The sequence below is a fragment of the Geodermatophilus sp. SYSU D00742 genome (genome assembly GCF_054049935.1).
Genome location: NZ_JBJGYJ010000039.1, coordinates 1 through 40,681 on the forward strand (window position 1 = coordinate 1; position 40,681 = coordinate 40,681).

The window sequence follows — 40,681 nt, forward strand, 5'->3', positions numbered from 1 at the left end:
AAGCCATCACCGCCGTCGGACACACCCAACGCAAGGCCGACGAAGCCATCACCGCCGTCGGACACACCCAACGCAAGGCCGACGAAGCCATCACCGCCGTCGGACACACCCAACGCAAGGCCGACGAGGCCATCACCGCCGTCGGACACACCCAACGCAAGGCCGACGGGGCCATCACCGCCGTCGGACACACCCAACGCAAGGCCGACGAAGCCATCGCCGCCGTGGGCGGCACGACCGCCCGTGCCGAGGGGGTGGTCGGCGCGGCGGAGGACCTGCTGGGCCGGGTGGACCCGCTGGTCGACGTCTTCGAGGAGCCGTTGCTGGCTCTGGCCCCCGCGGTCCGCCGGCTGGCCGCGAGCGTGGAACCGGACGAGGTGGACGCGGTCATCACCTTCATCGACCGGTTGCCTCAGCTGATGACGCACCTGGACGAGGACGTGTTGCCCGTCGTCGCGTCGATGGGCAACGTCGCCACGGACGTGCACGACCTGCTCGACACGATGCAGGACCTGCGCCACGTGGTGAAGGGGTTCCCCGGCTCGCGGCTGTTCCGCCGGCGGGGTGCGGAGGAGATCGCCGAGGACGAGGAGCGCACGGCTGCGGACGGCGGCCAGGAGCCGGAGCGCGCCGGCTCCTGACCGCGACCGCTCAGGTCTCGGTGGGGTAGCCGAGCGCCCGGACGACGTCGCCGATGCGCTCGTAGGTCTCGCCGTCGGGCAGCCGGCGCAGTTCGTCGACGACCGCGTCGGGAGCGCGGTGGTCCAGCGCGGCCTCGACGAGGTCGGGGCCGGTGCTGGGGAAGTCGGCGCGGTCCAGCCAGCGCGCCAGTTCGGCCCGGGCGATGACCGCATCGGCGTCCATGCCGACCGGCGTGCCGCCCACGAGCGTGCCGGCCGGGTCAGCCGTCAGGTCCGGGTCGCCCTCGGCGGTCGGCTCGACCTCGCGCCACTCATGGGAACGGGTGGCGTGCTCGCCCTTGAGCATGCCCTGGATCTCGTGCTCCATCTCCTCGTCGAGCCGGGGGTTGTGCTTGGTGCTGCGTGCCGACACGCCGGCGAACTGGTCTCCGGTCTCGCTCACGGTCGTCCTCCTGATCTCGTCACTTCTCGTGCAGGGCGCCGGGCTTGTGCACCGCCGTCTTGCCGCTCTTGTCGCTCTCCACCTCGTACTGCGGCTCGTCCGGGCTGGCCTTGACCTTCCGGCCGGAGGCCTCCGTCTCCTCGGTGATCTTGCGTGTGACGGTGCCCTCGGCCTTGCTGCCGTGGCTGTTCCACGTGACGTGATCGCCCTTGCTGAACTCGTCTGCCATCTGTGGCCTCCTGGCCCTCGGACGCTGTCCCCCTGCCCCTGCCCCCGGGGCGGCCGGGACACACATCACCCGTTCGGAACGCCGCATCACCCGTCGGGGCTCTACCCAACGGTCTCAGGTCACGTAGCGTTGCTGTCGACGGGAAGCGCTACGACAACGCCCCTGCTGGGCGCTGTGTCGCAGTGACCCACGGTGACGTGGTCTCGTCCTCGATCGCCGGCCCGGTCGACTCCATTCCCCCGGGGTCGGCCGGGTCGGCCCGTTTAGGCTGGCTGTCCGTGACCGCTCCCGACGCCACCCGCCCGGTCGACGTCCTCACCGTGGTCTCGGTCAGGGACGTGACGCCGTCGATGCGCCGGGTGCTGCTGTCGGGCACCCCGGCGGCGGTGGCGGCCGCCGGGCCGACGATCTCCCTGCTGGTCCCCCGGGTCGGGGACCCGGCGCCGCGCTGGCCGGCGGTGGCCCGTGACGGCCGCATCGTCTGGCCGGAGGGCTCGCACGGGGTGCACCTGCGCAGCTACACCGCCCGCCGGCAGGAGCCCGACCGTGGCGAGGTGGAGGTCGACTTCGTGCTGCACGGCGACGGCCCCGCCGCCGCGTGGGCGGCGGCAGCCGCGCCGGGCGCGCCGATCGCCGTCGCCGGCGGCGGTCCGCTGGGCGTGCGCAGCGCCGGCTGGCTGCTGCTGGCCGGGGACGAGACGGCCCTGCCCGCGATCAGCCGGATCCTCGCCGCCGCCGCGCCGGACATGCGCGGCGTGGCGTTGGTCGAGGTCGCCGGGGCCGCGGAGGAGCAGCCACTGCCCGCGCCGGACGGCGTCGAGGTGCGCTGGCTGCACCGGGAGGGCACCCCACCGGGGCAGAGCACCCTGCTGGCCGACGCGGTCGCCGGGATCGACCGGCCCGAGGGGGACGACGTCTTCGCGTGGGTGGCCGCCGAGTCCGCGGCCGTCCGCACCATCCGGGCGGACCTGCGCGGCCGCTGGGGTCTCGGGCGGGCCCAGCACCACGCGATCGGCTACTGGCGACGCGGCCGCGCGATGTCCCCCTCGGCCTGACCCGTCGTCCAGACTCCTCACAGGTGGTGTCCAGGGGTGGTCCAGCCCCCGGTCGCATGCTCGGGACCATGACGACGGCTGCACGTTCGACGGGAGGTGCTGTGAGCGGCACCGGCAGGAGCTCGGTACCGGAGGCCCGCCTCCTCGTGGTGGACGACGAGCCCAACATCCGCGAACTGCTCTCGGCCAGCCTCCGCTACGCCGGCTTCGAGGTGGCCACCGCCGCCGACGGCCAGCAGGCCCTGGCGATGGCCGCGACGTTCCGCCCCGACCTGCTGGTGCTCGACGTGATGATGCCCGGGCTGGACGGCTTCGGCGTCGTCCGCCGGCTGCGCGAGAGCGGCCGGCACACGCCGGTCCTCTTCCTCACCGCCCGCGACGCCGCCGAGGACAAGGTCTCGGGGCTCACCCTCGGCGGGGACGACTACGTGACCAAGCCGTTCAGCCTCGACGAGGTGCTGGCCCGCATCCGGGCGGTGCTGCGCCGCAGCACCGGACCGCAGCGCCCTGCCGAGTCCCCGCGGCTGTCCTTCGCCGACATCGAGCTCGACGAGGAGTCGCACGAGGTCGTCAAGGCCGGCCAGGTGGTGAGCCTGTCGCCGACGGAGTTCAAGCTGCTGCGCTACCTGATGGCCAATGCCGGGCGGGTGCTGTCGAAGGCCCAGATCCTCGACCACGTGTGGAACTACGACTTCAACGGCGAGGCCAACGTCGTGGAGTCCTACATCTCCTACCTGCGCCGCAAGGTCGACACCACCGAGCCGCGCCTGCTGCACACCATCCGCGGCGTCGGCTACACGCTGCGCCTCCCGCGCGGGACGTGAGCGGCCAGCGCCGGCCGGTCAGGGACCGAGCGCGTCGCGGCGGCCGACCGGTGACGACGTGAGCGGACCTCCCCGGGCGCGCACGGGTCCGCGCGTCCCGCTGCGGATCACGCTGGTGGCCCTGCTCGTCGCCCTGGTGACGGTGGCGCTGGCCGCCACCGGGCTCGCCGCCACGTCACTGCTGCGCGGCTACCTGGAGGGGCAGCAGGACGAGCAGCTCGAGGCCGCCGTGCGCGGCTTCGACCGCACCAGCGGGTTCCGGGAGGCCTGCGCGGCCGGACTCGACCGCCCCTACCCCGGCAACTACTACGTGGCCTGCCTGGCTCCGGGCGCGGACGACGTGACGGTGGTCTTCTTCCCGGCGCACCCCGCCGGGAGCCTGCCGCGCATCGACGTGGGACGGGCCGGGGAACTGCTCGAGGGCGACGGCCGCGCGATGACCCTGCGCGCCCGCGACGGCAGCACCTGGCGGATGACCAGCGACGTCATCTCCGGGGGCTACACCGTCGTCGTCGGGACCGACCTCGAGCGCGACGAGCGGGTGATCGGCCAGCTCGTGCGGATCGAGCTCATCGTCGGGCTGATCGTGCTCGTGTTCCTCGGGGTCACCGGGTACGTCGTCGTCCGCAACAGCCTGCGGCCGCTGGCCGAGGTGGAGCGCACCGCGCGGGCGATCGCCGCCGGCGACCTCTCCCAGCGGGTGCCGGAGGGCGACGAGCGCACCGAGGTCGGCAGGCTGACCACCGCGCTCAACGGGATGCTCGGCCGCATCGAGAGCGCCTTCCGCGCCCAGCAGTCCTCCGAGGAGCAGGCCCGCGCCTCCGAGAGCCGGATGCGCCGCTTCGTCGCCGACGCCAGCCACGAGCTGCGCACGCCGCTGACCTCCATCCGCGGCTTCGCCGAGCTCTACCGGCAGGGCGCCGTCCGCGACCCGGAGGAGACCGCGCGGCTCATGCAGCGGATCGAGTCCGAGGGGGCCCGCATGGGTGTCCTCGTCGAGGACCTCCTGCAGCTCGCGCGCCTGGACCAGCAGCGCCCCCTGACGATCACCCCGGTCGACCTGGGCGAGCTGGCCGGCGATGCGGTCCACGACGCCCGCGCCGTCCAGCCGGACCGGCCGATCACCCTGCACCTGGACGACTCGCTCAGCGAGCTGCCGGTGGTGCTGGGTGACGAGGCACGGCTGCGCCAGGTCGTGGGAAACCTGGTGACCAACGCCCTGGTGCACACCCCGCCCACGGCCGCGGTCACGGTCGGCATCTCCGACGAGCCGGCCGCCGGGGACGTGACCGGGGACGGCGAGGACGGCGGGGTCGTCGTCCTCCGGGTCGCCGACGAGGGGCCGGGGATGGCCCCGGAGGACGCCGACCGCGTCTTCGAGCGCTTCTACCGCGCGGACGCCTCCCGGACCCGCACCCAGGGCGGCACCGGGCTCGGCCTGGCGATCGTCTCCGCGCTGGTCTCCGCGCACGGCGGGTCGGTGCACCTGGACACCGCTCCCGGCAGGGGGGCGGTGTTCACCGTCCGGCTGCCCCGCTCGGGTCCCGCCGTCGGGAACGGAGCGGGCGCCCCGCACGACGTCGCCGACGGCCCGGCCGCCGGCGACGGGGCGGGGGCCTGACCGCCGGAGCGCGACGGTTACGGTCCGTCCGTGGACTCCGACGACGGCGGGCGACCCTACGACCCGGACCTGATGGCCGCGGTGAGCGAGCTGGGCAGCGCCCTGCGGGAGCTCGTCGACGCCTCGGTGCGCACCACCGTGCCCGCCGGTGAACTGCGCGCCACCGCGGCCGAGGCACGGGCGGCCACCGCCCGGCTGGCCGCCGGTCGGCGCCCGCCGACGCAGCTGCCCGCCCTGGACGACCCGCTGGTGTTCCGCCGGGTCTACAACCCGGTGAGCGGCGTGGGCAGCGCCCTCGCGCCGCCGCTGTCCATCCGCAGGACCCGGGACGGCGTCGTCGCCGACGCCACCCTGGGGATGGCCTACGAGGGGCCGCCCGGGTACGTGCACGGCGGGGTGAGCAGCCTGCTCATGGACCAACTGCTCGGCTCGGCGGCCATCGCCGCGGGCCTGTGGGGGATGACGGTCCGCCTGGAGCTGGACTACCGGGGTCCCGTACCGCTGTCCACCCCGCTGCGCCTGCAGGCCGCCGTCACCGACGCGGCCGGCCGCAAGTGCGTGGTCGACGGCACCATCGCGACGGCCGAGGCGCCCGACCGCGTGCTCATGGCCGCGCACGGGGTCTTCGTCATGCCGCGCGAGGAGCTGCACGCCGCCTACTTCGGGGCCATCACCGACGCCTCGGGCCGGCACGCCCCGCCCGGCCGGCCCACCGACGCCACCGCGCTGGCGGACCGGTCGTGACCGACGTCGAGGTCGCCGCGGAGGCCGCGGGCGCGGCCGCCGCCGCGCTGCTGCAGCTGCGTGCCGACGGACAGCGCACCGGCCGGGCCCTCGGCGACGCCGGGGACGCCGCGGCGCAGGCGGCGATCAGCGGTCTGCTGGCCGCCCGCCGTCCGGGGGACGCCGTGTTCAGCGAGGAGGCGGTCGACGACCCCGCCCGCCTCACCGCGGACCGGGTGTGGATCGTCGACCCGCTCGACGGCACCCGCGAGTACGGCGAGGACCGGCCGGACTGGGCCGTGCACGTGGCGCTGTGGGACGGCGGCGACCTGACGGCGGCCGCCGTGGCCCTGCCCGCGCTCGGGGAGGTCCTGGTGACCGACCCGGCCCCGGTCGTGCCGGCGTCCGGCGGCGGGCGGCTGCGCATCGCGGTGAGCCGCACCCGCCCGCCCGCGGCCGCGGCCACCGCCGCGGCCGCCCTGGACGCCGAGCTGGTGCCGATGGGCTCGGCCGGGTACAAGGTGACCGCCGTCGTCCGCGGGGAGGTCGACGCCTACGTGCACGCGGGCGGGATGTACCAGTGGGACTCCGCCGCCCCGGTCGCCGTCGCGCTCGCCGCCGGGCTGACCGCCGTCCGGCTCGACGGCTCGCCGCTGCGCTACAACGGCGCCGACCCCTCCCTGCCCGACCTCGTGGTGTGCCGTCCGGACGTGGCCGGCCCGCTGCTGGCGGCCGTCGCCGGCGACGGGTGAGTCCGGGGTCACAGCCGGAGCCGCAGGGCCATGGCGGACACTGGACGGGGAATCTCCCCCGGACCGGTGCGGTTGGTGCTGGTTCGAGCCCTGTCCCCGAACGACCGGAGCACTGGCACGTGAGCACACCCGACTACCGGCTCTCCCAGCTGGAGACGCTGGAGGCCGAGTCCATCCACGTGATCCGTGAGGTGGCCGCCGAGCTGGAGCGGCCGGTGCTGCTCTTCTCCGGCGGCAAGGACTCGATCGTGATGCTGGAGCTGGCCCGCAAGGCGTTCGCGCCGGCCCGCATCCCGTTCCCGGTCATGCACGTCGACACCGGCCTGAACTTCCCCGACGTGCTGGAGTTCCGCGACAAGCGGGTCGCCGAGCTCGGCGTCGAGCTCATCGTCGCCTCGGTGCCCGACGCGATCGCCAAGGGCCTGGTCAAGGAGGAGCCCAACGGCTCGCGGAACCGGATCCAGACGCCGGTCCTGCTCGACGCCGTCGAGGAGCACGGCTTCACCGCGCTGTTCGGCGGCGCCCGCCGCGACGAGGACAAGGCGCGCGCCAAGGAGCGGGTGTTCTCCTTCCGCGACGAGTTCGGCCAGTGGGACCCGAAGAACCAGCGCCCCGAGCTCTGGGACCTCTACAACGGCCGGATCCACCTGGGTGAGTCGATCCGGGTGTTCCCCCTGTCGAACTGGACCGAGCTGGACATCTGGCAGTACATCCTCCGCGAGCAGGTGGCGATCCCGCCGCTGTACCTGGCCCAGGAGCGCGAGGTCGTCGAGCGGCAGGGGATGCTCTACGCCGTCAACGAGTTCATCCGCCCCAAGGACGGCGAGCAGCCGTTCCGGGCCATGGTCCGCTACCGCACCGTGGGCGACGCCAACCTGACCGCCGCCGTCCGCTCGGAGGCGACCACCGTCGAGGAGGTCATCGCCGAGATCGCGGTGACCCGGATGACCGAGCGTGGCGCGACCCGCGGCGACGACAAGGTCAGCGACGCCGCCATGGAGGACCGGAAGAAGGAGGGCTACTTCTGATGGCCTCGACCGCAGACACCCACGACATCCCGCTCGGCGCCGACGGCGCGACCACCGCCGCCCAGCCCGGCGTCCACCCCGTCGACGTGCACTCGCCCGTCGCCGAGCACGCCGTCGAGCTGGCCACCGCGCGCAAGGACATCCTGCGGATCGCGACCGCCGGCTCGGTGGACGACGGCAAGAGCACGCTGATCGGCCGGCTGCTCTACGACAGCAAGGCGATCTTCGAGGACCAGTACGAGGCCGTCGCCCGCGCCAGCAAGGGCGACTTCGTCGACCTGGCGCTGCTCACCGACGGCCTGCGCGCCGAGCGCGAGCAGGGCATCACCATCGACGTCGCCTACCGGTACTTCGCCACCCCGCGCCGCACGTTCATCCTGGCCGACACCCCCGGGCACGTGCAGTACACGCGGAACATGGTCACCGGCGCCTCCACCGCCGACCTCGCGATCGTGCTCGTCGACGCCCGCAAGGGCATGGTCGAGCAGAGCCGCCGGCACGCGTTCCTCGCCTCGCTGCTCCGGGTGCCGCACCTGGTGGTGGCGGTCAACAAGATGGACCTCGTCGACTGGTCGGAGGAGGTCTTCGAGGGGATCCGCGACGAGTTCAGCGCGTTCGCCGCGAAGCTCGCCGTCCCCGACCTCACGGTCATCCCGATCTCGGCGCTGCACGGCGACAACGTCGTCACGCACTCGCCGAACACACCGTGGTACGAGGGCGCGACGCTGCTCCACCACCTCGAGCACGTGCACGTCGCCAGCGACCGCAACCTCACCGACGCCCGGTTCCCGGTGCAGTACGTGATCCGCCCGCAGTCCGACGCCTTCCACGACTACCGCGGCTACGCGGGCACCGTGGCCAGCGGCGTCCTGCGCCCGGGGGACGAGGTGCAGGTGCTGCCCAGCGGCCTGACGACGACGATCGCCGGCATCGACGGCCCGCGCGGCCCGGTGGACGAGGCGTTCCCCCCGATGTCGGTGACCGTCCGGCTGGACGACGACCTCGACGTCTCCCGCGGGGACCTCATCTGCCGGCCGGAGAACTCGCCGACCGCGACCCAGGACCTCGACGCGCTGGTGTGCTGGATGGCCGACGAGCCGCTGCGTCCCCGCCAGCGGATCGCGGTCAAGCACACCACCCGCACGGTGCGCGCCATGGTCAAGGACCTCGCCTACCGGCTGGACGTGAACACGCTGCACCGCGACACCGAGGCGACCGAGCTGGGGCTCAACGACATCGGCCGGGTGCGCCTGCGGGCCACCCAGCCGCTGTTCGTCGACGACTACACCCGCAACCGGGCGACCGGCCGGTTCATCCTGGTCGACGAGGCCACCAACGCCACCGTCGGCGCCGGGATGCTCACCCCCGCCGGCTGAACCACCCCTGGCACGACCGGGGCCCGGCCCCTCCGCGGGACCGGGCCTCGGTGCGTGCTGTCCGGACGGAGGGCGGAGACGGCCGTCCCTGCCCTCCGTCCGGCCGGCGTCAGGCGGCGGCTGCCGCTCCCCCGGACGCCTTCTCCAGCGCCCGGCGGGTGAGCAGCCGGGCCAGGTGCCGGCGGTACTCCTGGTCGGCGTGCATGTCGGCCCCGGGGCTGGTGCCCTCGTCGGCCAGCGCCGCGGCCTCCTCGATGGACGCACCGCGGGCCAGGGCCTCCTCGGTGGCGGTGGCCCGCACGACCGAGCCGGCCATGTTGGCCAGCGCGACCCGGCCGTCCACCGCGGCGGCGGCGACGATCGGCCAGTCGTTGGCGCGGCGGGTGAACTTCTCGTAGGCCCAGCCGGCCGAACCGGTGCGCGGCACGCGGATCTCGACGATGATCTCGTCCTCGGCCAGGGCGGTCTCGAAGAAGCCCAGCCAGAACTCGGTCAGCGGGATGCTGCGGCGTCCGTTCGGCCCCTGCACGACCGCCTCGCCCCCCAGGGCCAGCAACGCCGTGGGCAGGTCGGAGGCCGGGTCGCTGTGCGCGACCGTGCCGCCGATGGTGCCGCGGTGACGGACCTGCGGGTCACCGACCTGGCTGGCGGTGTACGGCAGGATCGGCACCTCGGCGCGGGCGACCTCGCTCTTCTCCAGCTCGTGGTGTCGCGTGCCGGCGCCGATCGCGACCCGGTCACCCTCGACCCGGACGTAGGACAGCTCCGGGATGCGGCTGATGTCGATCAGCACGGCCGGCATGGCCAGCCGCAACTTCATCAGCGGCAGCAGCGAGTGCCCGCCCGCGATGATCTTCGCGTCGTCCCCGTGCTCGACGAGCGCGGCGATCGCCTCGTCGACCGAGCCGGGCCGGACGAACTCGAACGGCCCGGGGATCATCGGGCCACCTCCTGCGACTGCGGCACCTGACCGGCGGCGGGGCCGGCCTCGGCGGCGGCCTGCACCGCCCGGACGATGTTGTGGTAGCCCGTGCAGCGGCAGAGGTTGCCCTCCAGCCCCTCCCGGACCTCCCGGTCGCTGGGGTCGGGGTTGTCGGCCAGGATGCCGATCGCGGCCATCACCATGCCGGGGGTGCAGAACCCGCACTGCAGGCCGTGCTCCTCGCGGAACGCCTTCTGCATCGGGTGCAGCTCGCCGTCCGGACCGGCCAGCCCCTCCAGCGTGGTCACCTGCGCCCCCTCGGCCTGGGCCGCCAGGACGGTGCACGACTTCACGGTCAGGCCGTCGACGACGACGGTGCACGCACCGCACGAGGTCGTGTCGCAGCCGATGTTCGTGGCCTTGAGCCCACACGTCTCGCGCAGGTAGTGCGCCAGCAGCAGACGCGGCTCCACCTCGTCGGTGCGCTGCTGACCGTTGACGGTCATCGAGACCTTCATCAGTTCGTGCCCTCCTGCTGAGCCTGCTGGATGGCCCGCCACACCTTCATCGGCGTGGTGGGCATGTCGATGTGCCGGACGCCGAGGTGCGCGACGGCGTCGATGACGGCGTTGTGGACGGCTGGGGTCGAGCCGATGGTGCCCGCCTCGCCGATGCCCTTCGCGCCGAGGGGGTTGATCGGCGTGGGCGTGGCCATGTCGACCAGCTCGAAGCTCGGCAGCTCGGTGGCCGAGACGAACGGGTAGTCGGCCAGCGTCGACGTCTGCGGGTTGCCGTCGGCGTCGTACAGGACCTCCTCCAGCAGCGCCTGCGCGACGCCCTGGGCGAAGCCACCGTGCCGCTGTCCCTCGGCGAGCAGCGGGTTGACGATGATGCCGGCGTCGTCGACGGCCACCAGCCGCTGCAGCTCCGCCTTGCCCGACTCGGTGTCGACCTCCACGACGGCGACGTGCGCGCCGAACGGGAAGGTCGGCGCCGCGGCCTCGAAGCGGGTCTGGACGACCAGCGGCTCCCTCTCGGCGAGCTGGGCGAAGGTGATCCCGGAGCCGGGGGTGCCACGGACGCTCAGCCCGGCCGAGCCGAGGTCCACCTCGAGGTCGGCCGGGTCGGCCTCCAGCTGCTCGGCGGCCCGCTGCTTGGCCAGCTCGACGAGCTCCGTGGCGGCCTGGTGGACCGCCGCGCCACCCTGCTGGAGGCTGCGCGAGCCCATGGTGCCGCCGCCGCGGGGGATCCGGTCGGTGTCACCGTGCAGGACGGTGATCTTCTCGACCGGGATGCCCAGCTGGTCGCTGGCGAGCATCGCCCAGGCGGTGGCGTGGCCCTGACCGTGCGGCGAGGTGCCGGTGAGCACCGTCGCCGTCCCGTCGGCGTGCACCTCGAGCTCGGCGGACTCGGCCGCACCCAGACCGGTGTCGGCGCCGGTGATCTCGACGTAGGTCGACAGGCCGATGCCCAGCTGCCGCACGTCCCCGCTCTCCCGGCGGCGGGCCTGCTCGGCGCGCAGCTCGGTGTAGCCCGCGGCCTCCAGGGCCTTCTCCAGCGCCGCGACGTACTCGCCGGAGTCGTAGGTCGCGCCCGACGGCGTGGTGTGCGGCTCGTGGAAGGGCGGGACGAGGTTCTTGCGGCGCACGTCGGCCGGGTCCATCCCGATCTCGGCGGCGAACATGTCCATGGCCCGCTCGACGGCGGCGGTCGCCTCCGGGCGGCCGGCGCCGCGGTAGGCGCCGATGGAGGTGGCGTTGTTGACCAGCACCCGCGCCGACGCGTGCACCTTCGGGAAGGCGTACGTCGCCGAGGCCATCAGCATGGTCAGCGTCGGGAGGACGACGCCGATCCGCGGGTAGCCGCCGGCCTCCTGGTCGACGTGGATGGCGTAGGCCTCGACGGTGCCGTCACGGCGGCCGCCGATGGTGACCACCTGGTCCTGCCCGCGGCCCTGCAGCATGCCGACCAGGTTCTCCGAGCGGTTCTCGGTCCAGCGGACCGGCCGGCCCGCCTTCCGGGCCAGCCAGGCCATGAACGCGTACTCGGGGTCGGCGCCGATCTTCGCGCCGAACCCGCCGCCGACGTCCGGGGTGATGAGGTGGACCTGCGCCGGGTCCAGGCCGAGCCAGCCGGCGATCTCGCCCTTGGCCTGCTGGGCGCCCTGGTTCGTGCACCAGATCGTCACCCGGCCGTCCTCGCCCCAGGCCGCGGCGGCGGCGCGGGTCTCCAGCGGCACGGGGGCCACGCGCTGGTTCTTGACGGCCTGCCGGACGACGACCTCGCAACCGGCGAAGAAGTCCTCCGGCGGCGGACCGCCGAACTCGGCCACGACGTTGGTCCCGGCCTCTTCGAACAGCAGCACCTCGTCCTTCGCCGCGTCGGCGGTGGAGACGACGGCCGGGAGGGGGTCGATGTCGACCGAGACCAGCTCCGCGGCGTCCTCGCCCTGGTAGCGGTCCTCGGTCAGGACGACGGCGACGATGTCGCCGACGAACCGGACCTTGTCGGTGGCCAGCCACGGCCGCTGCATGGCAGGCGGCACCATCGGCAGGCCGGCGGGCATCGGGGCGAGGTCCGCGCAGTCCTCGGCCGTGTACACGGCGACGACCCCGGGCGCCTCGCGGGCGGCCGAGGCGTCGACCGAAAGCACCCGGCCGTGGGCGACCTGCGAACGGACGAAGGTGGCGTGCAGCGCACCGGTGAGCCGGTCGTCGACCAGGTCGTCGGTGTAGGTCGCACCACGCGTGAGGAACAGCGGGTCCTCCGTGCGGACCACGCGGGTACCGAGGATGCTCATGCGCTCACTTTCCGTCGGGCGAGAGATCGCGGTCACTATCTCCGGCCGGGCCCCGTCCCGCCAACCCCCTCCCGTCCTGCGGAACCACCGACGCCGGGTACAGGCGGCATCCCGCGCGTGGTCGGCCGCCCGCACACCGCCCGGGGTCAGCGCAGGGTCACCGGGAGGTGCTCGAAGCCGCGCAGCGTCTGCAGGTCCCGGCGGACCGGCCGGCCGGCCACCCGGAGGCCGGGGAAGCGCTCGGTGAGCGCCTGCAGCGCCACCGCGCCCTCCAGCCGCGCCAGCCCGGCTCCCACGCAGTAGTGGATGCCGGCGGAGAACGCGAGGTGCTCCCGGACGTCGGGCCGGGTCACGTCGAAGCGGCCGGGATCGGCGAACACCTCGGGGTCCCGGTTGGCCGCGCCCAGCAGGACGACGACCCGGGTGCCGGCCCGCAGCTCCGTGCCCGCCACGGTGGTGTCGGCGCGGACCATCCGGCCGGTGATCTGCACGGGGCTGTCGTGGCGCAGCACCTCCTCCACCGCGTTCGGCCAGCCCGTGGGGTCGGCCAGCAGCGCCTCCCGCTGGTCGCGGTGGGCGTCGAGGAGGACGACGGCGTTGCCGAGGAGGTTCACCGTCGTCTCGAAGCCCGCTCCGAGCAGCAGCATCACGGTGGCGTGCAGCTCCCGGTCGGTGAGGGCACCGCCGTCGGCGGCCGCCACGAGCTGGCTGACGAGGTCCTCGCCGGGCTCCCGGCGCAGCCGGGCGAAGTGCCCGGCCAGGAAGGCGTGCAGCGCACGCAGGGCGCGGTCGGCGGCGACGAAGCGGCGGAACGGCAGGCCGGGGTCGAGCGTGGCCGCCGCGGCCGCGCCCCAGTACAGGAAGTCCTCCTGCCGGTCGGTGGGCACACCCAGCAGGTCGGCGATGACCAGCACCGGCAGCGGGGCGGCGTAGGCGGCGACGAGGTCGACGGTCTCGCCGCGGGCGGCCGGGGCCTCCATCCGGTCGAGGAGCTCGTCGGCGATCCGCCGGACGAGGGGCTCGGCCGCCGCCGTCGCGCGCGGGGTGAACGCGCGGCTGACCAGCCGGCGGTAGCGGGTGTGGTCGGGTGGGTCCACGACCAGCATCGAGGGCGGCTCGGCGACGCCGGTGGCCGCCGGGTCGTCGCCCACGGCCAGGGCCCAGCGCACCGGGCGGGGCGCGAGCGACCAGTCGAACCCGACACCGAAGCGGTCCGAGCGCAGCAGCGCCGAGGCGGCGGCGTGCGAGGTGGTGACCGGCCCGAGGGCGCTGGGCACCCACGGGCCGCGGACGCGCAGCTGCTCGTGGAGCGCGTACGGCTCGGCGCGCAGCGCCGGGTCACGCAGCAGCCGCGCCACGAGGTCGCCACGGCGGACGGCGCGGGTCAGGTAGGCGGCGGGCATGCCGTGCCGCACCGCCCAGCGGGCGACCGTGCGGGCCGGCCCGGGCACGGCGGACGGACGTGTCCGCCGCACCCGCGTACCGACGGGGGAGCTCACCCCCGCCCCGGCTCAGCTGTTGGGGTCCGGCGCCGAGGACGGGTCGCCGTCCCAGTCCTTGCCCGCCACGTCGGCGTGCTCGGAGGCGCTGTCGGTCTGCTCGGCGACGGTGCGGACCATCTCCTCGTCGGACAGGCCCTCGCCGGCGCTCTCGGTGCGGCCGGTCGGCTCGCTCATCGCATCTCCTCCTGGCTCGTGCGGTCACCTGCAGGCTCCCCGCAGGCCGACGCCGACAAACCCCGTCGGGCGGTCAGGACCGCGCCGGGGCCAACTCGAACCACACCCGTTTGCCCCCGCGCTCCGGCTCGACACCCCAGCGGTCGGCGATGCCGGCCACCATGCGCATCCCCCGCCCGCGGGCGCCGGCCACGTCGAGCTCGCGCACGAGGGGTTGCACCGCCGAGCCGTCGACCACCGCGATCCGCAGCCACTGGTCGGACAGGGTGACCTCCAGGGTGAACGACGCGTCCCCGCCGACGTGGTCGACGACGTTGGTCACGACCTCGGTGGTCAGCAGCGCGGCGTCCTGCGGGTCGTGGCGGGCCCCCCACGCGTCCAGCAGGACCTGCACCAGGCTGCGGGCGACCCGCACGCTGCGCGGCGCGGGCGTCAGGTCGATGACGGCGCTGAACGTGGACATCCGGCCTCCTCGGGGGCGCGCGACCGGACCATGTCCGTCGAGCACGATCAGGTTGCGCGCAACACAAGCATGAGGAGTGACGCTGCGCAACGACCCTTGCACGCCATCGGCGTTGCGCGTCACCGCCCTTGCGTGCAACCTGCGTTCAATCGAGTAGCGTGCAACATGATTGGGCCACGCAGAGCGGCTGCGGTGGCGGGAGGGGGACGTCGTGGACGTCGAGCAGCAGACCACCGGAGCGCCGGACGTCGCCGCCCAGGCGCTGGCCGACCTGCTCGACGTGCTCGACACGTGCCTCGTGGAGCTCACCCGCGCGCGGGCGCGGGCCGAGCAGCTGCTCGCCGAGCGGCGCGCCGGGCGGGCCTGGCTGGACATCGTCACCGAGGAACGACGCCCCCTGGTGGTCGAGCAGATCAGCAGCGTGATGGCCTCCCTGGCCACCGCCGGCGGGGCCTGGCGGCGCGAGCAGGCGCACGCCCTCCAGTCGGAGCAGGTCAGCATCAACCGGATCGCCACCCTCTTCGGGGTGACCCGCCAACGCATCTCCGCCCTGCTGCGGGACCGCGCGGAGGCCGTGCGCGCCCGGGCCTGACGCCCCGCGGGCTCGTCCGCGGATGCGCCCGGCCTCAGGCGGTCAGCTGGTCGATCGCCTTGTAGACCCGCTGTTCGGAGATCGCCCGCGGCGTCCCGATGCTCTCCGCGAACAGGCCGACCCGCAGCTCCTCGATCATCCAGCGCACCCTCGTCACGGGGTCGTCCGGCGCCCCGGTGGCCGGCACCTGGCGGCGCAGCTGCTCGTACTCGGCGGTGACCGCGGCGACCTGCGCCGTCCACAGCTCGTCGCGGACGGCGTTGGCCGGCAGCTTCTCCAGCCGGTGCGCCATCGCCCGGAGGTAGCGGACGACGTCGGGCAGCCGGCGGCGGCCGGTCGCGGCGACGAACCCGCGGTGCAGCAGCCCACCCATCTGCCGGCGCAGGTCGGCGACCGCCGCCTCGGGCACCCGCCGCCCCGGCGCCGCGCCGATCGCCACCGCGACCTCGCGGGCCTGGGTGAGCACCGCCTCGACCCGGCCGACCGTGTCGCGGGTGAGGGGCAGCAGCTGCCCCCGCGCGGTCTCCGCGAGGGCGGTGAAGGCGGCCTCGTCCCGCGGCGGCCCACCCGCCGCGGCGATCAGCTCGTCGGCGGCGGCGTCGACGCAGTCGTCGACGAGCGCGGGGATCTCGCCGTCGGGGTTGAACTGCAGCGCCAGGCGCGTGCGCGGGGACAGCCCCTTGACCACCTGCCGTGCCGGTGAGCCGGCCACCAGGACCAGCAGCCGCCGGGCGCCGCGCCAGGTCAGCCGGGTGGCCTCCACCTCGGTGGCCACCACCCGGATGCCCACGGTGGCGCCCTCGTCGACCAGCGCCGGGAAGGCGGTGACCACGTGCCCGCCGCGGCGGACGTCGACGGTGCGCGGCAGGGTGCCGAACGACCAGGAGGTCAGCCCGGTGCGCTCGACGTCCGACGCCGCGGCGGCCAGGCTGGCCCGGCTCTGCGGCGCGACCTCGCGGCGCAGCGCCTGCAGGTCCTTGCCCGTGGCCACGGGCCGGTGCCGGTCGTCGACGACGCGGAAGGTGGCCCGCAGGTGGTCGGGTACCTGCTCCGGCGCCCAGGCGTCCGGCGGGACCGTGACAGCCGCCGACCGGCGCAGCTCGCGCTCCAGCGCCGGCAGCAGCGGCTCGGTGGGCGCGATGTGCGGCAGCACCTCGCGGACGCGGTCGGGGATCGGGACCAGCGCGCGCCGGAACTGCTTGGGCAGGGTGCGCAGCAGCGCGGTGACCAGCTCCTCGCGCAGCCCGGGCACCGTGAAGGCCAGCGACTCCCCCGCCGTCCGCTCGGCGACGGTGTCCAGGACGGCCAGGGGGACGTCGACGGTGACGCCGTCCTGCGGGGTGCCCGGCGCGAACGCGTAGGACAGCGGCAGGGTGAGCCCCTGGGTGAGCGGCACCTCGTCCGGGAAGTCCTCGACCCGCACCTGCCCGGCGGCCGCGGCGTTGGTGAGCATCTCCGGGGTGAAGCCGAGCAGGTCCGGGTGCTCACGGCGGGCGGTCTTCCACCACCGGTCGAAGTGCCGGGTGGAGACGACCTCGGCGGGGATGCGGGCGTCGTAGAGCTCGAACAGCGTCTCGTCGTCCACCCGGATGTCGCGGCGGCGGGCCCGCTCCTCCAGCTCGGCGACCCGCTGCATCGCCTTCTGGTTGTCGTGCCAGAAGCGGTGGTGGGTGGTCCACTCGCCCTGCACCAGGGCGTGCCGGATGAACAGCTCGCGGGAGACCACGGGGTCGATGGAGCCGTACTGCACGCGGCGGCCGACGACCAACGGGATGCCGTAGAGGGTGACCCGCTCGGTGGCCACGACCGATCCGCGCTTGGCGTCCCAGCGGGGCTCGGAGTACTGGCGCTTGACCAGGTGGTCGGCCAGCCGCTCGACGACCTCGGGGTCGATGCGGGCGACGGTGCGGGCGAACAGCCGGCTGGTCTCCACCAGCTCGGCGGCGACCACCCAGCGCGGCGGCTTCCTGGCCAGCGGGGTGCCGGGCGCGAGGACGAACCGGGCGTTGCGGGCGCCGAGGTACTCGCGGCCGCCGCGCCGCCGGTCGCCGTCCTTGCGTCTCGTGTCCTCGACCTGGACGCCGACGTGGGACAGCAGCCCGGCCAGCAGCGCGGTGTGGATGCCGCGCTCGTCGGGCTCGGCGGCCGGCTCGCCGGTCTGCATGCCCAGGCGGCGGGCGGTGCTGCGCAGCTGGCCGTAGAGGTCCTGCCACTCGCGGATGCGCAGGTAGTGCAGGAACTCGCGCTTGATCGTCCGGCGGAACTGACTGCCGGAGAGCGCCTCCTGCTGCTCGCCGAGGTACCGCCACAGGTTCAGCAGCGCGAGGAAGTCGGAGTTCTCGTCGGCGAACCGGGCGTGCATCTGGTCGGCGGCCTGCTGGTGCTCGCTGGGCCGCTCGCGGGGGTCCTGGATGGTCAGCCCGGCGGCGATGACGAGGACCTCCTCCAGCACGCCCCGCCGGTCGGCCTCGACGACCATGCGGGCCATCCGCGGGTCCAGCGGCAGCGCGGCCAGGGCGCGCCCGGTCGGGGTCAGCCTCCCGCCCCCGTCCAGGGCGCCGAGCTCCTCGAGCAGGGCCAGCCCGTCGGCGACGGCGCGCCGGTCGGGCGGGTCGATGAACGGGAAGTCGGCGACGTCGCCCAGGTCGAGCGCGGCCATCTGCAGCAGCACCGAGGCCAGGCTGGTGCGCAGGATCTCCGGGTCGGTGTACTCGGGCCGGCTCTCGAAGTCCTCCTCCGTGTACAGCCGGATCGCGATGCCCTCGGAGGTGCGCCCGCAGCGGCCCGAGCGCTGCCGCGCCGACGCCTGGCTGATCGGCTCGATCGGCAGCCGCTGCACCTTCAGCCGCGAGCTGTACCGGGAGATGCGGGCGACGCCGGTGTCCACGACGTAGCGGATGCCGGGCACCGTCAGCGACGTCTCCGCGACGTTGGTGGCCAGCACGACCCGCCGTCCGGTGTGCGGGGCGAAGACCCGGTGCTGGTCGGCGGCGGACAGCCGGGAGTAGAGCGGCACGACCTCGACCGACGGGAAGCGCTCGGCCAGGACGTCGGCGGTGTCGCGGATCTCCCGCTCGCCGGCGAGGAACACCAGCACGTCGCCGGGGCCCTCGGCGACCAGCTCGTCCACGGCGTCGGCGACCGCGGTGACCTGGTCGCGGTCGGGGTCGGCGGCCGGGTCGCCCTCAGGGGCGTCCGGGTCGACCACCGGCCGGTAGCGGACCTCCACCGGGTAGGTGCGCCCGCTGACCTCCACGACCGGCACCTCGGCGCCGTCCACGCCGAAGTGCTCGGCGATCCGCTCGACGTCGATCGTCGCCGAGGTGATGACCAGCTTGAGGTCCGGCCGTTGCGGCAGCAGCCGGGCCAGGTAGCCGAGCAGGAAGTCGATGTTGAGGCTGCGCTCGTGCGCCTCGTCGATGATCAGCGTGTCGTACTGGCGCAGCAGCCGGTCCCGGCCGATCTCGGCGAGCAGGACGCCGTCGGTCATGACCTTGACCAGCGTCGTGTCGCCGACCTGGTCGGTGAAGCGCACCTTCCAGCCGACGACGTCGCCCAGCGGTCGGTCCAGCTCCTCGGCGATCCGCTCGGCGACGGTGCGGGCGGCGATCCGGCGCGGCTGGGTGTGCCCGATCCGCCCGCGCACCCCCCGGCCCAGCTCGAGGGCGATCTTGGGCAGCTGGGTCGTCTTGCCCGAGCCGGTCTCCCCCGCGACGACGACCACCTGGGAGTCGCGCAGGGCCGCGGCGATGTCGTCGCGGCGGGCGCTGACCGGCAGCTCCGCCGGGTAGGTGACCGGCGGGACGGCGGCCCGGCGGCGGGCGATGCGCTCCTCGGCGGCGGTGACGTCGGCGGCGATGGCAGCCCGCTGGCGGGCCCGGGCCTCGGCGTCCCGGGTACGGCGGGTGCCGTCGAGACGGCGGCCCAGCCGGTGCTCGTCCTCCAGGGTGAGCCCGGCCAGCCGCGTCCGCAGGTCGTCGGGCGGGGTGGCCACGGGTCCTCCTCGGATGGACGGCAGACGGTTCCCGGACGACGGCCGGGGGGGCACGGTGGACGACGGCGCGGGTGGCGCGCCCACCGGCGGGTACCCCGTCCAGGATCCCACCGGGCCGGGCGCCGCGGACGTGGCCCGCCTCACTTGCATGCGCCGCACAACTCGTTGCTTGCAACGAGCAACCTCTTGTACCGTGCACCTGTTCCGTCGTCCGGCCCCCGGAGACCCCCGTGCCCCCCACCTCCACCGAGCCGACCGCGGCCGCCGACCGCGCGGCCGAGGTCCGGACCCTGGGTGAGCAGCTCCCCCGGTTCATGCGCCTGGTCCACGCGCTGAAGAGCGCCCACACCACCGAGGCCCGTGACCGCGCCGCGCTCGTGCTCCTGTTCCCGCTCGTCCGCCTCGGCCCGCTCCGCCAGGGCGCGCTGGCCGACCTGGTGCACGCCGACCCCTCCACGGTCAGCCGGCACGTCGCCACCCTCATCGAGCAGGGGCTGGTCCAGCGGGTCCCCGACGAGACCGACGGCCGGGCCAGCCGGCTGGTCGTCTCCGAGGCCGGACGGGCCGCCCTGGAGCAGGTGCGCAGCGAGCGCGAGGCCGTCCTCGCCCGGGTCACCGCCGACTGGTCCGCGGCCGACCTCGCGACGCTGACCACGCTCCTCGGCCGCCTGCTGGACGACCTGGCCTCGTCCCTCCCCGCCGAGTCCCCCACCGCGCCGTCCCCGAGAGAGAACCCATGACGCACAGCACCCGAGCCGGCGCGGCCGAGCGGCGCAGCGCCCGCGCGGCGACCGCCGCCCCGGACTCCGACGGCGCCTTCAGCCACCGGCAGATCGTGACGATCCTGGTCGGCCTGATGGTCGCCATGTTCCTGGCCGCCCTCGACCAGACGGTGGTCTCCACCGCCATCCGCACGATCGCCGACGACCTCCAGGGCTACGACCTGCAGGCGTGGGCCACCACGGCCTTCCTCATCACCTCGACCATCGCCACCCCGCTGTACGGGAAGCTCTCCGACATCTACGGGCGCCGGCCGTTCTACCTGTTCGCCATCGGCGTCTTCGTCGTCGGCTCGGTCCTGTGCGGCCTCGCCGACACGATGTACCAGCTCGCCGCCTTCCGGGCGGTCCAGGGCATCGGCGCGGGCGGCCTGATGTCGCTGGCCCTGGCGATCATCGGCGACATCGTGCCGCCGCGCGAGCGGTCCCGGTACCAGGGCTACTTCATGGCCGTCTTCGGTACCTCCAGCGTGCTCGGCCCGGTCATCGGCGGTTTCTTCGCCGGGCAGTCCTCGCTGCTGGCGATCACCGGCTGGCGCTGGATCTTCTTCATCAACGTGCCGCTGGGCCTGCTCGCCTTCGTCGCGGTCTACCGCGTCCTGCACCTGCCGCACGAGCGCCGCGACCACCGCATCGACTGGCCCGGCGCGCTGGCACTGGTCACCTTCCTGGTCCCACTGCTGATCGTGGCCGAGCAGGGCCGCCTCTGGGGCTGGGGCTCGGGCCGGTCACTGACCTGCTACGCCGTCGGTGCGGTCGGCTTCGTCCTGTTCGTGCTCGCCGAGCGGGCCTACAAGGACGAGGCACTCCTGCCCCTGCGCATGTTCGGCAACCGCAGCTTCACCGTCAGCGCCGTCGGCAGCGTGGTCATGGGTGCCGGCATGTTCGGCGGCCTGCTGCTGCTCCCCCAGTACCTGCAGATCGTGCACGGCTCCAGCGCGACGGTCGCCGGGCTGCAGATGATCCCCCTGGTCGCCGGGATCATGGCCGGGGCGATGAGCTCCGGCATCGCGATCTCGAGGACCGGGAGGTACAAGGCCTTCCCCCTCATCGGCATCGCGCTGATGACGGCGGGCCTGGTCGGCATGTCCCTCGTCGTCGAGGCGGACACCTCGGTCTGGACGCTGGTGCCGTTCATGGTCGTGCTCGGCGTGGGCCTGGGGTTCAACTTCCAGCCGGTCATCCTCGCCGTCCAGAACGCGGTCTCCCCGCGGGAGATGGGCGTGGCCACCTCGTCGGTGACCTTCTTCCGGCAGATGGGCGGCACCATCGGCACCGCGGCGTTCCTGTCGGTCATGTTCACCCGGCTGCCCACCGACATCGGCAACGCGGTCGCCGAGGCGGCCGCACGCAACCCCGAGGTCGGTGCCGCCGCCGCACGGTTCGACTTCGGCACCGCCCTGGACGACACGAGCGCGATCGGGGCCGAGCCGCTGCTGGTGGAGCCGTTCGAGGTCGGCTTCTCGAACACGATCGACCTGGTGTTCCTCATCGCCGCCTGCGTGGTCGTCCTGGGGTTCTTCGTCTTCCTGTTCCTGCCGCAGCTGGCGCTGTCGGACAAGTCCGGCATCCAGGCCCGGCAGGCCGCCGAGCAGACCGCCGGTGACCCGACCGCCGACGACGACGCCGGGCAGGCGGTGCAGGCGGTCGGTGCCGCGGCCCCGACCTCGACCCCGCCGCCGGTCGGACGGCCGGGGGGCGCCGGCACCACCGGCGGTCGACACCGCGGCTGACGACCCGCACCCCGCCACGTCCAGGCCCCTCTCCGCCGCCGCGGGGAGGGGCCTCGACGCGCCCGGCGGCCGGGTGCGGCGTCAGGCCGCCGGGTCAGCCGGGTCCGCCGGGTCCGCCGGCGGCAGCAGCTGCCGTCCGGTCCGTCGCAGCCCGTCGGCGAGCGCGGCGCCCAGCCGCTCCGCCGCCAGCGGCCGGGACAGCGCGAACCCCTGGGCGTAGCCGCAGCCCACGGCGCGGGCACGGGCCACCTGCTCGGCGGTCTCCACCCCCTCGGCCACCACCTGCAGGCCCAGGGCCGAGCCCAGTGCGGACACCGCGCCGAGGATCGCCGCGGGAGCGGTGCCGCGCTGCGCCGGCGGTCCCGACACCAGGGTGCGGTCGACCTTGAGCACGTCGAGCGGCAGCGAGGCCAGGGTCGACAACGAGCTGTAGCCGGTCCCGAAGTCGTCGATCGCGATGCGCACCCCGTGCTCGCGCAGGGCGGCGAACTGGGCGCTCGCCTGCTCCGGGTCCCGGGCCAGGCTCGTCTCGGTCAGCTCCACGACCAGCCGACCCGGGTCGAGTCCGCTGTCGGCGAGCGCGCGCAGCACGTCCTCGACCAGCGTGCCCGAGGTCAGGTGGACGGCGCTGATGTTGACCGCGATGGTCAGCTCCAGCCCCTCCCGCGCCCAGACGCCGGCCTGGGCGCCGACGACCTGCAGCAGCCACCGGGTGACCGGCACGATCAGCCCGTTCTCCTCCGCGACCGGGATGAACTCCGCCGGGGGGACCGGCCCGCGCCGGGGGTGGTCCCACCGCAGCAGCGCCTCGCAGCCGGTGACCGTCCCGCTGGACAGCTGCACCACGGGCTGCCAGTGCACCTCGAACTCGCCGTTCGCCACCGCGTCCCGCAGCCGGCTGGCGATCTGCCAGCGGTCCTCGAGCTCGCTGCGCAGGGCCGGGGTGAAGACCACGTACCTGTTGGGGCCGCCGGCCTTGGCGGCGTACATCGCGGCGTCGGCGTCACGGAGGAGGTCGTCCGGCCCGGCATCGGCCGCGTCCGCCGCGGCGATGCCGATGCTGACGGTCAGCGGCAGCCGGGTGCCGGCCAGCTCGAAGGGCTCGTCGAAGACGCCGTGGAAGCGCCGGGCCAGCGCCTCCCCGCCCGCGGCGTCGCAGTCACGGGCGACCACGACGAACTCGTCGCCACCGAGCCGGCCCACGACGTCGGTCGGGCGGGTGCGGTGCGCGAGCCGCGAGGCCAGCTCGCGCAGCAGCAGGTCCCCCGCGGAGTGACCGAGGGAGTCGTTGACGTGCTTGAACCCGTCGACGTCCATGTAGAGGACGGTGACCCGGCCGGTGTCGTCCGCGGCCAGTGCGTCGGTGATGGCCTCGTGCAGCGCCGCCCGGTTGGGCAGGGCGGTGAGGTGGTCGTGGCGGGCCTGCCAGGCCGCGCGCTGCTCCGCGGTCACCCGGTCGGTGATGTCGGTGTGCGTGACGACGACCCGTGGCCCGTCGTCCACCGGGAAGGCCTGCATGTGCCACCAGCGGGGGCCACCGTCCCGCCCGTCGGTCACCGGCCAGGCGTAGTCCAGGGAGAACGACGGCGCCCGTCCACCGAACACCGCCTCGAGCCCCTCGACCGCGGTCCGGGCGTCGCGGTCCCCCGCCGCCGCCGCGGCACGGCACGCCTCGAGGTAGTCGGCGCCCGCGCCGCTGACCAGCGGGCGGCCGTCCAGCGCGGTGCCCGCCGCCCACGCCGTGTTGGTCGTCAGGATCGTGCCGTCGGCATCGAGGATCGCCGTGCGGGCGGGCAGCGCGTTGAGCACCGCCCGGATGAGCGAGGACTCCGCCGCCTGCGCCTCGTCGAGGGTGCGCCGCTCGTGCACGTCGCGGAAGAAGACGACCAGGTCACCGCCGGTCGGGTACGCCCGGACCTGGAACCACCGGTCCAGCGGGCCGTAGAAGAACTCCACCTGCTGGGGCTGCCGCTGTCCGCGGGCGCTGCGGTAGGCCTGCCCCAGCGGGGACCGGACCGCCTCGGGGAACGCCTCCCAGACGGTCCGGCCGACCAGCTCGTCGGCCGGCGTCTCCAGCAGCCGCTCGGCCGCCGGGTTCAACCAGGTGAACCGGTCCCCGGGGTCGAGGAAGTAGACCGCCTCACCGATCGATGCCAGCGCCTCGGCCGTCCGCTCCCGCCAGGAGCTCCCGGCCGACCGGGACGGGTCCTGCGAGTTCGCCATCGCGCCTCCTCGCACGTCGGGCGGGCGATGACCCCGGCGTCCGGGACGATAGCCACCCCGGTACCCGGCCGCACGACCGGCGACGCAGCGCCACCCGCGGGCCGGCGCCTACTGTGGCGGCCGGCTCCCGCACCCGCTCCTGGAGGCACCCGTGCGCTCGTCGCTGATCCTGTCCCGCCGCGACCTGGAGTTCCTCCTCCACGAGTGGCTGGGCGTCGAGGACCTCGTGAAGCGGCACCGCCACAGCGAGCACTCGCGCGAGACCTTCGACGCGGTGCTCGAGCTCGCCGAGCAGATCGCCACCGAGCACTTCGCCCCGCACAACCGCACCGCCGACGAGCACGAGCCGCGGATGGTGGACGGCCGGGTCGAGATGGTGCCGGAGGTGGGGCGGGCGCTGCGGGTCTTCGCCGAGGCGGGGCTGATCGCCGGCACGTTCGACGAGGAGCTCGGCGGCATGCAGCTGCCGCACACCGTGGCCCAGGCCGTCATGGCCTGGTTCCAGGCCGCCAACATCGGCACCTCGGCCTACCCGTTCCTCACGATGGCCAACGCCCGGCTGCTCGTCGCGCACGGCAGTCCCGAGCAGGTGGACACCTACGTGCGACCGATGCTGGAGGGCCGCTGGTTCGGCACGATGGCGCTGTCGGAGCCCCAGGCCGGCTCGTCGCTGGCCGACATCACCACCCGCGGCGAGCGGCAGGACGACGGCACGTACCGGCTCACCGGCAACAAGATGTGGATCTCCGCGGGCGACCACGAGCTGAGCGAGAACATCGTCCACCTGGTGCTGGCCAAGGTGCCCGGCGGCCCGCCCGGCGTGAAGGGGATCTCGCTGTTCGTCGTCCCCAAGTACCTGGTGGGGCCCGACGGCGCGCCCGGCGAGCGCAACGACGTCGTCCTCGCCGGGCTCAACCACAAGATGGGCTACCGGGGGACGACGAACACCCTGCTGAACTTCGGCGAGGGCGTGCACACGCCGGGCGGGCGGGCCGGCGCGGTCGGGTACCTCGTGGGCGAGGAGCACCGTGGCCTGGCCTACATGTTCCACATGATGAACGAGGCGCGGGTCGGCGTCGGCGCGGGCGCGGCCGCGCTCGGCTACACCGGCTACCTGCACGCCCTGGAGTACGCCCGCACCCGCACCCAGGGCCGCCCGCCGACGAACCGCGACCCGGCGACCCCGCCGGTGCCGATCGTCGAGCACACCGACGTGCGCCGGATGCTGCTGGCGGCGAAGTCCTACGCGGAGGGCGGTCTGGCGCTGGCCCTGTACTGCGCGCGCCTGGTCGACGAGGAGCAGACCGGCGCGACCGAGGCCGAGCGCGCCCGGGCGCACCTGCTGCTGGAGGTGCTGACGCCGATCGCGAAGTCCTGGCCCTCGCAGTGGGGGCCGGTCGCCGACGACCTGGCCATCCAGGTGCACGGCGGCTACGGCTACACCCGCGACTACCCGGTGGAGCAGTTCTACCGGGACAACCGGCTCAACCCGATCCACGAGGGCACGGCCGGCATCCAGGGGCTGGACCTGCTGGGCCGCAAGGTCGTGATGCAGGGCGGGGCCGGGCTCGCCCTGCTCGGGGAGACGGTCGCGGCGACGACGGCCCGGGCGGCGGGCACGGAGTGGGCCGCGTTCGCCGCCGACCTCGACGCCGTCGTCGCCCGCCTCGGCGCGGTCACCGCGGCGCTGTGGGGCGCCGGCGACCCGGCGGTCACGCTGGCCAACGCCACCGCGTACCTGGAGGCCACCGGGCACGTCGTCGTCGCCTGGCTGTGGCTGGAGCAGGCGCTGGCCACCGGCGACCGGGACAGCGACTTCCACCGGGGCAAACGGGCCGCGGCGCGGTACTTCCACCGCCACGAACTGCCGAGGGTGCAGCCGCAGCTGGACCTGCTCGCGTCGCTGGACCGCACCGTCCTCGACACCCCCGCGGCCTGGCTCTGACCGAGACCCTGCAGGGACCGGGCCCGGACGCACCCGCGCCCCACGACTCCGGAGCGGAGCGCGGGGCGCGGCGGCGGTGTGCTGGGACGGTCACCGTCCAGCGGCCCACGTCGAGCGTGGGGAGGGTGGCTCTCGCTCAGGCGGCCCGGGCGACGCCCACCGGCTCGGCCGCCCCGGAGCGGCCGCCGACGCGGGTAGGGGAGCCGGCGGCGGCCGCGCTCTTCTCCCGCTCGTACCGCGCCGTGGACGAGGTGCCCATGACGATCACCAGTGCGGTCAGGACCAGGAACCCGATCAGGGTCACGGCCGGCCACAACACCATCAGTACATCCCCCTGCTGTTCTCTCGGCTACGCCTCCGGGCGGGGCCCGCGGCACGTCGTCGGAGCAGTCCTTCCCCCGCCGACCGCCGTCTCAATCGTCGGGACGTGAGGTCTTCCTGACACTCCGCGGCGGACCTCATCCCATCGGGTGAGGCCGGGCGGTCGCGCGGACGGCCACCCGGCCGTGGTCTCATCCCCGCGTGCCCGCCGACGCCGCCGCCGCGCGCGGGCGTGGTCGCACGCCCGGGGTGGGGCCCCTGGTCGGCACGCTGGCCCTCGGCACCACCGCGCTGTCGCTGTTGCAGAGCCTCGTCGTGCCCGTCCTGGACGCCATCGGCGACCAGCTGGGTGTCTCCCCGGCCGCCGCCGGCTGGGTGCTCACCGCCAACCTGCTCGCGGCCGCCGTGTCCACGCCCGTCCTCGGCCGGCTCGGCGACACCTGGGGCGAGCGCCCGGTGATGATCGGCATCCTGGTCGCGATGACGGCCGGCACGCTGCTGGCCCTCCTGGCGTCCTCGCTGCCGGTCCTGATCGCCGCCCGCGTCCTGCAGGGCGTCTCCTACGGGCTGTTCCCGCTGTCGATCAGCGTGCTGCGCCGCGAGCTGCCGGCGTCCCGGCTGAGCGTGGGCATGTCCGTCGTCAGCAGCACCCTCGCCGTCGGCGGCGTCGTCGGCCTGGTCGCCGCGGCGCTGCTCACCGAGGACGGCGGGGACTACCGCCGGCCGTTCTGGATCGGCCTGGTGGCCTCTGCCGCCTCGCTGGCGCTCGTCGTCCTCGTCCTGCCCCGGCGCCCGCCGACCGGCTCCGGCCGGGTCGACTGGTGGGGTGCGGTCGTGCTGGCCGGGGGCCTGGTCCTCCTGCTGCTGCCGGTGTCCCAGGGCAACGCCTGGGGCTGGGACTCACCCGCGACCCTGGGGTGCGCGGCCGGCGCCGCCGTCGTCCTCACCGGGTGGGTGCTGCTCCAGCGGCACCGGGAGGACCCGCTCGTCCGCCCGGCGATGCTGGCCGACCCGCGCACGCTGGTGCCCAACCTCGCGGGGCTGATGACCGGCATCGGCCTGTTCGCCTCCTTCCTGGCCGTCCTCCAGTTCGTGCAGACGCCGCCGGAGGCCGCCGGTCACGGGTTCGGCGCCTCCGTCGTCGAGGCAGCCGTGGTCTACCTGCTGCCCGGGGGCCTCGCGGGCGTGCTGCTCGCGCCGGTCGCGGGGCGGGTCGTCGCCCGCGCCGGCGCGCTGCCCACCCTGCTGACCGGGGCGGCCTGCGGCCTGGCGGGCTTCCTGCTGCTGGCACTGCTCCGGGACGCCGCCTGGCAGGTGGTCGTGGCCGGTCTGCTCACCCAGCTCTGGGCGACCGTGGCCTACGCGGCGTTGCCCGCGCTGGTGGTGTCGGCGGTCCGCCCCGAGGAGACCGGGGTGGCCAACGCGGTCAACTCGATCGCGCGCTCGGTCGGTCAAGCCGTGGGCAGCACGGTGACCGTCACCGTGCTGGCCGCGGGCCTGGACCCCGCCACCGGCTCCCCGTCGGCCGGGTCGTTCACCGCGGTGGCCCTCGTGGGCGCGGGTGCAGCCGCCGCGGTGGTGCTGCTGACCGTCGCCGGCCTGAGAGGGCGGCGCAGCCGCGGCGGCCCCGACCCGCTGGCCGACGTCGAGCGGACGACGGCCGCGGCCGGCGAGTGGACGCCCGTCAGCGGCCTGCGCTGAGGTCACGGAGCGGTCGCGACACACCGCGGACGAGCATGGAACGGGACCGTCCGGGGCACCGAGGGTGCCGACTGGCTCCCATCCGACCGGAGGACGAACGAATGGCCCGCTCCACCGGACCACGCAGCGGTACCGCGGCGAAGGACACCCGGTTCTCCGGCAACACCGCGGGCGACCCCGCGCCCGACGACCCCAAGGTCAACGACACCCGCTTCGACAACGCCCCGCGGGGGGCCGATCCGGCGCCCACCACCGGCGGCACGCTCAAGCGCACGCTCAAGGAGTTCAGCGAGGACAACCTCACCGACTGGGCCGCCGCGCTGACCTACTACGGCGTGCTGGCGCTGTTCCCCGCGCTGATCGCGCTGCTGTCGATCGTCGGCCTGCTGACCAACCCCCAGCAGCTCACCACCGCCCTGACCGCGGTCGTGCCGCAGCAGGCGGCCAGCACGCTGAACCCGGTGATCGAGCAGATCGCGGGGAACACCGGCACCGCCGGCTTCGCGCTGGTCATCGGTATCGCCGGCGCCGTCTGGTCGGCGTCGGGCTACGTGGGCGCGTTCACCCGCGCGGCCAACGTCGTCTACGAGACGCCCGAGGGCCGCAAGATCTGGAAGCTCAAGCCGCTGCAGCTGCTGGTCACCCTGATCGGCATCCTGTTCGCCGCTCTCATCGTGGCGATGCTCGTGCTCAGCGGCCCGGTCGTCGAGGCGATCGGCTCGGCCATCGGGCTGGGCGACACGGCGCTGACCGTCTGGAACGTCGTGAAGTGGCCGGTGATGCTCGTCGTGCTGGCCCTGATGATCGCCGTCCTCTACTACTCGACGCCGAACGCCAAGCTGCGCGGCTTCAAGTGGGTCAGCCCGGGCGCCGGCGTGGCCATCGTCGTGGCGATCGTCGCCTCGGCGGCCTTCGCGTTCTACGTGGCGAACTTCGGCAGCTACAACAAGACCTACGGGACGCTGGCCGGTGTCGTGGTCTTCCTCATCTGGTTCTGGCTGATCAACGTCGCGCTGCTGTTCGGCATCGAGCTCGACGCCGAGCTCGAGCGGACCAAGGAGCTCAAGGAGGGCGTGCCGGAGGCCCACAAGGAGATCCAGCTCGACGCCCGCGCCGAGCCGAAGCCCCGCCAGACGAACTGAACTAGGGACGAGCCCGTCCACACGGCGACCGAGGTCGCTTCGCCGCGCGAACGGAGCCCCCGGGTCACCACCCGGGGGCTCCGTTCGCGCGCTGGGGCCCGCGGGCCCCTGTCGATCCTGGCGTCACCGACCCTCGGACTGCGTGCCTTCCAGGAGTTCAGCGGAGACGTCGGGGGCGGTGCCGCCGACGGTGGTGGTGAGCTGACCGTTGACGGGGTTGAGGACCGCCGCCAGCTCGGCGTTGTTCAGCGCGTGCTGCCCGTTGCCACCGTCACCGGGACTGGTGCGGTGGGGCAGCGTGGTGTCGGCAGACACGTTGCCGACGCCCTCCCGGCCGGTCGAACCGTCGGTGTTGTCGCTCAGCGTGATGCCGAAGGCGTTGTCACTGCTGGCGAACCCGCCGTTGATGTCGGCGGCCCGCGTCGCACGCGAGTGCTGCCCCATCGCGCCTCCCTTACCACCCTCGGCAGTGGTGTCCAACTGCGCCAGGTTGCTCGCGACCCCGCCCCACTCGCGGTTGAGCTGGCCACCCACCTCGGAGGTGTTGGGCGCCCTGTCCACCGGGTGCGGGTTGTCGGCCATCGCAACCGGAGCACCCATCACCATGAAACCGGCGGTGCCCGCCAGGACCACTGCTGCTGCACGCTTTCGCATGGAGTACCTCTCCCCGTGGTTCGGATGTCGGGATCAGCACGTTCGCAGGGGGCGCGCAGAGGCCGACAGGCCGAAGGTCCTGCTCATGGGAGGCCGATGACCGCTCGACACCATGCAGCGTCAACGGGAGATCGCAGTCAGCGACGACACGCGCCCGCGTGACGAGTGTCGGGCATCCCCCCACGGTCATCCCGTGTCGCCGTTCGTGAGGAGCCCGTCCTCCCCACCGCCTGTCGAGCCCGGGCCGGGCCCACGGACGACGAGGGCCCCCTCCACGGAGGGGGCCCTCGTCACGTCCGGACGCTCAGCGGGACGTCGGTGGGCGGTCGCCGCGGCGGGCCGGCGGCACCCGCTCCACGAGGCCGGCGAGCCCGGCCAGCCCGCGGCTGACCGCCTCCCCGGCCGGCGCGTACCGCTCGGGTACCCGCCGGACGACGGCGTCGACGGCGTCCCGGGTGCGGTCGAGCACCGACAACGGCAGCGCCGACAGGGCGTTGCCCGGGGGCCGGCGGGAGACCGTGGGATGCGCCCGGGTCGGGGAGATCCGGCGGACGAGTTCCCACTGCCGGCCCAGCCGCCGCAGCTGGGCCGGGTCGAGCCTCTCCTGGAGGCGGGGCAGCAGGACGTCCTCCTCGTCGCGCACGTCCTCGCGCAGCACCTCCACGAGCCGGGCGAGCCTCCCGGCGCGGCGGGGGTCGTCGTGGCCCATGGTCTCCAGCTCGGTCACCAGGTCGTTGACCTCCTGGTGCTCCTGCTCGATGCGCAGGGTGAGCGCCTCGCCGTCGGTCAGGACGCGGCGCACCACCGGCCACAGCACGCTCTCCTCGGCGAAGGCGTGGCTGAACACCAGGCGGTCGATGCGGATCAGCACCTCCTCCTGCGCCCGGCCGGTGGTGCCGTCCAGCTCCTGCAGCAGGCGGTCGAGCTCGATGTGGTCTCGGCGCTGGCGGGCCAGGACGCTGCCCGGCCCCCCGAGCTCCTCCACCGTCTGGTCGGCGATCGATCTGCCCACGGCAGGCTCCTCCGGGTCGTGCGGGTCGGTGACACCCTTCCTGCCCTCCCCGGCACGCAGGCATGCGCGGGCCGGTGCGCTCAGCGCCCGGCCCACCACAGCGCGGCGGCCTCGGCCGGGGTCTTCCCGTCGAGCACCAGCCGGTTGAGCCGCACCAGGTCGGCCCGGTCCAGCCGCGCGCTGACCGCGTCCAGCGCCTCCGCCAGGCCCTCCCCCACGCGGTCGAGCACCGCGGTCCGCACGATCGGCACCACGTTCTCGTGCGGCTGCAGCCCCCGGTCGTCCTCCAGCAGCACCAGGGGGGCGCCGGCCAGCCGGGCATCGGTCGTCTCCAGCATCCCGACGTCGATCGTCCCCGCCAGGAGCGCCTCCGCCGTGGCCGAGCGGGTCGGCATCGGCTGCACCTCCCGGAACTGCAGGCCGTAGACCTCCCTGAGCCCCGGGAGGCAGTACCGCCGCTCGGGGCACTCGGGTGGTCCCCCGAACACCAGCCCGGGGGCGAGCGGGGCCAGGTCGGACAGCCGGGTGACGCCGTTCTCCTCGGCGAAGGCGGCGCGGACGACGAAGCCGTTCTGGTCCTCGGCGTCGGCGGCGGCCAGCACGGTGGCCCCGCGCTGTCCCATGGCGCGGGCCAGCGCCGCCCGCAGGTGCTCCGGCTCCCGGCGCACCGCCGGGCCGCCGGGGTCGACGAACTCCAGGGCGGTGCCCAGGTAGTCCACGACGACGTCCACCACGCCCTGCTCCAGCGCCGGCAGCACCACCTCGCGGGTGCCGATGCCGTGCTGCACGGACACCGGCAGCCCGGCACGGCGCACCGCCTCGGCGTACACCTCGGCGAGGATCTGGTTCTCGGTGAAGTCGTAGGAGGCCAGGCGCACCGTTCCCTCCGCCGCCGGCGCCGGCGTGCCGGGCCCCGACCCGCACGCGGTCAGCAGCGCGGACAGCACGACGACGACCACGGCGGGGACCGCTCGGCGACACCGCATCGGGGCTCCTCCCGGCTGGCGCGGGGCCACGCTAGCGGTGGACGGCGACGATCCCAATGGACCGACGGCCCGCGGGGGTGCAGCATCGGGCGGCATGGCGTCGCCGCCGCACGCCGTCCCGGAGGCCGACCCGGTGCAACGCCCCGGCCCGCCGGGGATCCAGCGTGTCCGCCGCCGCCGCCGCCCGTCCGGTGAGCCGCCGCCGCTGCCCCGGCACCTCAACGCCTCCGGCCGCTGGTGGCTGGGCCTGTCCGCCGCGGTGTTCGCCGGGTGGACGGTGGTCGTGGCCACCGACAGCGTCCCGCTGGTCGACCTCGCGGACACGCGGGTCCTGCAGGCGGTGGCGGCGCTGCGCACCCCCGCGCTCACCGAGGTGGCCGAGGCGGCCGGCGTGCTGGCCACCCCGCCGGTGGTCCACGCGCTGTGGCTGGCCAACCTGGCGGTCCTGCTGGGGTTCCGCCGCTGGCAGCACCTGTTCACCTGGGTCGGCGTGGCGCTGGTCGTGGTCAACCTGGGCTCCCTGGCCACGCTGCTGCTGCGCCGTCCCCGACCCTTCGAGGTGGAACTGCTCGGCGCCTGGTCGGGCTACGCGATGCCCTCGCTGCCGGTGACCGTCCTGGCCGCCTTCCTGGTGAGCACCGTGTACGCGCTCGTGCCGGCCGGCCGGTACCGCACGATCGGCAAGTGGGTGGTGGTCGGCCTGCTCACGGTCACCGTCGCCTCCCGGCTGTACCTCGCGCAGGACCACCCCACCGGTGTCGTGGCCGGGGTGGTGCTCGGCGTGGCCACCCCGCTGGCCGCCTTCCGGCTGATGACGCCCAACGACGTCCACCCGGTGCGGTACCGCCGCGGCCGCCCGGCCCACCTCGACGTCTCCGGCGCCCGCGGTGAGGCCATCGTCCGGGCGCTGCAGGACCAGCTCGGCCTGCTGGCCACCGCGGTGCAGCCGTTCCACCTCGAGGGCTCCGGCGGCTCGACGCCGCTGCGGATCACCGTCAAGGCCGAGGACGGCGCGGGCCACGACGGCGAGGACTACGTGTTCGGCAAGCTCTACGCCGCCACGCACGTCCGCTCCGACCGGTGGTTCAAGCTGGCCCGCACGCTGCTGTACGGGGGGCTGGAGGACGAGAAGCCGTTCCACAGCGTCCGCCGGCTGGTGCAGTACGAGGACTACGTGCTGCGGCTGTTCACCGACGCCGGGCTGCCGGTCCCGCAGCCGATGGGGATCGTGGAGATCACCCCGGAGCGGGAGTACGTCCTGGTCGCCGAGTTCCTCCTGGGCGCGCACGAGATCGGGGACGCCGACGTCGAGGTCGACGACGCGGTCATCGACCAGGGGCTGGCCGTGGTGCGGCGGATGTGGGACATCGGCGTGGCCCACCGCGACGTGAAGCCGGCCAACGTCCTGGTGCGCAGCGGCACCCTGTACCTCATCGACTCGGCGTTCGCCGAGATCCGGCCCAGCCCGTGGCGGCAGGCGGTGGACCTGGCCAACATGATGCTGGTCCTGGCGCTGCGCACCGACGCCGCGCGGGTGCACGCCCGGGCGCGGGTCCGCTTCTCCGACGAGGAGATCGCCGAGGCCTTCGCCGCCACCCGCGGGATGACCATGCCCAGCCAGCTGCGCCGCTGCCTGCGCGCGGACAGCCGGGACCTGCTCGCCGACTTCCTCCGGCTGCTGCCCTACCGGCTGCCCCCGGTGCGCATGCAGCGGTGGAGCTGGCGGCGGGTCGGGCTGTCGCTGCTGGCGCTGGCCGGGGTGCTGCTCATGGGGCTGGTCGCCGTCGGCCTGCTGGACTCACCGCTGTGAGCCGGACCCGGGCGGTGGCCGTGCTCACCGCCGTGCTCGCGCTGCCGCTCGGCGGGTGCGTGGCGCCGGTGAGCAGCTCGTTCGGCGCCGCCCCGGCCTGCTCGATCGGGGACGACGCCAAGGCGGCCAACGGCGTGCTCCTCATGGCCCAGGCCGTGCCGACGGCGACGCGGGTGCCCTGCGTCCAGGGCCTGCCCCTCGGCTGGCACTTCGCCGGGCTCGAGGCCCGCAACGGCGAGGCGCGCTTCTGGCTCGACTCGGACCGCGACGGGGCGCGGGCCATCGAGGTGCGGCTGACCCCGGAGTGCGACACCGACGGCGCGACCGAGATCCCCAGCGACCGCGACGGCATGCGCAGGCTGGAGCGGGTCACCCAGGTGACCCCGCAGTACCGGGGCTCCCGCATCTACCTGTTCACCGGCGGCTGCCTGACGCTGGTGTTCACCCTGACCGGTGACAACCGGGGCGAGCCGCTGGCGCTGGCCAGCCAGGGCATCGGCGTCCTGCGCCGGGCACAGCTCGACGACCAGGTGCGGGCCGAGACCGGCGGCCGGCTCGGCCTGGACCCACCCCCGGCGGACGGGGACCCGCCGTGAGCCGGCCCCGCTGGCAGCGTGCGGTCGCGCCGGTCCTCTCCCTCGCGCTGGCCGGCGCCGTCCTCGCCTGGTTCCTCCCGCAGTTCACCAGCGTCGCGGAGGTGTGGACGTCGGTCCGGGCGATGACCGGCGGCGAGGTCGCCCTGCTCGCGGCGGCCACCCTCTGGAACCTCGCCACGTACCAGTTCGTCGTCGTCGCCACCATGCCGGGGCTGACCCTGCGGCAGGCGACGGTCGCGACCCTCACGACGACCGCGGTGTCCAACACCGTGGTCGCCGGTGGTGCCCTCGCGATCGGCCTGACCTACGGGATGAACACCTCGTGGGGCTTCTCCCGCTCCCGGACGTCGGTCTCCCTGCTGGTCGCGGGCCTGTGGAACAACTTCGCCAAGCTGGCCCTGCCGGTCCTCGCGCTCAGCCTCCTGGCGCTGGGCGGGACCCCGAGCTCGGGCCGGGTGCTCGCGGGCGCGGCCGGGCTGGCGGGCCTGGTGCTCGCCGTCGTCCTCCTCGGGCTGCTGCTGCGCAGCCGGGAGGGCGCCGCACGGATCGGCCGCGGCGCCGGGCGGGTGGCCTCGGCACTGGTGCGGCCCTTCGGCCGGCCGGCGGTGCGGGGGTGGGACGCCGCGACGACGAAGTTCCGCGACCGGACGGCGCTGCTGCTGCGGGCCCGCTGGCACTGGCTCACCGCGGCGACCCTGGTCAGTCACCTCTCGCTGTTCCTGGTGCTGCTGCTCGCACTCCGCGCGGTCGGGGTGGACGCCGGCCAGGTGGGCGTGGTCGAGGCGCTGGCGGTGTTCGCCTTCGCCCGGCTGCTCACCGCCGTCCCGTTCACGCCCGGCGGGCTGGGCGTGGTGGAGGTGGCGCTGATCGCGGGCCTGGCCGCGGCGGGCGGGGACCGACCGCTGGTGGCCGCCGCCGTCCTGGTCTACCGGGCGCTGACCTACGTGCTGCCGATCCCGCTGGGGCTGGCGACGTACGTGTTCTGGCGGCGCAACCGGTCGTGGCGGCGCCCGCCGAACACCGCCCCGAGGACCGCACTGGTACCGGAGACGGTCTGAGAGCAGACTCCCTGCCCGCCCGCCCGCGGGCTCGCCGTGGCCCGTGCAGTGGACCGGGACGCGCGGGACGTCGCTGACCGGGCGATCGGCGCGCGGCCGTGGTTGAGTGGCTCGGGTCACACGCGATCCGTGCACGGGAGGAGGCCGGCCATGACCGAGGCAACGAGACGGTCGGAGGACCGCACCACCGACGGGCCCGTCCAGGACCCGGGTGAGGCCGTGATGGGCCTGGACATGGTGCTCGTCGACGGTGCCCGCGGGCCGCTGCGCCGGATGATCCCCCCGGCCCGGACGACGCTGCGCTTGGGCCGGGCACTGGCCGGCAAGCCGAAGACCGTCGCCCGACGCGCCGGCGACCTGGCCAAGGACCTCGGCAGGGTCGTCGTCGGCCGGTCGGACATCGCGCCCTCCCCCAAGGACAAGCGCTTCGCCGACCCGGCGTGGCAGGGCAACGGGCTCATGCGCCGCGCGATGCAGGCGCACATCGCCGCGGCCCGCACCGCGATGGACCTGGTGGAGGACGCCGACCTCGACTGGCGTGACGACGAGCGCATCCGCTTCACCGTGACCAACGTCGTCGACGCCCTCGCACCCAGCAACACCCCGCTGAACCCGCTGCTGTGGAAGGCCGTCATCGACACCGGCGGCCGCAACGCCGTCACCGGGCTGCGCCGGATGGTCAAGGACCTGATGACCCCGCCGCGGGTGCCGACGATGGTGGAGGAGGACGCGTTCACCGTCGGCGAGGACCTCGCGGTCACGCCGGGCGCGGTCGTGCTGCGCACGCCGGTGTTCGAGCTGATCCAGTACCGGCCGACCACCGAGAGGGTGCGCGAGGTGCCCCTGGTGATCGTCCCGCCGACGATCAACAAGTACTACATCACCGACCTCGCCCCGGGCCGCAGCATCGTCGAGCACTACGTCGCGTCGGGCCAGCAGGTCTTCATGATGTCGTGGCGCAACCCCGACGAGCGGCACGCCGACTGGGGCATGGACACCTACGGGCAGGCCGTCCTCGACGCGATGGACGCCGCGGAGAGGATCACCGGCAGCGACCGGACGGCGCTCCAGGGCTTCTGCTCCGGCGGCATCATCCTCGCGATGGTGCTGGCCCACCTCGCCGAGACCGGGGCGCAGCACCGGGTGACCGCCTCCAGCTACGCCGTCGCCGTCCTGGACTGGTCGCGGGCCGGGACCATCGGCGCCCTCATGGACGAGGAGGCGGTCAAGGCAGCCACCGAGAAGTCCCGCAAGAAGGGCTACCTGGACGGCGCCACGCTGGCCGAGGTCTTCGCCTGGCTGCGGCCCAACGACCTGGTGTGGAACTACTGGGTCAACAACTACCTGCAGGGCAACCCGCCCCCGGCCTTCGACATCCTCTACTGGAACGGCGACACCACCCGGATGAGCGCGGGCCTGCACCGGGACTTCATCGACATCGCCGTCGGCAACAAGCTGAGCCAGCCGGGCGCCGCGACGATGCTGGGCTCCCCGGTGGACCTGTCCAAGGTGGAGGTCGACGCCTACGTGACCGCCGGGATCGCCGACCACATCTGCCCGTGGCAGTCCTGCTACCGGACGACGCAGCTGCTCGGCGGGCGCAGCCGGTTCATCCTCTCCACCAGCGGCCACATCGCCTCCCTGGTGAACCCGCCGACCAACCCGAAGGCGTCGTTCCAGGTGGCCCCGGAGACCCCGGCCGACCCCGAGCGGTGGCTGGAGCTGGCGGAGAAGCAGAAGGGCTCGTGGTGGCCGGACTACGTGGCCTGGCTGGCCGAGCGGACCGGCGACGAGGTCCCCGCCCCGTCGGCGCTGGGCAACGACGAGCTGCCGCCGCTGGCGGAGGCCCCCGGCACGTATGTCTTCGACAAGTAGCGCACGGGTGACCCGGCCCCGCGTGTCCCGCCCGGGCGGGTTCCGCCCCGGCGAGACCGTCCGGAACGTGACCGTGGCCGGGCGCACCCTGCGGGTGTCGGTCCGCGCCGGGACCGACGAGTCGGTGCCGCCGCTGCTGCTGATGAACGGCATCGGCGCGAGCCTGGAGGTGCTGCAGCCCTTCGTCGACGTCCTCGACCTGCGGCGGACGGTGATCCGGTTCGACGTCCCGGGGGTGGGTGGCTCCCCGCGACCGGTCGTGCCCTACGTGCTCGCCACGTTCAGCCCGGTGGTGGCGGGGCTGCTCGACCGGCTGGGTCACGAGGACCCGGTCGACGTCCTCGGCCTGTCCTGGGGAGGTGGGCTGGCCCAGCACTTCGCGGTGCAGCACCGGCGGCGCGTGCGCCGGCTGGTGCTCGCCGCGACCGGCACCGGTTCGCTGATGGTCCCGGGGCACCCGCGGGTGCTCGCCCGGATGCTCACCCCGCGCCGGCACCGCGACCCGGCGTACACCCGCGAGGTGGCCGGCACGATCTACGGCGGCACCGTCCGCGACGACCCCGCCCTGGCCGCACGGGTGCTGCACTCGGCCAGCCGGCTGGGCCCGCGGCGTGGGTACTACTACCAGCTGGCCGCCAGCGCGGGCTGGAGCAGCCTGCCGTTCCTCCGGCTGATCCGGCAGCCCACGCTGGTGGTCGCCGGCGACGACGACCCGATCGTGCCGGTGGTGAACGCGCGGATCATGGCCCGGCTGATCCCCGACGCGCAGCTGCACGTCTACGGCGGCGGGCACCTGGCGCTGATCACCGAGGCCCGCGAGCTGGCCCCGGTGGTGGAGCGCTTCCTGGACTGAGTCAGACCGCGGGCACGGCCGGGCGGAGCAGCGCCCCGGCGTCGGCGGCGGGCATCGGCCGGTAGAGCAGGTACCCCTGCGCCTGGTCGCATGCCACGGCGCGCAGCCGGTCGAGCTGGTGCGGCTCCTCCACGCCCTCGGCGACGACGGTCAGACCGAAGGTGTGCGCGGCGCGGATGATCAGCGCGACCAGCTCCGGGTGCCCGGGCTCGGCCGAGGCGATGAAGCTGCGGTCGATCTTCAGCGTGTCGACCGGCATGTCCCGCAGCTGGCCGATCGAGGTGTAGCCGGTGCCGAAGTCGTCGATGGCGATGCTCACGCCCAGTGCGCGCAGGTCGGCCAGGTGGCCGATCGCCGTCGGGTCGCTGACGAGGACGGTCTCGGTGATCTCGACGACCAGCAGCGCCGCGGGCAGCCCGGAGGCGGCCAGCGCGTCGGCGACGTCCTGGACCACCCGCCGGTCGGCCAGGTGCCGGCCGGAGACGTTGACCGCCATCGTCGGCTCCGGCGCGCCGTCGGCCGGCGGTGCCGCGGCCCGCCACTCGGCCAGCTGCCGGGTCGCCTCGTGCAGCACCCAGCGGTCCAGGTCGCAGATGAGGCGGCTGCCCTCGGCGACCGGGACGAACCGGTCGGGCGGCACCACGCCGTGGCCGGGGCGGTTCCACCGGACCAGGGCCTCGTACCCGATCACCCGGTGCCGGCCGACGTCGACGACCGGCTGGTAGTGCAGCTCCATCTCCCCACCGGCGATGCCCGCGGTGATCGCGGCCTCCATCCCGGCCCGCTCGTGCAGCTGCACCCGCAGCCGTTCGTCGAACATCTCGGTGCGGCCGCGGCCCCGCCGCTTGGCGCGGTAGGCGGCGGTGTCGGCCTCGGCGACGAGGGCGTCGGCGTCGGTGCCGGAGTCCCGGCTGACGGCGACCCCCACGCTCGCCCCGATGCGCACCTGCTGGCCGGCGGCGGTGATCGGCTCGCTGACGGCGGCGATGAGCCGGTCGCCCAGCTCCTGCAGGTCCCGCTCGGCGCGGACCCGCTCCACCAGGACGACGAACTCGTCCCCGCCGAGCCGGCACACGACGTCCCCGGGACGGACCGCGGCGGACATCCGGCGGGCGACCGCGCGCAGCACGTCGTCCCCGCAGGCGTGGCCGTGGCTGTCGTTCACCCCCTTGAAGCCGTCGAGGTCGACGAAGAGCAGGCCGGTCATCTCCCCGGACCGCTGGGCGCGGTGCAGCGCGGAGGTGACCAGGGTGAGGGCCTGCGCACGGTTGGGCAGCTCGGTGAGCGGGTCGTGGGTGGCCTGGTGGGCGAGGGCGAACTGCAGCTCCTCGCGCCGGCGGACGGAGTGCACGATCTCGCGCACCGACGCGTGCACCACCTCGCCGAGCGGGCCGGGCAGCGGCTGCTCGAGCAGGGCGTTGGACAGGTCGCCGCGGGCGACGGCCTGGGCCTGGTCCTGGATCCGCCGCAGGCTGCCGACGGCGGCGCCCAGCGCGGTGGAGACGGTCCGGACCTCGCGCGGGCCGGCCACCTGCACCTCCACCAGCTCCCCCTCGCTGACCCGGGTGGCCTGACCGGCGAGCAGCCCCAGGGACCGGGAGACGTTGCGGCCGAGGAGCAGGGCGCCGAGGAGCGCGGCGAGGAGCAGGCCGAGGCCGAGCTGCAGGGTGGTGGACAGGTGCTGCTGCGCGCGGTGGCGGTCGGCGGCGGCCAGCGCCTGGGAGCCGTCGACGGCCTGGACGACGAGCCCGGCGAGCAGCGCGTCCCGCTCGTTGCCCCGGAGCAGGGCGGGGACCAGCTCGGGCGCCTCCAGGCGGTGGCCGGTGCCGGACACCTGCGCCTCGACCAGCTCGTCGACCGAGGTCGTCACCGGGTCGGTGCGGATCCGTTGCCAGGCGTCGCGCAGGGACGGCTGGGAGAGGCCGTCCATCGCCCGCTGCGCGTCGGCGTAGGCCAGCCACGCGTTCTGCCCGGCCAGCCGCGACCCCGCCGTGGGCTGCCCGGCCTCGAGCCGGGAGGCGAGGAGCAGCGGCAGCTGCCGGCTCGCCGCCTGGGCCAGCTCGGCCACCAGCTCGACGTCCCGGGCGGCCCGGAGCGTGCTCGCGGGGACGTCCTCGGAGCCGGCGGCCGCCGCCGCCCGCCGCTGGGCGGTCATCAGGGAGTCGGCGACGTCGAGGTAGTCGGCGTAGACGTCGTCGAGGAGGACCCCGCCGCCCTCGGCGTCCGCGCGCACCTGTCCCAGCCGCTCGGCCGCGTACCGGGCGGCGGTCGCGGCCTCGGACCCGGCGGGGACCGCCGCGAGCGCGCGGTCGGTGACCTCGCGGGCCTGCGCGGCCGCGGTCCGGGCGGCCTCGACCTGGCCGACCAGCACGACCGGGGGGATGCCGAGGGCCCTGGCGGCCTCCGGGTCGGCGACGACCGCCAGCGCCAGCGCCGGGACGATCTCGTGCTCCACGCCGCTGCGGGCGGCGTCCAGCTGGGCGACGGTCCGCACCGCCTGCTCGGCTCGCTCGGCGCCGGCGGCCTCTGCCGCCCGCGTGCGCGCGATGACCGCGGTCAGCACCACGACCCCGAGCACGGGGATGAGCACGAGCGCCGTGAGGTACAGCCACAGGGGTGCCCCTCGGCCCTGCCGGCTGCCTCGGGTGCGCATGGGCAGGTCATCGACCGGACCGTGCCGTTCCTTGCCCGCCTTCCCCCGGGAGGGTGACCACCCGGGCCCGGCTCCCGGCGGCTGGCCGACCGCAGGCTGCCGCCGCCGTACCACATCCGCCGCGCCAGGCCGGGGGAGTGCGGCTGCACCCGGTCCGACCACTCCTCGACCACGCCCTCCCGCCCGGCGAAGCGGCCGGCCC

The 40,681-nt window shown here is 74.6% G+C and carries 34 protein-coding genes; 19 read left to right on the forward strand and 15 right to left on the reverse strand.

Annotated features, from left to right (window positions below; translation table 11 throughout):
* A partial coding sequence (locus tag ACI78V_RS20190; protein ID WP_456853989.1) for a hypothetical protein occupies positions 1–641 on the forward strand: 641 nt, incomplete at its 5' end.
* A gap of 10 nt (positions 642–651) precedes the next feature.
* Here ACI78V_RS20190 and ACI78V_RS20195 read toward each other — a convergent pair.
* Together ACI78V_RS20195 and ACI78V_RS20200 are read right to left on the reverse strand one after the other, a co-directional pair.
* Positions 652–1,083: a DUF2795 domain-containing protein gene (locus ACI78V_RS20195; RefSeq protein WP_456853991.1), complete on the reverse strand. Its 432-nt coding sequence runs from the start codon at positions 1,081–1,083 to the stop codon at positions 652–654.
* Between the two features lie 19 nt (positions 1,084–1,102).
* Positions 1,103–1,312 (reverse strand): DUF2945 domain-containing protein, encoded by a 210-nt coding sequence (locus ACI78V_RS20200; RefSeq protein ID WP_456853993.1) that lies wholly within the window; start codon positions 1,310–1,312, stop codon positions 1,103–1,105.
* Positions 1,313–1,590: 278 nt separating this feature from the next.
* Here ACI78V_RS20200 and ACI78V_RS20205 point away from each other — a divergent pair, with 278 nt between their 5' ends.
* From ACI78V_RS20205 to ACI78V_RS20235, 7 genes are all read left to right on the forward strand, one after another.
* Positions 1,591–2,367: a siderophore-interacting protein gene (locus tag ACI78V_RS20205; RefSeq protein ID WP_456853995.1), complete on the forward strand. Its 777-nt coding sequence runs from the start codon at positions 1,591–1,593 to the stop codon at positions 2,365–2,367.
* A gap of 101 nt (positions 2,368–2,468) precedes the next feature.
* Positions 2,469–3,191 carry a response regulator transcription factor gene (locus ACI78V_RS20210; protein WP_456853997.1) on the forward strand — a complete coding sequence of 241 codons (723 nt, stop codon included), beginning with the start codon at positions 2,469–2,471 and terminating at the stop codon, positions 3,189–3,191.
* A gap of 58 nt (positions 3,192–3,249) precedes the next feature.
* Positions 3,250–4,812, forward strand: coding sequence for a sensor histidine kinase (locus tag ACI78V_RS20215; protein ID WP_456853999.1), 1,563 nt, complete (start codon positions 3,250–3,252; stop codon positions 4,810–4,812).
* 30 nt (positions 4,813–4,842) lie between these two features.
* The gene (locus ACI78V_RS20220; protein ID WP_456854001.1) at positions 4,843–5,556 is read left to right on the forward strand and encodes a PaaI family thioesterase; all 714 of its coding nucleotides are present in this window, start codon (positions 4,843–4,845) and stop codon (positions 5,554–5,556) included.
* Positions 5,553–6,287: an inositol monophosphatase family protein gene (locus tag ACI78V_RS20225; protein WP_456854003.1), complete on the forward strand. Its 735-nt coding sequence runs from the start codon at positions 5,553–5,555 to the stop codon at positions 6,285–6,287. The genes ACI78V_RS20220 and ACI78V_RS20225 overlap by 4 nt, the downstream gene beginning before the upstream one ends.
* 119 nt (positions 6,288–6,406) lie before the next feature.
* Entirely contained in the window at positions 6,407–7,315 is a 909-nt protein-coding gene (gene cysD, locus ACI78V_RS20230; RefSeq protein ID WP_456854004.1) for a sulfate adenylyltransferase subunit CysD, read from the forward strand.
* Positions 7,315–8,691 (forward strand): sulfate adenylyltransferase subunit 1, encoded by a 1,377-nt coding sequence (locus ACI78V_RS20235; protein ID WP_456854006.1) that lies wholly within the window; start codon positions 7,315–7,317, stop codon positions 8,689–8,691. Before cysD ends, ACI78V_RS20235 begins: the two co-directional genes overlap by 1 nt.
* A 109-nt stretch (positions 8,692–8,800) precedes the next feature.
* Here the strand turns inward: ACI78V_RS20235 and ACI78V_RS20240 are convergent, their stop codons facing one another.
* The 6 genes from ACI78V_RS20240 to ACI78V_RS20265 form a co-directional block, all read right to left on the reverse strand.
* The gene (locus ACI78V_RS20240; RefSeq protein WP_456854008.1) at positions 8,801–9,631 is read right to left on the reverse strand and encodes an FAD binding domain-containing protein; all 831 of its coding nucleotides are present in this window, start codon (positions 9,629–9,631) and stop codon (positions 8,801–8,803) included.
* Positions 9,628–10,131, reverse strand: coding sequence for a (2Fe-2S)-binding protein (locus tag ACI78V_RS20245; protein WP_456854010.1), 504 nt, complete (start codon positions 10,129–10,131; stop codon positions 9,628–9,630). The genes ACI78V_RS20240 and ACI78V_RS20245 overlap by 4 nt, the downstream gene beginning before the upstream one ends.
* On the reverse strand, positions 10,131–12,413 hold the full coding sequence (locus tag ACI78V_RS20250; protein WP_456854012.1) for a xanthine dehydrogenase family protein molybdopterin-binding subunit: 2,283 nt from the start codon (positions 12,411–12,413) through the stop codon (positions 10,131–10,133). The genes ACI78V_RS20245 and ACI78V_RS20250 overlap by 1 nt, the downstream gene beginning before the upstream one ends.
* 146 nt (positions 12,414–12,559) lie before the next feature.
* Complete coding sequence (locus ACI78V_RS20255) at positions 12,560–13,864, reverse strand: cytochrome P450 (protein ID WP_456854014.1); 1,305 nt, start codon at positions 13,862–13,864, stop codon at positions 12,560–12,562.
* Between the two features lie 60 nt (positions 13,865–13,924).
* Positions 13,925–14,089 (reverse strand): hypothetical protein, encoded by a 165-nt coding sequence (locus ACI78V_RS20260; protein ID WP_456854016.1) that lies wholly within the window; start codon positions 14,087–14,089, stop codon positions 13,925–13,927.
* Between the two features lie 73 nt (positions 14,090–14,162).
* Positions 14,163–14,552, reverse strand: a complete 390-nt coding sequence (locus tag ACI78V_RS20265) for an ATP-binding protein (protein WP_456854018.1) — start codon at positions 14,550–14,552, stop codon at positions 14,163–14,165.
* Between the two features lie 169 nt (positions 14,553–14,721).
* Between ACI78V_RS20265 and ACI78V_RS20270 the strand changes: the two genes are divergently transcribed.
* Positions 14,722–15,144, forward strand: coding sequence for a hypothetical protein (locus ACI78V_RS20270; protein ID WP_456854020.1), 423 nt, complete (start codon positions 14,722–14,724; stop codon positions 15,142–15,144).
* A 34-nt stretch (positions 15,145–15,178) separates the two neighbouring features.
* Here the strand turns inward: ACI78V_RS20270 and hrpA are convergent, their stop codons facing one another.
* Positions 15,179–19,138, reverse strand: a complete 3,960-nt coding sequence (gene hrpA, locus ACI78V_RS20275) for an ATP-dependent RNA helicase HrpA (protein ID WP_456854022.1) — start codon at positions 19,136–19,138, stop codon at positions 15,179–15,181.
* Positions 19,139–19,368: 230 nt separating this feature from the next.
* On the opposite strand from hrpA, the gene ACI78V_RS20280 reads away from it, so the two are divergent.
* Together ACI78V_RS20280 and ACI78V_RS20285 are read left to right on the forward strand one after the other, a co-directional pair.
* Positions 19,369–19,878 carry a MarR family winged helix-turn-helix transcriptional regulator gene (locus tag ACI78V_RS20280; protein ID WP_456854024.1) on the forward strand — a complete coding sequence of 170 codons (510 nt, stop codon included), beginning with the start codon at positions 19,369–19,371 and terminating at the stop codon, positions 19,876–19,878.
* Positions 19,875–21,650 carry an MDR family MFS transporter gene (locus ACI78V_RS20285; RefSeq protein ID WP_456854026.1) on the forward strand — a complete coding sequence of 592 codons (1,776 nt, stop codon included), beginning with the start codon at positions 19,875–19,877 and terminating at the stop codon, positions 21,648–21,650. The genes ACI78V_RS20280 and ACI78V_RS20285 overlap by 4 nt, the downstream gene beginning before the upstream one ends.
* Positions 21,651–21,731: 81 nt before the next feature.
* On the opposite strand, the gene ACI78V_RS20290 is transcribed toward ACI78V_RS20285, so the two are convergent.
* Positions 21,732–23,873 (reverse strand): putative bifunctional diguanylate cyclase/phosphodiesterase, encoded by a 2,142-nt coding sequence (locus tag ACI78V_RS20290; protein ID WP_456854028.1) that lies wholly within the window; start codon positions 23,871–23,873, stop codon positions 21,732–21,734.
* 151 nt (positions 23,874–24,024) lie between these two features.
* Here ACI78V_RS20290 and ACI78V_RS20295 point away from each other — a divergent pair, with 151 nt between their 5' ends.
* Positions 24,025–25,818, forward strand: a complete 1,794-nt coding sequence (locus tag ACI78V_RS20295) for an acyl-CoA dehydrogenase (RefSeq protein ID WP_456854030.1) — start codon at positions 24,025–24,027, stop codon at positions 25,816–25,818.
* Positions 25,819–25,954: 136 nt separating this feature from the next.
* Here the strand turns inward: ACI78V_RS20295 and ACI78V_RS20300 are convergent, their stop codons facing one another.
* The gene (locus ACI78V_RS20300; protein WP_456854032.1) at positions 25,955–26,140 is read right to left on the reverse strand and encodes a hypothetical protein; all 186 of its coding nucleotides are present in this window, start codon (positions 26,138–26,140) and stop codon (positions 25,955–25,957) included.
* Between the two features lie 200 nt (positions 26,141–26,340).
* Between ACI78V_RS20300 and ACI78V_RS20305 the strand changes: the two genes are divergently transcribed.
* Both ACI78V_RS20305 and ACI78V_RS20310 read left to right on the forward strand, forming a co-directional pair.
* Positions 26,341–27,840: an MFS transporter gene (locus tag ACI78V_RS20305; protein ID WP_456854034.1), complete on the forward strand. Its 1,500-nt coding sequence runs from the start codon at positions 26,341–26,343 to the stop codon at positions 27,838–27,840.
* A 101-nt stretch (positions 27,841–27,941) separates the two neighbouring features.
* Positions 27,942–28,982, forward strand: coding sequence for a YihY/virulence factor BrkB family protein (locus ACI78V_RS20310; protein WP_456854036.1), 1,041 nt, complete (start codon positions 27,942–27,944; stop codon positions 28,980–28,982).
* A gap of 123 nt (positions 28,983–29,105) precedes the next feature.
* Here ACI78V_RS20310 and ACI78V_RS20315 read toward each other — a convergent pair whose 3' ends face one another.
* From ACI78V_RS20315 to ACI78V_RS20325, 3 genes are all read right to left on the reverse strand, one after another.
* A complete protein-coding gene (locus tag ACI78V_RS20315; protein WP_456854038.1) occupies positions 29,106–29,636 on the reverse strand; it encodes a hypothetical protein in 531 nt (176 codons plus the stop codon).
* Between the two features lie 304 nt (positions 29,637–29,940).
* Positions 29,941–30,648, reverse strand: a complete 708-nt coding sequence (locus ACI78V_RS20320; protein ID WP_456854040.1) for a hemerythrin domain-containing protein — start codon at positions 30,646–30,648, stop codon at positions 29,941–29,943.
* An 80-nt stretch (positions 30,649–30,728) separates the two neighbouring features.
* On the reverse strand, positions 30,729–31,634 hold the full coding sequence (locus tag ACI78V_RS20325; RefSeq protein WP_456854042.1) for an ABC transporter substrate-binding protein: 906 nt from the start codon (positions 31,632–31,634) through the stop codon (positions 30,729–30,731).
* Positions 31,635–31,728: 94 nt separating this feature from the next.
* On the opposite strand from ACI78V_RS20325, the gene ACI78V_RS20330 reads away from it, so the two are divergent.
* The 5 genes from ACI78V_RS20330 (at position 31,729) to phaZ (ending at position 37,826) form a co-directional block, all read left to right on the forward strand.
* Complete coding sequence (locus ACI78V_RS20330) at positions 31,729–33,444, forward strand: lipopolysaccharide kinase InaA family protein (RefSeq protein ID WP_456854044.1); 1,716 nt, start codon at positions 31,729–31,731, stop codon at positions 33,442–33,444.
* Positions 33,441–34,040, forward strand: coding sequence for a hypothetical protein (locus tag ACI78V_RS20335; RefSeq protein WP_456854046.1), 600 nt, complete (start codon positions 33,441–33,443; stop codon positions 34,038–34,040). The genes ACI78V_RS20330 and ACI78V_RS20335 overlap by 4 nt, the downstream gene beginning before the upstream one ends.
* Entirely contained in the window at positions 34,037–35,098 is a 1,062-nt protein-coding gene (locus ACI78V_RS20340; RefSeq protein ID WP_456854047.1) for a flippase-like domain-containing protein, read from the forward strand. The genes ACI78V_RS20335 and ACI78V_RS20340 overlap by 4 nt, the downstream gene beginning before the upstream one ends.
* A 150-nt stretch (positions 35,099–35,248) precedes the next feature.
* Positions 35,249–36,973, forward strand: a complete 1,725-nt coding sequence (locus ACI78V_RS20345; protein ID WP_456854049.1) for a PHA/PHB synthase family protein — start codon at positions 35,249–35,251, stop codon at positions 36,971–36,973.
* A 67-nt stretch (positions 36,974–37,040) separates the two neighbouring features.
* On the forward strand, positions 37,041–37,826 hold the full coding sequence (phaZ, locus tag ACI78V_RS20350; RefSeq protein WP_456854050.1) for a poly(3-hydroxyalkanoate) depolymerase: 786 nt from the start codon (positions 37,041–37,043) through the stop codon (positions 37,824–37,826).
* Position 37,827: 1 nt separating this feature from the next.
* On the opposite strand, the gene ACI78V_RS20355 is transcribed toward phaZ, so the two are convergent.
* Entirely contained in the window at positions 37,828–40,479 is a 2,652-nt protein-coding gene (locus tag ACI78V_RS20355) for a putative bifunctional diguanylate cyclase/phosphodiesterase (RefSeq protein ID WP_456854052.1), read from the reverse strand.
* Positions 40,480–40,681 lie beyond the last annotated feature (202 nt).

Coding starts and splice junctions, on each gene's coding strand:
- ACI78V_RS20200 (WP_456853993.1), bottom strand. CDS start 1,312: ATGGCAGACGAGTTCAGCAAGGGCGATCACGTCACGTGGAACAGCCAC.
- ACI78V_RS20235 (WP_456854006.1), top strand. CDS start 7,315: ATGGCCTCGACCGCAGACACCCACGACATCCCGCTCGGCGCCGACGGC.
- ACI78V_RS20240 (WP_456854008.1), bottom strand. CDS start 9,631: ATGATCCCCGGGCCGTTCGAGTTCGTCCGGCCCGGCTCGGTCGACGAG.
- ACI78V_RS20245 (WP_456854010.1), bottom strand. CDS start 10,131: ATGAAGGTCTCGATGACCGTCAACGGTCAGCAGCGCACCGACGAGGTG.
- ACI78V_RS20250 (WP_456854012.1), bottom strand. CDS start 12,413: ATGAGCATCCTCGGTACCCGCGTGGTCCGCACGGAGGACCCGCTGTTC.
- ACI78V_RS20260 (WP_456854016.1), bottom strand. CDS start 14,089: ATGAGCGAGCCGACCGGCCGCACCGAGAGCGCCGGCGAGGGCCTGTCC.
- ACI78V_RS20265 (WP_456854018.1), bottom strand. CDS start 14,552: ATGTCCACGTTCAGCGCCGTCATCGACCTGACGCCCGCGCCGCGCAGC.
- ACI78V_RS20285 (WP_456854026.1), top strand. CDS start 19,875: ATGACGCACAGCACCCGAGCCGGCGCGGCCGAGCGGCGCAGCGCCCGC.
- ACI78V_RS20290 (WP_456854028.1), bottom strand. CDS start 23,873: ATGGCGAACTCGCAGGACCCGTCCCGGTCGGCCGGGAGCTCCTGGCGG.
- ACI78V_RS20300 (WP_456854032.1), bottom strand. CDS start 26,140: ATGGTGTTGTGGCCGGCCGTGACCCTGATCGGGTTCCTGGTCCTGACC.
- ACI78V_RS20310 (WP_456854036.1), top strand. CDS start 27,942: ATGGCCCGCTCCACCGGACCACGCAGCGGTACCGCGGCGAAGGACACC.
- ACI78V_RS20315 (WP_456854038.1), bottom strand. CDS start 29,636: ATGCGAAAGCGTGCAGCAGCAGTGGTCCTGGCGGGCACCGCCGGTTTC.
- ACI78V_RS20325 (WP_456854042.1), bottom strand. CDS start 31,634: ATGCGGTGTCGCCGAGCGGTCCCCGCCGTGGTCGTCGTCGTGCTGTCC.
- ACI78V_RS20330 (WP_456854044.1), top strand. CDS start 31,729: ATGGCGTCGCCGCCGCACGCCGTCCCGGAGGCCGACCCGGTGCAACGC.
- ACI78V_RS20345 (WP_456854049.1), top strand. CDS start 35,249: ATGACCGAGGCAACGAGACGGTCGGAGGACCGCACCACCGACGGGCCC.
- ACI78V_RS20355 (WP_456854052.1), bottom strand. CDS start 40,479: ATGCGCACCCGAGGCAGCCGGCAGGGCCGAGGGGCACCCCTGTGGCTG.